The organism is Verrucomicrobiota bacterium, from assembly GCA_034440155.1.
Taxonomy (GTDB): Bacteria; Verrucomicrobiota; Verrucomicrobiia; order JAWXBN01; family JAWXBN01; genus JAWXBN01.
Map to the genome: position 1 here is coordinate 1 of JAWXBN010000024.1, position 52,281 is coordinate 52,281.

General features: G+C 48.2%; 43 protein-coding genes. 15 read left to right on the forward strand and 28 right to left on the reverse strand.

Annotated elements, in window-relative coordinates:
- Positions 1–177 precede the first annotated feature (177 nt).
- Entirely contained in the window at positions 178–585 is a 408-nt protein-coding gene (locus tag SGI98_02340) for an EVE domain-containing protein (GenBank protein ID MDZ4742242.1), read from the forward strand.
- 10 nt (positions 586–595) lie between these two features.
- On the opposite strand, the gene crtI is transcribed toward SGI98_02340, so the two are convergent.
- The gene (crtI, locus tag SGI98_02345; protein ID MDZ4742243.1) at positions 596–2,041 is read right to left on the reverse strand and encodes a phytoene desaturase family protein; all 1,446 of its coding nucleotides are present in this window, start codon (positions 2,039–2,041) and stop codon (positions 596–598) included.
- Between the two features lie 83 nt (positions 2,042–2,124).
- Here crtI and SGI98_02350 point away from each other — a divergent pair, with 83 nt between their 5' ends.
- From SGI98_02350 to SGI98_02365, 4 genes are read left to right on the forward strand one after another with little or no spacing between them, the layout of a single operon-like run.
- Positions 2,125–3,123, forward strand: coding sequence for an alpha/beta hydrolase family protein (locus SGI98_02350; GenBank protein ID MDZ4742244.1), 999 nt, complete (start codon positions 2,125–2,127; stop codon positions 3,121–3,123).
- A gap of 54 nt (positions 3,124–3,177) precedes the next feature.
- Positions 3,178–5,034: an ABC transporter ATP-binding protein gene (locus SGI98_02355; protein ID MDZ4742245.1), complete on the forward strand. Its 1,857-nt coding sequence runs from the start codon at positions 3,178–3,180 to the stop codon at positions 5,032–5,034.
- Entirely contained in the window at positions 5,031–6,848 is a 1,818-nt protein-coding gene (locus SGI98_02360) for an ABC transporter ATP-binding protein (GenBank protein ID MDZ4742246.1), read from the forward strand. Before SGI98_02355 ends, SGI98_02360 begins: the two co-directional genes overlap by 4 nt.
- A gap of 48 nt (positions 6,849–6,896) precedes the next feature.
- The gene (locus tag SGI98_02365) at positions 6,897–7,634 is read left to right on the forward strand and encodes a sulfite exporter TauE/SafE family protein (protein MDZ4742247.1); all 738 of its coding nucleotides are present in this window, start codon (positions 6,897–6,899) and stop codon (positions 7,632–7,634) included.
- Positions 7,635–7,663: 29 nt separating this feature from the next.
- Here the strand turns inward: SGI98_02365 and SGI98_02370 are convergent, their stop codons facing one another.
- From SGI98_02370 to SGI98_02380, 3 genes are all read right to left on the reverse strand, one after another.
- Positions 7,664–8,734: an NAD-dependent epimerase/dehydratase family protein gene (locus SGI98_02370; GenBank protein MDZ4742248.1), complete on the reverse strand. Its 1,071-nt coding sequence runs from the start codon at positions 8,732–8,734 to the stop codon at positions 7,664–7,666.
- A gap of 217 nt (positions 8,735–8,951) precedes the next feature.
- Positions 8,952–9,908: an acetyl-CoA carboxylase carboxyltransferase subunit alpha gene (locus SGI98_02375; GenBank protein MDZ4742249.1), complete on the reverse strand. Its 957-nt coding sequence runs from the start codon at positions 9,906–9,908 to the stop codon at positions 8,952–8,954.
- Between the two features lie 44 nt (positions 9,909–9,952).
- Positions 9,953–11,143, reverse strand: a complete 1,191-nt coding sequence (locus tag SGI98_02380; protein MDZ4742250.1) for an ABC transporter substrate-binding protein — start codon at positions 11,141–11,143, stop codon at positions 9,953–9,955.
- 89 nt (positions 11,144–11,232) lie between these two features.
- Between SGI98_02380 and SGI98_02385 the strand changes: the two genes are divergently transcribed.
- Both SGI98_02385 and lpxA read left to right on the forward strand, forming a co-directional pair.
- Positions 11,233–12,546 (forward strand): bifunctional UDP-3-O-[3-hydroxymyristoyl] N-acetylglucosamine deacetylase/3-hydroxyacyl-ACP dehydratase, encoded by a 1,314-nt coding sequence (locus SGI98_02385; GenBank protein MDZ4742251.1) that lies wholly within the window; start codon positions 11,233–11,235, stop codon positions 12,544–12,546.
- 34 nt (positions 12,547–12,580) lie between these two features.
- Entirely contained in the window at positions 12,581–13,360 is a 780-nt protein-coding gene (gene lpxA / locus SGI98_02390) for an acyl-ACP--UDP-N-acetylglucosamine O-acyltransferase (protein ID MDZ4742252.1), read from the forward strand.
- An 11-nt stretch (positions 13,361–13,371) separates the two neighbouring features.
- Here the strand turns inward: lpxA and SGI98_02395 are convergent, their stop codons facing one another.
- The 3 genes from SGI98_02395 to clpB all read right to left on the reverse strand — a co-directional run bounded on the left by SGI98_02395 (position 13,372) and on the right by clpB (position 17,776).
- Complete coding sequence (locus SGI98_02395; protein ID MDZ4742253.1) at positions 13,372–14,532, reverse strand: transporter substrate-binding domain-containing protein; 1,161 nt, start codon at positions 14,530–14,532, stop codon at positions 13,372–13,374.
- 1 nt (position 14,533) lies between these two features.
- Positions 14,534–15,076: a hypothetical protein gene (locus SGI98_02400; GenBank protein MDZ4742254.1), complete on the reverse strand. Its 543-nt coding sequence runs from the start codon at positions 15,074–15,076 to the stop codon at positions 14,534–14,536.
- A gap of 75 nt (positions 15,077–15,151) precedes the next feature.
- Positions 15,152–17,776 carry an ATP-dependent chaperone ClpB gene (clpB, locus tag SGI98_02405; GenBank protein MDZ4742255.1) on the reverse strand — a complete coding sequence of 875 codons (2,625 nt, stop codon included), beginning with the start codon at positions 17,774–17,776 and terminating at the stop codon, positions 15,152–15,154.
- Positions 17,777–17,994: 218 nt separating this feature from the next.
- Between clpB and SGI98_02410 the strand changes: the two genes are divergently transcribed.
- The gene (locus SGI98_02410; protein MDZ4742256.1) at positions 17,995–18,297 is read left to right on the forward strand and encodes a hypothetical protein; all 303 of its coding nucleotides are present in this window, start codon (positions 17,995–17,997) and stop codon (positions 18,295–18,297) included.
- A gap of 205 nt (positions 18,298–18,502) precedes the next feature.
- Here SGI98_02410 and chrA read toward each other — a convergent pair whose 3' ends face one another.
- The 5 genes from chrA to SGI98_02435 form a co-directional block, all read right to left on the reverse strand.
- Positions 18,503–19,699 (reverse strand): chromate efflux transporter, encoded by a 1,197-nt coding sequence (chrA, locus tag SGI98_02415; protein ID MDZ4742257.1) that lies wholly within the window; start codon positions 19,697–19,699, stop codon positions 18,503–18,505.
- A gap of 115 nt (positions 19,700–19,814) precedes the next feature.
- Complete coding sequence (locus tag SGI98_02420; GenBank protein ID MDZ4742258.1) at positions 19,815–21,725, reverse strand: ATP-dependent helicase; 1,911 nt, start codon at positions 21,723–21,725, stop codon at positions 19,815–19,817.
- 76 nt (positions 21,726–21,801) lie between these two features.
- The gene (locus SGI98_02425; protein MDZ4742259.1) at positions 21,802–23,664 is read right to left on the reverse strand and encodes a hypothetical protein; all 1,863 of its coding nucleotides are present in this window, start codon (positions 23,662–23,664) and stop codon (positions 21,802–21,804) included.
- The gene (locus SGI98_02430; protein ID MDZ4742260.1) at positions 23,664–24,476 is read right to left on the reverse strand and encodes a hypothetical protein; all 813 of its coding nucleotides are present in this window, start codon (positions 24,474–24,476) and stop codon (positions 23,664–23,666) included. The genes SGI98_02425 and SGI98_02430 overlap by 1 nt, the downstream gene beginning before the upstream one ends.
- 56 nt (positions 24,477–24,532) lie before the next feature.
- Positions 24,533–25,048: a hypothetical protein gene (locus tag SGI98_02435; GenBank protein MDZ4742261.1), complete on the reverse strand. Its 516-nt coding sequence runs from the start codon at positions 25,046–25,048 to the stop codon at positions 24,533–24,535.
- Between the two features lie 234 nt (positions 25,049–25,282).
- On the opposite strand from SGI98_02435, the gene SGI98_02440 reads away from it, so the two are divergent.
- Both SGI98_02440 and SGI98_02445 read left to right on the forward strand, forming a co-directional pair.
- Positions 25,283–26,494 (forward strand): PAS domain-containing sensor histidine kinase, encoded by a 1,212-nt coding sequence (locus SGI98_02440; protein ID MDZ4742262.1) that lies wholly within the window; start codon positions 25,283–25,285, stop codon positions 26,492–26,494.
- The gene (locus SGI98_02445; protein ID MDZ4742263.1) at positions 26,491–27,144 is read left to right on the forward strand and encodes a response regulator transcription factor; all 654 of its coding nucleotides are present in this window, start codon (positions 26,491–26,493) and stop codon (positions 27,142–27,144) included. Before SGI98_02440 ends, SGI98_02445 begins: the two co-directional genes overlap by 4 nt.
- On the opposite strand, the gene SGI98_02450 is transcribed toward SGI98_02445, so the two are convergent.
- From SGI98_02450 to SGI98_02475, 6 genes are all read right to left on the reverse strand, one after another.
- Positions 27,141–28,613 (reverse strand): hypothetical protein, encoded by a 1,473-nt coding sequence (locus SGI98_02450; GenBank protein MDZ4742264.1) that lies wholly within the window; start codon positions 28,611–28,613, stop codon positions 27,141–27,143. The two genes, SGI98_02445 and SGI98_02450, sit on opposite strands and share 4 nt — an antisense overlap.
- A gap of 21 nt (positions 28,614–28,634) precedes the next feature.
- A complete protein-coding gene (locus SGI98_02455; protein ID MDZ4742265.1) occupies positions 28,635–29,285 on the reverse strand; it encodes a prepilin-type N-terminal cleavage/methylation domain-containing protein in 651 nt (216 codons plus the stop codon).
- A 4-nt stretch (positions 29,286–29,289) separates the two neighbouring features.
- Positions 29,290–29,901, reverse strand: a complete 612-nt coding sequence (locus SGI98_02460; GenBank protein ID MDZ4742266.1) for a prepilin-type N-terminal cleavage/methylation domain-containing protein — start codon at positions 29,899–29,901, stop codon at positions 29,290–29,292.
- Positions 29,902–30,245: 344 nt separating this feature from the next.
- A complete protein-coding gene (locus tag SGI98_02465) occupies positions 30,246–31,952 on the reverse strand; it encodes an iron ABC transporter permease (protein MDZ4742267.1) in 1,707 nt (568 codons plus the stop codon).
- A complete protein-coding gene (locus tag SGI98_02470) occupies positions 31,949–33,010 on the reverse strand; it encodes an ABC transporter ATP-binding protein (protein ID MDZ4742268.1) in 1,062 nt (353 codons plus the stop codon). The genes SGI98_02465 and SGI98_02470 overlap by 4 nt, the downstream gene beginning before the upstream one ends.
- On the reverse strand, positions 33,007–34,407 hold the full coding sequence (locus SGI98_02475; protein MDZ4742269.1) for an extracellular solute-binding protein: 1,401 nt from the start codon (positions 34,405–34,407) through the stop codon (positions 33,007–33,009). The genes SGI98_02470 and SGI98_02475 overlap by 4 nt, the downstream gene beginning before the upstream one ends.
- Before the next feature lie 100 nt (positions 34,408–34,507).
- Between SGI98_02475 and proB the strand changes: the two genes are divergently transcribed.
- Together proB and SGI98_02485 are read left to right on the forward strand one after the other, a co-directional pair.
- Positions 34,508–35,290: a glutamate 5-kinase gene (proB, locus tag SGI98_02480; protein MDZ4742270.1), complete on the forward strand. Its 783-nt coding sequence runs from the start codon at positions 34,508–34,510 to the stop codon at positions 35,288–35,290.
- Positions 35,291–35,292: 2 nt separating this feature from the next.
- Positions 35,293–36,546 carry a glutamate-5-semialdehyde dehydrogenase gene (locus tag SGI98_02485; protein ID MDZ4742271.1) on the forward strand — a complete coding sequence of 418 codons (1,254 nt, stop codon included), beginning with the start codon at positions 35,293–35,295 and terminating at the stop codon, positions 36,544–36,546.
- A gap of 14 nt (positions 36,547–36,560) precedes the next feature.
- Here the strand turns inward: SGI98_02485 and SGI98_02490 are convergent, their stop codons facing one another.
- From SGI98_02490 to SGI98_02515, 6 genes are all read right to left on the reverse strand, one after another.
- Positions 36,561–36,938, reverse strand: coding sequence for a type II toxin-antitoxin system VapC family toxin (locus SGI98_02490; GenBank protein ID MDZ4742272.1), 378 nt, complete (start codon positions 36,936–36,938; stop codon positions 36,561–36,563).
- On the reverse strand, positions 36,935–37,198 hold the full coding sequence (locus tag SGI98_02495) for a hypothetical protein (GenBank protein ID MDZ4742273.1): 264 nt from the start codon (positions 37,196–37,198) through the stop codon (positions 36,935–36,937). The genes SGI98_02490 and SGI98_02495 overlap by 4 nt, the downstream gene beginning before the upstream one ends.
- Before the next feature lie 917 nt (positions 37,199–38,115).
- Entirely contained in the window at positions 38,116–39,441 is a 1,326-nt protein-coding gene (gene xseA / locus SGI98_02500; GenBank protein MDZ4742274.1) for an exodeoxyribonuclease VII large subunit, read from the reverse strand.
- 20 nt (positions 39,442–39,461) lie between these two features.
- On the reverse strand, positions 39,462–40,295 hold the full coding sequence (locus SGI98_02505) for a TIGR00282 family metallophosphoesterase (GenBank protein MDZ4742275.1): 834 nt from the start codon (positions 40,293–40,295) through the stop codon (positions 39,462–39,464).
- 74 nt (positions 40,296–40,369) lie between these two features.
- Positions 40,370–41,347, reverse strand: coding sequence for a CNNM domain-containing protein (locus tag SGI98_02510; GenBank protein ID MDZ4742276.1), 978 nt, complete (start codon positions 41,345–41,347; stop codon positions 40,370–40,372).
- Complete coding sequence (locus SGI98_02515) at positions 41,337–42,611, reverse strand: hemolysin family protein (GenBank protein ID MDZ4742277.1); 1,275 nt, start codon at positions 42,609–42,611, stop codon at positions 41,337–41,339. Before SGI98_02515 ends, SGI98_02510 begins: the two co-directional genes overlap by 11 nt.
- 36 nt (positions 42,612–42,647) lie before the next feature.
- On the opposite strand from SGI98_02515, the gene SGI98_02520 reads away from it, so the two are divergent.
- On the forward strand, positions 42,648–43,106 hold the full coding sequence (locus tag SGI98_02520; GenBank protein MDZ4742278.1) for a DUF309 domain-containing protein: 459 nt from the start codon (positions 42,648–42,650) through the stop codon (positions 43,104–43,106).
- 64 nt (positions 43,107–43,170) lie between these two features.
- On the forward strand, positions 43,171–44,466 hold the full coding sequence (locus SGI98_02525) for an alpha-L-fucosidase (GenBank protein MDZ4742279.1): 1,296 nt from the start codon (positions 43,171–43,173) through the stop codon (positions 44,464–44,466).
- Here the strand turns inward: SGI98_02525 and SGI98_02530 are convergent, their stop codons facing one another.
- Both SGI98_02530 and SGI98_02535 read right to left on the reverse strand, forming a co-directional pair.
- On the reverse strand, positions 44,467–44,889 hold the full coding sequence (locus SGI98_02530) for a biopolymer transporter ExbD (GenBank protein ID MDZ4742280.1): 423 nt from the start codon (positions 44,887–44,889) through the stop codon (positions 44,467–44,469). It lies immediately after the preceding gene.
- 494 nt (positions 44,890–45,383) lie between these two features.
- Positions 45,384–48,188: a phosphoenolpyruvate carboxylase gene (locus SGI98_02535; protein ID MDZ4742281.1), complete on the reverse strand. Its 2,805-nt coding sequence runs from the start codon at positions 48,186–48,188 to the stop codon at positions 45,384–45,386.
- Positions 48,189–48,326: 138 nt separating this feature from the next.
- Between SGI98_02535 and SGI98_02540 the strand changes: the two genes are divergently transcribed.
- Complete coding sequence (locus tag SGI98_02540) at positions 48,327–49,385, forward strand: 3-deoxy-7-phosphoheptulonate synthase (GenBank protein ID MDZ4742282.1); 1,059 nt, start codon at positions 48,327–48,329, stop codon at positions 49,383–49,385.
- A 187-nt stretch (positions 49,386–49,572) separates the two neighbouring features.
- On the opposite strand, the gene SGI98_02545 is transcribed toward SGI98_02540, so the two are convergent.
- Entirely contained in the window at positions 49,573–50,964 is a 1,392-nt protein-coding gene (locus SGI98_02545; protein MDZ4742283.1) for a hemolysin family protein, read from the reverse strand.
- A gap of 305 nt (positions 50,965–51,269) precedes the next feature.
- A partial coding sequence (gene clpX / locus SGI98_02550) for an ATP-dependent Clp protease ATP-binding subunit ClpX (protein ID MDZ4742284.1) occupies positions 51,270–52,281 on the reverse strand: 1,012 nt, incomplete at its 5' end.

Consider the following 52,281-nt stretch of genomic DNA (forward strand, 5'->3'; position numbering starts at 1 on the left):
TGCTGCCTTCTACCGAGAAACCTGATTGTGATATTCCTGCGGGATCCCGTGGCCACGGTCGAGAGGAATCTCGACCCTCCAAAAAGCCCCTGAAAAGCGAGCAAGATGCTCGCTTCTATTTTTCCCCCTGCCCTTTTAATCTTTTCCTTCACTGGATTTTCTGAGAGATTTCACCTCATGGCAAATTATTGGCTCGTCAAACAAGAGCCCACTGCTTACGCGTGGGAGGAATTCCTCAGGGATGAAAAAACGGATTGGACGGGCGTCCGGAATTTTCAAGCCCGTAATAATCTCAGGGCCATGAAAAAAGGTGATCAAGTCCTCTACTATCACAGTAATGTCGGCAAGGAAATCGTCGGGATCGCGACCGTTTCTAAAGAATCTTTCCCGGACCCCACAGCCACCGAGGGCGACTGGATCTGTGTCGAACTCAAGCCCGTCACCGCACTCAAAAACCCTGTCTGCCTTGAAACAATGAAATCCGACAAAATCCTCAAAGATACCTCCCTCATTAAACAATCCCGCCTCTCTGTCATGCCCTTCACCAAAGAACAATTTGCCCGGGTCCTTGAACTGGGAAAATAATATCGGCCTGTTACTTTTTCAGGATCATGTCGCAAGCCATTTTGGCGCTGAGGAGAACGAGGGGGATACCACCCCCGGGATGGGTGGTGCCACCGACAAAATAGAGGTTATCCTGGACTGAAGAACGGATCGATGGCCGGAAGAGGGCACTCATCGGATTATTCGAGGCGTGCCCGTAAAGGGACCCGCCAGACGCATTATCCCGCGACCGAAAATCATAAGAGGTAAAAACGGTTTTACTGACAATTGTTTGCCCCAAATCCTCCAGCCCCATTTTTTCCAATCGCCGGATCACCATTTGAGGATAGAGATTCTCCAGATAGTTTTTGTCATTAATCATTTTGGTAATGGGGGAATTGATCAGGACAAAATAATTATCACAACCCGGGGGGGCATTTTGCTCATTGGTCCGGCTCGTAGCTGAAATATAAATGGTCATGTCCTCGGGTAATTTAAACCTTTTGAAGATATGCCGAAATTCCCTCTCATAATCGTCGGAAAAGAAAATGTTATGGTGCGAAATTTGCGGATACCGGCGGTTCACTCCCAGAAAAAGGATATAACCCGAACAGCTCAATTCCTTGTCATTCATCTTTTCAACCGCTTTCCGGGCTTTCTCCGTATTGAGTAACTTGTCATGGGCATAGATGACATCGGCATTACAAATGATCGTATCCGCCGATTCAATGAGTGTTTTTCCGCCGGATTGATATTTTACCCCGGAAGGACTTATCCCGATCACGGGGCACTCCGTCCTGATCTCCACGCCGAACTCCCCCGCAAGTCGCTCCAAGACACGCGAGAGCTGGACAATACCCCCTTCCGGATACCAAGCCCCAAATTTATCCTCCACGTAGGGGATAATATTAAATGTCGCCGGGGCACGGTAGGGATCCGATCCGTTATAGGTGGCGAACCGGTCAAAAAGCTGGCGAAGGTGGGGATCATGGAAATATTTCCTGACCACTTGATCGACACTTTTCAGGGTCATGACTTTCGGCAAGTGGGGAAGTAAAAGCAAATTGCGCGGGTTCAAAAACGCTTTATAGAATTGTGACGGCGGGTGGCGGAGGAATGCCTCACCGGAAAGTTTATATATCTTTTCCGCATAATCCATAAAACGCAGAACATCCGGCCTCTGGAAAAAACTTTTATCTTCATCGATCACCGTACCATCCGACCAGAAATACCGGCAAACAGGATCAATCCGGTGGAGAGTCAAAGACTCATCCAAGTCATGACCCACATCGTCAAAAAGCTCACGGAGCACTCCGGGCATCGTGAGCAGTGACGGGCCTGAGTCCCAAGTGAATCCATCCTTGCAAAAAACGCCCGCTTTCCCTCCGAGGGTGGCATTTTTCTCGAGGAGGGTCACTTTCATCCCAGCATGGGCAAGGCGAATGGCACTGGCCAATCCCCCCAACCCACCCCCAATAATGACACATTTCCCCGACATAATCCCTATCTTTGCACACTTTTTGCGTAATTTGCATAATTCTTTTGTCAATTTAATGTGACACGGCTAGAGCTAGTGGATAAATGATTTCCCAAATCCATAGGGTACTCGGCTTGACCGTGGACTACGCCGCTTTCCGGAGCTTGAATTTCTGGCATTGGCGGCATCATGTAAATGCCTCCACCCAAGAAGATGTCTTGCGTTACGGTGACCAATGGCTGGCTGTACCGGCTAGCGAATATTATTCACTCCCCGAAAATAGTACCATACCCCTATCCTCCGTAAAAATCGATCCCGGCAAAGCCCAGCGGATCAATTTCCAGAGCCCGCACCCTTGCGATTATGAAGAGAATAACCGGGTCGGCCTCGATATTTTCTTGTGCCGTCCATGGTCAGAGGCTCCTGTGATGATTTTTATGCATGGATTCATGTCCGCCAGCGATACCGGTTACCATATCTGGTGTAAACTCATGAATAAACGTGGGATCAATGCCATTTTCCTCCACCTGCCCTACCATTATTCACGCAGGCCAAAGAACTTCGTCAGCGGGGAACTAGCCATCAGCGCCGACCTCACCCGGCTGGCCGAGGGTATCCGCCAATCCGTCAAGGAATTGCGCCTACTTATTTCGGACCTCAAAACTCTGGGCACTCCCAAAATCGGGCTTTTCGGTATGAGTTACGGCGGTTGGATCGGGGCCCTCACCACCCGCGTGGATACAAATGTCAACCTCCTGACCATGGTGGAGCCGATCGTTGATATTTCCCATGTCATGTGGGAGTCCCTCGCCGCCCGCACGATGAGGCGCCAACTCCAAAAAAAGGGGGTCGGAGAGGAATCCCTTTCCCGTCTTTTCAGCCTCGTCTGCCCTTTTGAAGGACAAGCAAATTGCCCGGGTGAGAATATCCTGATGCTGGCGGGGAGTTATGACCAGATCGCCCCCCCCCACCACGTCAAAAGGTTGGCGCAATACTGGGGTGCCCATTACCGGGAATATGCCCAGGCCCATTGTGGTTATAAACTCCAGTACCGCGGCTGGGAGGATATGCAGGAGCTTTTGCTCCCCCGTTTTATTCTTTAGTATCGTAAAAAGAGTATTCACACCCCTTTGGGATTGCCTTACAAAGAATCCTGCATGCACCCGGATCAATCACCTAAACCAGCCGTTGATTATTCGACAGCGGCCTTGGCCAAAAGGTTATGGTGTTTGATCGGGGATTATAAAGCAGACTGTGCCAAAATACTTTTCGTCCAGCTTGCCGTCATTATTCTTACCGTTATTGCCCTCGTCCTGACGGGGACAGCGATTGACTACATCCAATCCTGTGTTTCCACCGACGGATCAAAATTCAAGAAACCCTTTTATTTCCCTTGGCTGCCGGGGGATTCCCCAATGTCCCCTATTCTCGGACTCTCCTGCCTCATCCTGTTTTTCTCCCTCATCCGCACCGGGCTCAATTACAAAGGATTCATGATGCTAGCGGTCACGACGGAAAAGGATATCGTGGTTTCCTTGCGTGCAAAGGTCTATGACAAAATGCAACGCTTGAGTTTCCGTTTCTTTGACTCGAATGCAAGCGGCAGCCTGATTAACCGTGTCACAGGAGACTCTCGGGGGGTGGCCATGTTTTTTAACGCGGTCCTGATCCCGACGGTTATTCTCGTGCTTTCCGTGGCGGTTTACCTGACCTATATGTTTAAATTAAGCATATCACTGACCCTTATCTCGTTATCGACGACCCCTGTACTCTGGTGGTTGACCACACGGTTCTCTAAAATTGTCCAACCTGAATATACGAAAAACCGTGATATGATGGATACCCTTATCCTGACACTCTCCGAGAGTGTGCGAGGCGCCCAAGTCATCAAGGGCTTCAGCCGGCAAAAAGACCAAATCCATAAATTCGGCAGGATCAATGATCAAGTGAGCAATCATCAAAATTTCATTTTTGAAAAAATCAGTCGCTTTACCCCCATCGTTGATTTCGTGACTCAGATGAATATTATCATCGTTCTTTCCTACGGGGGGTACCAAGTCATCAAAGGTCAGTTACCCCTGGGGGCCGGTCTCATCGTATTTGCAGGGCTCCTCCAACAACTCTCGAATCAAGTATCGAATATTGCTAACCTCGCCAATACCGCTCAGCAAAGTTTTATCTGCGCAAAAAGGGTTTTTGAGGTCCTGGACAAACCCTTGGAGATTGAATCCAAACCCGACGCGATGAAACTGGGCGACGCCCGTGGGGAACTCGAGTTCCAAAATGTATCCTTTAGCTACGATCAGGACGATCCCAAACTCTCCGGCATTTCCTTTCTCGCCCGTCCCGGAGAGCAAATTGCTTTTATCGGGGCCACGGGGTCAGGTAAAAGCACGCTCTTAAGCCTCATCCCCCGGTTCTACGACCCCACAAAAGGCCGGGTACTCCTCGACAACCATGACCTACGCGAGATCAACCTTTCGGATTTAAGACGCCAAGTGGGTTTGGTTTTTCAGGAGAATTTCCTCTTCAGTAATACAATCGCAGCCAATATTGCCTTTGGACATCCGGATGCCTCTTTCGAGCAAATCCAAAGGGCCGCGCAAATTGCTTCGGCGGATGAATTCATCCGTTCACAACCAGACGGGTACAATACCATTATCGGTGAGGACGGAGTGAATTTATCAGGTGGCCAAAGACAAAGGATCTCCATCGCCCGGGCCATCCTACTCGAACCCAAGCTCCTGCTCTTGGACGATCCCACCGCCTCGGTCGATGCGGAAACCGAGCGAGATATTTTTGAATCCCTTGACTCCGCCGCCGCCGGAAGGACAACCATCCTGATCTCGAACCGGATCAGTGCCATCCGGAAAGCCCACCGGATTTTCGTCCTCGACCGGGGACAAATCGTACAGCAAGGAACCCATGAAGAATTAATCTCGAGGGAAGGCCTGTATCGCACCTTTGCCAATATCCAATATGGGGCAGCCCATCCGGAGGTGACACCCCCGTGAAAAAAGAACCGACAGAAAAGGATCTCTTGGTTAAACGGGCTAAAGTCTCCGATGATATCGAGGAGCAGCAACAGTCCGTTGCCTTTAGCTGGGATCTGGTCAAACGCCTTTTTAACCTCAGCCGCAACCACAGCAAATTGCGCAACCGCCTGCTGGTGACCGTAGCCCTGCGTGCGATCCAGCTCCCTCTTTTGACCTGGATGATCGGTGTGATTATCGACGGTCCTATCCGTCACGGGGATTTTCAAAAAACTCTGTTCTATTGCTCGGGCATGTTCCTCCTGGTCATCTTTACCGAGGCGGTATTTTATTTCAGGGTAAAATACGCGCTTATCCTCGGTGAGAATGTCGTGAATGACTTACGGCGAGATTTTTTCAGCAAACTCCAGCAGATGCCGATGAGTTATTATCATACCACACGGCTTGGCCGGATTATCAGCCGTGTCACCTCCGATATTGAGTCGTTACGAGTCGGTATCCAACAGGTTTTTTTCGTTTCAATGGTCCAAGCCGGTCAAATGATCTTCTCGGCCATTTTCATGATTTATTATGATTTCATCCTTTTCTGCATCGTTTTATGTATGGCCCCCGTGATTTATTTCCTGAATAAAAAATTCCGGGATCATGTCACCTACGCTACCCGTATTTCCTTAGAGAGCTGGAGCCGTGTCACGGCTACTATCGCCGAATCTGTCAGTGGCATCCGAGTGACGCAAGGTTACTCCCGGCAGGACCGTAACGCCTCCCTATTCCGACACCAAATCAATGACCATGGTGCACTCAATGTCGAGGTCGCACGCGCCCAAGCCATTTTCCAGCCACTCTTGGAGTTCAATAGCCAATTCTTCATTGTGGCCCTAATCTTGGTAGGAGGTTATCAAGTCCTCACACCCGGAGCCTCCACTAATATCGGGGATATCATCCAGTTCTTTTTCCTGACGAATCTCTTTTTTGCCCCCATCCAAGTGCTCGGGACCCAATACGCCACACTGATGCAAGCTCTGGCGGGGGCTGAACGAATCTTTAAAGTCCTCGACTCTCAGCCTGAATGGACCGATAACCCCACGGCCATTGATCTTCCTGATATCAATGGTCATGTGGAGTTCAGGAATGTCACTTTTAGTTATCAAAAGGGACGCCCCGTCCTCCATGAGGTGGGTTTTGTCGCTGGACCCGGCCAATCAATCGCCCTCGTCGGCCATACGGGCAGCGGGAAATCATCCATGATCAATTTGCTCTCAAAATTCTACCTACCCGACTCCGGGGATATCTTCATTAGCGGAAGGAATATGAGGGACATTTCCTCTGCGTCCTTGCACCGGAGAATGGGCATCGTGCAGCAACAAAACTTCCTTTTTACCGGAACCGTCATGGATAATATCCGTTTTTCAAAACCTACCGCCACAAATCTAGAAGTCATCGAGTCCGCCCGGAGCCTGGACTGTCTGGATATGATTAATTCCCTCCAAGACGGGTTCGACACCCAAGTCGGAGAAAAGGGGGCAAGCTTGTCCCTCGGTCAGAGACAGATGATTTGTTTCGTCCGGGCATTCCTGGCTGATCCCCGGATTCTCGTCCTCGATGAGGCCACCAGCTCACTCGATGTCCTCACAGAAAAACGCATCCAGCACGCCATCAGCAAATTGCTCAAAGGCCGGACGAGCTTCATCGTCGCTCACCGCCTCAGTACGATACGCCATGTTGACCTCGTGCTGGTCCTAGACCATGGCCGTATCGTGGAGCGGGGCACGCACGATTCCCTGCTGGCCCTTCGTGGGTATTACGCATCACTCCATGCGCAATTTGTTCATTAATCGCCTCACTTGCACTTTATCGGAGCATTGATTATAAACACTGTCCCAATGAATCCAGACTCCCTTATTCTATTCTGTATTGCTCTTACGATTATCGCCTTCCTCTATTCATCCGTCGGACATGCAGGGGCATCAGGATACATAGCTGTAATGGCCCTCTCAGGACTCTCTGCCCAGACAATTAAACCCCTCGCACTGGTTCTAAATATTGTCGTCGCCATCGTCACGACCTATAATTTCCTACGGCTGGGACACTTTTCCTGGAAAATTTTCATCCCCTTGGCAATCACCTCCGTTCCCCTGGCTTTCCTCGGAGGTTACCTAAAAGTCCCCGATCATTTCCTCAAAATACTTATTGGTTTAGTCCTTCTCTTTTCAAGTGCCCGTTTTTTCTTTTATCCGAAGGAACCTAAAATAACGATACCCCCACCTCGGGGGACTTCACTAGCCTGCGGTGGATTTCTCGGCCTTTTATCGGGATTAACCGGTACGGGTGGCGGCATTTTCCTCACCCCCCTGCTCCTGCACATGAAATGGGCAAAAATAAAAACAGCTGCGGGCATTTCCGCCCTGTTTATCCTTGTAAATTCAGCAGCAGGTTTGGCCGGGCACACTTTGAAAACCAAGGACATGCCCCCTTTTATTTTTGCCATGATGATCTGTGTGCTCGTGGGAGGGGCAACCGGCTCGTACTTGGGGAGTAATCGTTACAAACCTGAAATCATCAAGCGTTGCCTTGCATTGGTCCTGCTGATTGCAGGATTAAAGCTCATCTTTTTCTCGTAATCCGGGGAAATGCAAACAAACAACTAGGCCTATTTAGCAGACCATCTTTCCCTGTTTTTTTGAAAAATATCTTTCAGGATTGCTTCCACCGAATATCTAATTCCCCAGTTCGGGTAATGTGATTTGAATTTTTCCAACCCCGACACATACCAGATGTGGTCTCCTATCCGGTTTTGCTCCTGGTACGTCCATTGGAGCTGACGCCCGGCGATTTTTTCACCGAGCTCGATGGCTTCAATCATGGAGCAATTTGATTCACGTCCACCCCCCATATTATAGACTTCACCGGACCGGGGGGATTTAAAGAATTCATTAAAAGCGGCAATCAGGTCGGCACTGTGGATATTGTCACGGACCTGTTTACCCTTATACCCGATGACGGTGTAGGCTTCCCCTATGGCGATACATTTCATCAAGTAAGCCAGGAATCCATGGAGCTTCGTCCCCGAATGATTCGGGCCTGTGAGACATCCGCCACGGAATGCCGCCGTTTTCATCCCGAAATACTTCCCGTATTCCTGCACCATCACATCAGCAGCCACCTTTGATGCCCCGAAAACACTGTGGATGGACTGGTCAATACTCATCCCCTCGGGAATACCATTTGCATAGGCATGTTTTGAATCGATCTCCCAGCGTTTATCGAGCTCAACAAGAGGCAGGAAGTTCGGGGTATCCCCGTAAACTTTATTCGTCGAGGTAAAGATAAAGGGAGCCTCGGGAGCAAATTGCCTTGTTGCCTCCAGGAGATTAAGGGTTCCCACAGCATTAACCCCAAAGTCTTTTTTAGGGTCGCGCGCAGCCCAATCGTGTGATGGTTGCGCGGCCGTATGGATCACCAGTGAGATTTGACCGGCAAAGCCCTTAAAAATCCGATCGATCGCTTCGGAATCCCGGATATCAGCCTCAAAATGGGTGTAATTTCTCCCCAAGGACTGCTGGAGACGCTGGACATTCCAATTCGTCGAAGCTTCCACACCGAAAAACTCCTGGCGCATATTATTATCGATCCCGACAACATGCATCCCCTGGGACGCAAAGAATTCACTCGCCTCGGAGCCGATAAGCCCCCCTGAACCGGTAATAATTGCTATAGACATGGATATAAATAAAACAGATTATTGACGGAAGTTAAAACAGAATTATTGACAAAAAAATACTCAATGATTTCCCCCTACAAGACAACTTTTTTTCCGACGCGGGAGAAATAAACGGATAATCCCCGCTACCGATACGAGCAAAAAAAGTAACCGAAAGATATCATGTGCTCAATTTAAAAATATTCTCTAATGGCCACGCCCTGTTGCACCAAATACGTTACTCATCAAATTCGCCGATTGAACGGTATTTTTGGTAACGCCCCTCAATCAAATCCTTTGTGGAAAGTTTTTGTAGTCCGCGCAAATTGCGTAGGATTATTTTTTTGACGTTGACGTAAGATTCTTCCGGGTTTTGGTGGGCGCCACCCATGGGCTCTGGAATGACTTCATCCACGAGTCCAAGTCCCATTAAATCACCTGCGGCCATTTTTAAGGCCTCAGCAGCTTGGGGCGCGTATTTCCGGTGTTTCCAAAGGATAGCCGCACATCCTTCGGGTGAAATGACCGAGTAATAGGCATTTTCAAGAATCAAAACTTTATCAGCGACGCCAATACCCAGAGCCCCTCCACTGCCGCCTTCCCCGATCACCACGGCAATAATCGGCACTTTAAAAAGTGCCATTTCCCTCAAATTCACCGCAATCGCCTCGGCAATATGCCTTTCCTCCGCCCCAATTCCGGGATAAGCCCCTGGAGTATCAATAAAGGTAATAATCGGTAACCCGAATTTATGAGCCATCCTCATGACACGTAATGCCTTCCGATACCCTTCAGGATGCGCGCTGCCAAAATTCCTCGCGACATTTTCCTTGGTATCACGACCTTTCTGATTACCAATCACCGCCACACGTTGACCATCGATTGTAGCCAGACCAGTCACGATCGCCTTATCATCCCCAAACAACCGGTCACCGTGCAACTCCACAAATCCATCCAAAACAGAATAAATGTAGTCCAACGCGTATGGACGCTTGTTATGCCGTGCAATTTGCACCCGTTGCCAAGGGGTAAGATTCTGGTAAATCTCTTTTTTTGTATCCTCAATTTTTCCTTCAAGGCTTTTAATCTCATCCGAAAAATCCAGATTATTTTCTTTCGCCTGGATAATGAGGGCATCGATTTTCTTCTCCAGCTCTATAATCGGTTTTTCAAATTCCAACGGGGCAACTTTCATATATTATCCTTCGGTAATCAAAAATAGTGATAAATCCCCAATCATCAGGGATTGACCAATTTAACAAACTCTGTTTTCCCATTGTTGATTTTCAAGACAACAAGGGGTTTGAGTGCATTACGTTGGGCATCCATGGAGACTTTTCCCGTAATTCCGTTATAATCCTTGGTTGCCGCAATCGCATCCCTGAGTTTCTGATTGTCTGTCGTTCCTGCCCTTTTGATCGAATCGGCGAGAATCATCATCGCATCAAATCCGAGGACAGACATGGCATCAGGAGTAGAACCGTAAAGTTTTTTATAATCAGAAACAAATTTCTGAACTTCCGGCCTTATATCATCGGAGGAATAATGATTACTATAATAACAACCGTTAATCGCCTCCCCTCCAATCTCAAAAGTCTTATCAGAATCCCATCCATCCCCCCCCAACATCGGCACTTTGATTCCCAAGGCCCTAGCTTGACGGGCAATTAACCCGAACTCCGTATAATATCCAGGGATAAAGATCGCATCGGGTTTTTTACCTTTTATCGAGGTCAACTGAGCCTTAAAATCCACATCCCCCTCGGAATAAGATTCATCCGCCACAATCTCACCCCCTAATTCCTTGACTTTTTCCTTAAAAAACTGCGCCAATCCCGTGCTGTAATCATTTTTAATATCGGTAAAAACAGCAAATTTCTTTAACCCGAGATCTTTCATGGCGAAGGTAGCCATGGCTGACCCTTGGAATGGATCAATAAAACAAGCTCTAAAAATATAATCTCCCACTTCAGTCACCTTGGGATTTGTCGAAGCGGGTGAAATCATGGGGATTTTGGATTGTTGGGCAATAGGTGCCACGGCCAAACTGCGTGAACTGGCGACCTCCCCTAAAAGGGCCACGACCTTATCCTGATTGATCAATTTCAAGGCGGCATTCACAGCTTCCTCAGGTTTTCCTTGGTTATCCTCGGTAATAAGAACAATTTGTTGCCCTAAAATGCCCCCTTTTGAATTGATTTCATCCATAGCCATACGGATACCCCGGTCGGTGGACTGGCCAAAAGTCGCTGTACTGCCTGTCATTGAGGCAAAATGGCCAATTTTGATCCCTTGGGGAGCTTTTTTATCTTGTTGGGCATTTTCTCCTGCTGGCTTAGAACATCCCGTGATTGTAAATACCACAGCTAAAAGGCATCCTAGGATTCCCAAGACAACACCGCGCGAATAAATCATAGAGGAGGTTTTCATCGGATAGGATAATAGGGGGGAAAACTAATTTTGTAAAAACTTAATTCTCTCCTTGCGACCTTTATCGGCGGACATTACAAATTCAACCTATGTCGAAATTGCAAAAAACCCTTGCTAGAAGTATTTCTTTGTCCGGTTTGGCCCTCCATACCGGGAATAAAGTCAATCTCACTTTCCATCCTGCTGCGGAGAACCATGGTTTTAAATTCAAACGGACCGACCTGACTGACCATCCTGTACTCGATGCCCATGTCGATCTGGTCAAACAAGTCGAACGTTCCACAACAATCGCAGACGGTGCCATCAAAATCCATACAATCGAGCACGTCCTCTCCTCCCTATCGGGAATGGGTGTGGATAATTGCCTCATCGAAATGGACTCCAATGAACCCCCCATCTGTGAAGGAAGCGCCCGCGAATATGTCCGGATGATCAAAGAAGCGGGTATCGTAGAGCAAAAGGCACCGTGTAACTATTTCACCCTGCGTGAACCTCTTCATATTTTCGGAAAAGACGGATCCATGATCTTGGCCGTACCTGATAATGACTTTAAAATCTCCTGTACAAACGCTAATCATACCGGGTTTTTCACCCAATACATGAGCCAAACGATCGATCCGGCGGTCTATGAAGCCGAAATCGCTTCCGCCCGCACTTTTGTTTTTTATGAAGAAGTACAGAAACTCATGGAATCCGGCCTGATCAAAGGCGGTAGCCTCGAAAACGCTGTGGTGATCCGGGGCCAATCCATCCTGAGCAAGGAACCCCTGCGTTTTCCTGATGAATTCGTCCGCCATAAAATCTTAGATATCATCGGTGACATGTCCACCATCGGGCGCAGGCTCCGCGCCCATATCATCGCGGTCAAGCCCAGCCACGGTCTCAATGTGGAGATGGCCCGTGCGATCTATAAACAATTCCAGAAATATTTCGGGATCACCAGCAGTGATGTACGCAAACCCATCATGGAAGGGGCCTTGGACATCGGGGACATCCTCAAGATCATGCCCCACCGTTATCCATTCCTCCTCATCGACCGTGTCATCAAATTCGAAGGCGACAATAAAGCCACAGGCCTCAAGCAAGTCAGTATCAATGAACCTTATTTCCAAGGACACTTTCCGAAGCACCCCGTCATGCCTGGAGTCCTCCAGATCGAAGCCATGGCACAGGTCGCTAGTATCCTGCTCCTGAGGAATCCGGAAAATGAAGGCAAAATCGGTTTCTTCATGAGCTGTGATGGGGTGAAATTCCGCAAACCTGTCGTTCCAGGGGATACCTTGATTATTGAATGTGAGATGATTCGTTCACGCGGTAAAATCGGCAAAGCCACAGCCACGTGTTATGTCAATAACGAGGTCGTTTCTGAAGGAACCCTGATGTTCACCGTTGTTGATAGTTAAACATTAATCTTTAATTTTATATTTTTATTTTACCATGTCCGTCGAAATCCACCCCACCGCTATCATTGATCCGAAAGCCGTCATCGCAGACGGTGTAGAGATAGGCCCTTATTGTATCATCCGGGGCGAAGTCTCTATCGGGACAGGAACAAAACTCTCCTCACATGTCGTCATCGAAGGCCCGACCAAGATCGGCCAACGCAATTTATTCTACGACTTTGCGACCATTGGTAATAAATCCCAGGACCTCAAATACACCGGGGAACCTACCTACTGCGAGATCGGGGATGATAATACCTTCCGCGAATTTGTCACCGTACACCGGGGCACTGCACCCCAAGAAAAAACCATCGTCGGCTCGCGCAATTTGCTCTTGGCCAATGTCCATATCGCCCATAATTGCGAGCTCGGCAATGAAATCATCATCTCGAACCTCGGCTCCATGGCAGGACATGTCATTGTCGAAGACCGTTGTGTCATCGGGGGAATGGCCGCCATCCACCAATTTTCCCGGATCGGGACCATGTCCATGATCGGTGGCTGCGCCAAGGTCGTTCAAGACGTCCCCCCCTACATGCTTGTCGACGGGGCTCCTGCGGAAGTCCGCACACCAAATAAAATCGGGTTAGAAAGACGCGGGGTCTCAGCAGAATCGATCAATGCCCTGAAAAATGCCTATCGCATCCTTTTCCGGCAACGGGATAAAACACAAAGTGAAGCTTTGGAAATGATCGAAAATCAATGCGAGCAAACGACTGAAATCAAACACTTGCTTTCTTTTATCAGAAATTCCAAACGCGGTATCTGCCACTAATATTTTCGGCGTTACAGACCGTATTTTAACTCAATATCCTGCCAACTCATCGCGTTAACGATTTCCATGATGGAAATATTCACATCCTCGATTAAAGGACTATTGTCAGGAAAAGCAAAAGCGTATCGGTCACGGTTTTTAGTTTTAATCGGTTGAATAATATCATCAAGCTTGAGGATTTTTAATTCGTAATCCAATGCAGACTGGGCCCCGAAGAAAACGTCAATTTTATCTTTATTGAGCTCGTCGAAACCTTTCTCATAATTTTCATATGAAAGGCAATTTACCCGTCTGTCTTTCAAAATATTTTCCGCTTCAGTCCCCTCGACGACACCGACTTTTAAACCCTTGAGATCTTGGATGCTATTGACATTATATTTCACAATATTCAGCGTGGCAGTGGATGCAAAAGCGGCTGTAATGACCGACGTCAGGATAATCCCGAAAATAATCCAGAAAGTGGAAATAGCCTTGCCGGCGGGGGACTTGGCCACCTTGTCCCCGTAACCAATCGTAGAGATGGTGACCACCGCCCACCAGAGACCATCTTGTATCCCCTTAAAGAAAGGCCGGCGAAACTCCAGATGATTTGTACGTCTCTCGATAAGCCAGATCATCGACCCGGCAAATGTAAAAATAATGATAAGATAAATAAAAATATCGATAAAACTGATTGAAAAAACCAGTTTAATAGTCCCCCACAGTGACGGCGCTAAAGATCGGCTTTTAATGACAACCGCATCATTATCATTATAAAAAGGGACTGAATAATCAATATCACGCTCATGAACAGGATTGATCGCAGTAGCAAGGAAAACCACTTGCACCCGGCCTTCCTTGATGGCTTTGACCCCGTCACCGGGATCAAGAAGCACTACATCGTAGTCTATATTGCGCCGCTCAGCAATCTGTCCCCATAACTCCACGGCTAATCCGCCCAATTCCCCTTTTTCGGATGCAATCACATAAGGAATTTTTGGCTCAAAACCTACCTTGATTTTAATTTTCGGAACCGGAGCCACCGGCAAAATGACGGGTGGTGGTGGCGGTAGCGGTGGTACTATTTTTTTTTCAACTTTTACCACAGCATGAAGCGTGCAAATGAGAAAAAATGAAATCAGGAAGAATAATAAAAAGCCCCCTGAATTTAATCTATGACTTTTAAAGGGCATTTTAAAAGGCCTTATTCTGTCCCCAAACAAGTTTTGTCGGCGGCTGATTCAAATGAGTCCAATCCCACTGCATATAAAGAACACGTCCATCCGTACACCACCACATAACGATGCCATTACCCGACATAGGATCACAATAACCTTCCCCGAGCTGGACAATAATCCGGAGAACCGTTGATTGGGGAGTAATTCCTTTGAATTGGTCGGGAGCCAATGCGGGCCTGACTGTCGTAGCATCCAGTTGTCCCATCGCACCAGTTCCTACCGATTTCACAAATTCTCGTGGATCATTAATCTGGACACCATTAACAAAAGCGATCCCGTTATTGCCATCATTGGCCAAGTCACGGAGGACAGAGGGGGGTGCGATGGCTGCGATCCCGTCCGAATTGGTCGTGGGAATCGCAGTATCCGCGGCACTTCCTGAGGTCGATGTGGAAGGTTTATCCACATTCATGGCAGTACGACTCGACTCACATCCCGCTAATAATCCGGCAGTGAGTAACAAAAGACTGAACCGTGTCAAAGGTGATAATCTGGGCATTGGTTATTGATAGGGATTCAATAGATAAAAATCAAGCCCCTTTCAACAACATGATTTGATATTAAGACCATTCGACTATTTTAATTTTTCATGCTTTTTACACTCAAATACCAGTGCCCCCGCCTTACAATCGATGGTCACAGTGGAACTCTCCGTGACTTCCCCCGTGAGCAATTTGCGCGACAAGGAAGTCTCGACTTCTTTTTGTAAATAACGTTTTAGCGGGCGAGCCCCGTAAACCGGATCATATCCCCCGCGAGCGACGAGTTCCTTTGCTGCATCCGTGAGCACCAAGGAAATCTTTTTATCGGCTAAGCGGGCACGAATACCTTCGAGCTGGATTTCCACAATTGCTTTAATATCATCAAGTGTCAGGGGCTTAAAGAGGACTATCTCATCGACACGATTAAGGAATTCCGGACGGAAATGACTGCGTAACTCATGCATCACCTTTTTCCGGACGGATTCATCGATTTCCCCTGTCTCACTGGAGTTCTCCAGAAGGATCGGGCTGCCGATATTTGAGGTCATGATAATAATCGTATTTTTAAAATCTACCACCCTACCCTGACTATCCGTTAAGCGACCATCATCGAGGATCTGGAGGAAAATATTAAAGACATCATGATGAGCTTTCTCGATCTCATCAAAGAGCACGACACAATATGGTTTGCGTCGGACGGCTTCGGTAAGCTGGCCACCCTCTTCATATCCGACATATCCGGGGGGAGCCCCGATCAAACGGGCCACGGCATGTTTCTCCATGTATTCACTCATGTCCACACGGACTATATTATCTTCACTGTCAAAAAGGAGCTCGGCCAGCGCCCTGGCCAGTTCAGTTTTCCCCACGCCGGTGGGTCCGAGGAAAATAAAAGAGCCTATCGGGCGTTTGGGATCTTTGAGTCCGGAGCGGGCACGGATCACCGCGTCTGCCACCGCAATCACCGCTTCATTTTGCCCAATGACACGTTCATGTAATATCTCATCGAGTTTCAGGAGTTTTTCCTTCTCGCCTTCGATCAATTTACTCACAGGGATCCCCGTCCATCGAGCCACGACCTCGGCGATTTCTTCTGCCGTGACTTCTTCTTGGAGCAATTTGCCTCCCTTTTGTTTCTGGTGGGTTTGATCTTCGTAATCTTTGATTTTGGTTTCGATATCAGGCAGTTTCCCGTATTTAAGTTCAGCCGCCTTGTTTAAATCATTATTCCGCTGGGCAATCTCTACTTGGTCTTTGACCCGGTCACGTTCTTCCACGAGTTGGCGGATTTTATCCACAGACTCTTTTTCACTTTGCCATTGGGCTTTCAAGCTGTCGCGTTGTGACTTCAGGTTGGCGAGTTCCTTCTCCAGCTCCCTCAGGCGTTCCTTGGAAGATGTGTCCTTCTCACGTTTAAGGGCTTCCCTCTCTATGCCCATTTGCATCACCCGGCGCTCCAGCGACTCGAGCTCCTCAGGCATACTTTCCATTTCCGTGCGCAGTTTAGCACCTGCTTCATCGACCAAGTCGATGGCTTTGTCCGGCAGGAAACGGTCTGAGATGTAACGGTGGGAAAGGACGGCTGCAGAGACGAGGGCGGCATCTTGGATCCTCACCCCGTGATGCGCCTCATAACGGTTCGATAAACCCCGCAAAATGCTGATGGTATCTTCCACGGTTGGTTCATTGACGATCACCGGTTGGAAACGCCTTTCAAGGGCGGCATCCTTTTCGACATACTTCCGGTATTCGTCTAAGGTCGTCGCCCCGATACAATGGAGCTCCCCGCGTGCGAGCATGGGTTTAAGCATATTTCCGGCATCCATGGCCCCTTCGGCTTTTCCGGCTCCGACCATGGTGTGGACTTCATCGATAAAAAGAATAATCTTACCTTCCGCTCTGGTCACCTCTTGGAGGACCGCTTTCAGGCGTTCCTCAAATTCACCCCGGTACTTTGCACCCGCGATCAATGACCCCATATCGAGGGCCACGATTTTTTTGTCCTTAAGGCTGTCAGGGACATCCCCGGCAATGATCCGTTGGGCAAGGCCCTCGACAATAGCCGTTTTTCCGACACCGGGTTCACCGATTAAAACGGGGTTATTTTTTGTTCGCCGAGAAAGGACTTGGATGGCACGGCGTATTTCCGTGTCACGCCCGATCACAGGATCAAGTTTTTGGGTGCGTGCCAGTTGGGTTAAGTCACGCCCGTATTTATCTAAGGCTTCATATGTGCCTTCCGGGGTTTGATTTGTCACCCTCTGGTTTCCGCGTACTTCTGCTAAGGCCGCCATAAAACGATCCTTGGTCAGTCCGATATCCTTAAAGATTTTAGAAACCCCGGTAACCGTTGATTCGTCGAACATGGGCATGAGCAAATGCTCGACACTCGTAAAGTCGTCCTTCATTTTTTTGGCCTGGTCCTGAGACTTTGTGAGCAAATTATTCAGGCGCTGGATAATGTATAATCCCTCAGGGGCTGCGGCAGAACCCGAGACACTGGGCAATTTGCTTAGTTCGGCCTCGGTCTTGGTCACAGCCAGTTCGGGGTTCACTCCGGCTTTTTGCAGGAGATGAGGAATGAGTCCGCCCTCCTGTTGGAGTAAAGACAAAAGCAAATGCTCGATATCCACGGCTTGGTGGCCAAAACGCGTGGCGACCTGTTGGGAATCGGCAACAGCCTGTTGTGCTTTTTCTGTAAATTTCTGTAGGTTCATAGGATTAATCTTTTGCAGTCTTTATGCCATTTATCAGGAAAGAGTTGTTCTCCTTAATATTAGGGCTTTGTTTGTTTTTTGAGCAAGGCTGAAAAAAATCATCGGACTAATCCTTTGCAATGAATATCATCCGAGAACTTTTTCGACCCATTCTGTCTCAAATGAAGCATTGCTCAATAGGGGGTAATTTGCTTTAATGAACTTAACCAAGGAAACATATGCCTGTTAAAAAGCCCGTTAAAAAATCTAAACCAGCCGTCAAAAAAGCCGTCAAAAAAGCTGTCACCAAATCACCAGCCAAACCTTCCCATGATGAAGTCTCCAGCAAAGTCATAAGCTTCATCGATCAAGCTGCTGACATCCTGAAATCAGGGGTGAAAAAGACATCTAATCAAACAGAGAGCGCACGCTCAGCGACCCGCGAAAAAGCACTTACATTACTCACCCATGCTTCAAAACATCTGAATAGCGCCCTCGAAGGAGGCACATCTGCCCTCCGCAAAGGAATCCGCAAATTATAAGATTTTAAGCTCACGGTCGACATGAGCGGGTTGAATGGAAAGTGTGGGGGGCAAGTCTGTGTTAAAAGGATTGCTCCTCATTTATTAGCGAAATGAATTACGCCAGCAACCCGGTCATTACCTTTTTTTTAAAAAAATCCATTGGGCAAATTGTCTTGCCCTATTCCAAATATTACTCTCCCCCACTCTCCCTGCGGATTTGATACTAACGGATATTCAGGATCCCTGCGCAAATTGCGCAAGAGATAACTAAAAGCCAAGCGGGTAGCCGGGCAAATTGCAAAGCGGCAAAGGCGGTTACTGCTAGGATCAAAGAACCCGGGGAAGTGACCGAGCCTGTCCATACCGGGTGGATAAATGCTGCTGCCAAAATGCCGACTACTACGGCATTAGCACCCCGTAAAGCCGCTTGTGACAAAGGGCTACTGCGCAAATTGCTCCAGAAAGGTAATACCCCCAAAATAAGCAAAAGACCGGGTAAGAAAACAAACATTAAACACCACAATCCTCCAATCCACCCCGGACCACTCCTCGCCATCACGACGCCAAGATAAGCGGCAAATGAGAATAACGGCCCCGGTAATGCTTGGGCCATGCCGTATCCGGCAAGGAATTCATCATGCGAAAGTAATTCCCGTCCTACTGTTTCCGTTTCCAAGAGCGGCAAAATAACATGACCCCCACCAAAAACAAGCGACCCGACTCGGTAAAAATCCGCCGCACCTTGTGTCCATTGTCCCGGGTAAAAACCGGAAGTGAGAGGCAGCAGAATAAATAATCCTGCAAAAATCATCAGGGAAATGAGTGCGGAACGTTTACTTTCCACCACCGCAAATTGCCCGGCGGATACGGGGGGGATATTTCCATAACCTTTCCTTAAAAAGATCATCCCACAGCATAACCCCGCACCGATCAACACAAGCTGAATCCCAGGCCAAGTCACGATCAATGCGGCAGCCAGCGCGGCACACGCAAAAGCAAATCTTTTCCGATCGGGACAAAGTTTGTAACCCATCGCCCAGACAGCTTGAGCTACCACGGCCACCGCCGCAATTTTGAGTCCATGGATCCAAGGGGCCTGCGGATTAATCATGGCTACACCGTAACCACAGGCGATCATTACCAGCGCAGATGGTAACGTAAACCCGATAAAAGCCGCCACTGCCCCGCCGAATCCACCCCGTAAATAACCAATGGAAAAACCTAACTGACTACTGGCCGGACCGGGGAGGAATTGACACAAGGCGACTAACTCTGCAAAGGCCGCCTCATCCAGCCATTTCTTTTTCCCGACAAACTCCTTTTGGAAATAGCCCAAATGCGCCACCGGACCACCAAAAGAGGTGAACCCGAGTCTCAGGAAGACAAGTAGGATCTCTAATACTGCGGAGGTTTTACTCACGTCATTGGATTACCCCAAAGTCACCATCAGGGAAAGTAGATTTTTTTTTGCCCCGTGAATTTTTTATCCCTCCTGTTTTCGTCGTTCATTCCGGGAAAGTATCCGCACCCCTACTTTACCGTTTTTTAGGGGGTTTTTCACGTTTGACCTCAGGCATAATCATTTGCACGAGGTTATCCATGGCCCGCCATTCTAAGTCAGGAGGGAGCAAGGGGGACGGAAGCTGGAGGTTGGTTTGTTTCCCTGATTTCTGCGGGTATGAGAGGATCACCCGGTCTTTGGCGCGTGTGACCGCGACATACATCAGCCTGCGTTCTTCATTCATCTCGTCATCAGTCGTCACACGCGGATGGGGCATCTGCATCGATCCTGAGCCCATGATAAAAACAGCTGGCCACTCGAGCCCCTTTGAGGAATGGATCGTACTGAGGATCACGCAATCCTCCGGATGGGCCTTATGATCGCTTTTATCCAGTGTGAAAGCATCTAGAAAATCGGCCAAGTCCCCTTTAAATCCTTTCATGGAGTCCACGATACTATCGATTGTTTCCATCCGTTTTTCCCAGTCTTTCGGATAGTTTTTCTTAAAAATGGGTTTAACGGCTTCCTTAAGATAATCACCCTTTTCATTCAGCTTCGAGAGTTTTGCCAAATCGTTAAGCCACCCTTCCATCTCACGAGCTTGTTTCGGCCAGGAAATCACCTCAAAGAGTTGATCCTCCTGTGATGTCGCATCCATTCCCTGCGAAAAACTTTTTGCAGCCGTCTCCCCAAGCCCGGGGAATTGGGTAAGTGCCCGGGTCATGGCGAGTTTATCATTCCGATTGAATGACACTCTCAAGAAACTGATAAAATCCTTTACCTCCGCAGCATCACCGATGGCGAGACCTCCATACTTTTTATAAGCGATCCGGTGCGCCTGTAAATAAGCCTCACACACTGTCAGGTTCACAGAGGAACGCGACAACACAGCCACATCGCAGGGTTTCATCCCCTTTTTAATCACGCAATGGTTGATCCAATTCACAATGCCGTCAGCTTCACTTTGCACCGAGGAATAAATCCGACAATCCACCAGCGCATTGGTCTGGCGCGCGCTGCGCAGCTCGAGGCTGAAATCCTGGCCGGCAACTATCCTGTTAGCCAAATCTAGGATTTTTTGGCCTGAACGGAAATTATCTTCGAGCTTGAGGATTTTGGCATTACCGGATCGTGCAAAATGGGAGATCAATTCCGCAGAGGCCCCCCGGAAACCATAAATACTTTGTTGGACATCGCCGACCACCATCAGGTTCACCGGATGAAGGTTTTTGAGGATGGCATAGTTTAATTCACTATTATCCTGCACCTCATCGACCAAGACGTAGGGGAAACGCCTCCTTAACGATTCACGGTAAACCGTATCGCGGGCGAGACGGTCACGGAGCATGACCAATAAATCATCATAATCAACGGCATGGGCCGTTCTTTTGAGTTGCTGGTAAGTTTTATATACCTGCATCAAAGTCCTGACCTCCGCCTCTCCTACCCATTGTTTCCCTAGTCCTCGCTCGATGGGCGCACAAGTATTATGACAGAAGGAGATGATTTCCGAGATTTTGGCTGGCATAAACAAGGAATCATTTGAAGGGACACCACATTCCTTATAGGCACTGCGCCACAGGGCCACGGCTTCAGAATCGTCAATAATCGAAAATGAACGGCTGGAAAAACCAAAACCTTTTGGATCCTCCCTCATTAATTGGATCCCCACCGCATGGTAAGTGCCGACCACCATCTTTTCGTCATGATGACCCGGGGTATCCGCAATCAAGCGGTTAACCCTCTTGAGCATTTCATTGGCTGCCTTCCGCGTGAAGGTAATCATCAGGATTTGTGAGCGACTCACCCCTCCCCTGATCAGGGATGAAACATAATGAACCGTGGTAGCCGTCTTACCGGTTCCCGCTCCGGCCATCACAATGATACGCGGGGAGCGCTCCTTGATTACAGCCATTTGAGATGGATTCAAATTTAGTCGGGACATAAAGGGCTGAAACCTTTAGCAGAGAGCCTAAGGGAATGCCAAGCCCATCTTTTATGAATTCAACACCGGATTAATCTTAATAAACCTTTTTTACAGGTCCCTTTTTGAGTGTTTTGATGTATGGGGTACCTGGAGGGAGTTGACCATTTTGAAAGTCCTGATCATAGACCCATTGCCTGCGGGGTTGACCGGCAGGTGTAAAGTCAGGTGACGTTTTACCCTCGACAGATTCAAAGACAGAAGAGAATGCCCCTTTGATGGATAGTGATATACCAGTCCAGTTTTCCAGATATTTTACAGCACTCTCAAATCCTTCGACTTTACCTGCGACCGGAGTGGAGTAACCCGTTAATAATGCAGCATTTACCGTTGTAGGCACTGCCTTGCGTAAACTCATGTCTTTTTGTGTCTTGTTTAGTGTGGTCCAGTTACCAGACAGGACCGTGACACTATCAGCGATTAATGCCGCTGGTTTTTTTGTGTATCCTGAGGCAACAGTCGTGACAGTACTATCAGCAGATAAATCCTTAAGATTCGATGGAATATTACTTCCGCTACCCCCACTATTATAGTCCCCTACCACATAAAGGTTATTTGGACTAACAACACTTAAACCGCCTTCGGGCAAAGTCTGACCGTTCATTAAGATCACTCCCCCAGGTTTCAGATCGGAGGAACCTTTGTATCCGACATAGATGATGCCGTTCCATAATTCTTTACCTACTAATTTAGTGTTCGATGTGTAGCTTTTATTATTAATGCCGAGGGCTTTGGTTTGTGCCGTACTTGTAAATCTTGTTTGATCTGAAAGGCTCTTCGGTATCAGGGCTACTCCTCTTGAGTCTGTCAGAGTGGACAGATCAGCTTTTACCATTGAGACAGGGGCATTTATCCGTTCATCTGTGAATGCCCCATCGATCTTAAATGTATTAGTCATGTATTGGTAAATAGCCCCATCTGTGGGCAAAATTTCCGTTCCATCTTTTGTATAATACTGTACTGTATTATCCGTTTGGTTCACTATGACTTTTAACCCCGCTTTATGATAGAAGCGTTCATCCGCCAATTCATCGGTAAAGACTTCATTATTTTGTATATTCACGGGCATTTCAATCAATTCACGGGCACTGTCGTTATTTGGATTACGATCCGAAGCATCAATATGCTCTGAACCTGAAATCTTTTCACCACTGGTGAGATAAGGCTTTTGTGTAAAGACATTTGTGCTGGTTGACGGATGGTTATTCGTTCCCATCCGTGGATTATAATCATTATGAATCCCATTAACCGCCGAAACATAACCATCAAAAGTAATCGGGGAACCATCAGTCGTCCCATAATAGATTGATCCATTTGAATGGATCCGACCGGAGACATTCATCCCCCCCGATGGATGGATTTCCATATCAGATTCATAGAGTGCCCCAAAATAAAATATCGGTCTGATGGAGTATTTCAGAGGTTGCTCTAGCTGGACTTGCATTTTAGACAAAAAGTTCTCATTGGCGGTATAAGCAGCCGAAAGGAAATAATAGTCCCTCACGTAGGGGTCGGGATTAGAATCCACCGGAGTATTCACGGGATTTCCATCAGCATCCGTTGGCACCACGGCATTGACACTAAATTGATAATTTTTACCTAAGTTTAAAACAAATGTGGGAAGTGTTTTTGTGTTGATCTCAGTAGTCAACACATTAACTGTCACTTCTTTTTCAATTTCCTGCTTCGATGCAATGATCGTTTTTAAATCTGAATAATTTTTTTCAAGGGCGGATTGTGCCACATAATAAATTTTAATACTTTCCTGATTCCTCTGTGACATACTGCGGTAATGATTGGTAGAAACCAAGCTTACAGCTAATATGGTGGACATAATCGTGATCAAAATCACAACCATCAGCAAAACTCCCCCTTGATCAATACGTTGAGATGTCCTCATTATATCCCCCCCCCTGAGGGCATGAACTCGCTGGAAAAGAGCGGATCCTCATCATATTTTACCTGCGCTTCGACCCGGAATTTTTTCTGTCCTGATAATGTTGATATCGCTATTTCCAGACTAACGAGTACTTCCGCACCATTGAATTGGATCCTGGATTGTGTTTGATTTAATTTCCTGCAGAGTAATTGATAATTTCCCGAATCGGCATTCTCATAAAACCTGATTTCGTCCCCGGAAAACTCCAATACTGAATAATGACCAACCCTGATCTTTGTCCCCATCCAGACTTTCTGGGGGAGTGGCTCATCGAAGATAATTGTCCTTACTGCTGCATTGGGATTATTAACACTCTTTACTTTCCTCGTAATGACCGGTCGCGTATCAAAGCGTACGATATCACCCACATTAATCACCAAATTTGTAGTCACGCCCGTGACAATTAATTGACTGGTATCTGTCACAGGTTGCAGAATCTGTTTTACATTAATTGTCTTCTGGTTCGGGCGCATGCCCTTTTTCTTAAAGTTATCGACCTGTACCATCTTTGTTCCGGAATTTGCAGTATTGGAAATGCGGGCATCAAATGAGGGAATGAATATCTGGATTTTTTTCTGCCCGCCTGCACTGATGATTTCCTCAGGAGGCAATGGCGAAACCTTTAATAAAGACACAATCTTGTCGATAGATGACTGAAGTTGGTAATTCACTTCAGACTCCCGCTGTGTTTGGAGGCCTCCCCTGATCACAGTCATCCCGACAGTTAAAATCAAAATCGATGCAATGGAAGCAATCGCAATGGACACAGTCATCTCAGGCAAGCTGAATGCCCTGTGATTATACTGACTGTGGTGTGTAGGGTATCGACTCATCGGTCATCCGCCCTGGCTACCGCCAAGCTATTGGTCATGTAGCGTCCATGATAAAACCAATATGTATGTATGTCCGCCTCACGATAGGCTCCTAAATCTTTTACATTGACCACAGTCTCAAAGGCCACAGCTGCTGCAATATTCGTCATCCATTCACCGCCTGTCTGACGTGTACGGAATGTTTTGGAGCCCGTCACATTTGATTGGCCTTGGAACTCAGGATCACTGGTTTTTACCATCAGGCTAAAATCATAATTTGTATAAACCGTCGTGACGACCCGCTCATAGTTCGTACTCAGAACCGTCTCTGCGATATTCCGGTTAATCCGGTTTGCCTGGCTATTAAATATAGAGAGGGAAGAATAGACTTGGCTCATTAGAAGAGCCGTTAATGCACTGGCACAAAATACGGTCACGAGGCAAACGGCTAATACTACCTCGACCAGAGAAATCCCCTCAACAGAATGATCACATTCTGTTTGATGATTGATTCCATGGTGCCTGTTGATCATAATACTTTTATAAACGGGGGTCTATACCCTTTTAAACATAACATAAAAGAATATTAATCACGAGAAATATTCTTATTTATAGCCGGATAATATCATCAGGAAAAACCTTATTGTTTTTATTGCTGTAATTTATCGAATATCGTCTATTCTCATTCAAGGATGACGCTCAAGTCCTTAATGCACACACCTTCTAAAAAACTTCTCATGTTTTTTTTCGTCTTAGGAATCATGTGTATGTCCCTCCCCATTTGGATATACGCATTATTTGAGCAAAAGATTTCACTTCCCTTTCACATCATACCCCTTGCAGATACCTTTACCATACTCGAAAGATCAATGGTCATATCCTACTACGGTTTCGGGGCCGGAATACTCCTGGGTGCTTATAGCGGGACACTTCTTTTCCGAGGAATCGCTACTGAAAAGGAACAAAAACGTTCCGCCAAGCAAATCCGTGAAAGTGAAGAAAAATACCGGATGATTTTCTCGACTGAAACTGATGCCATCATTCTTTTTGACAGCAAAGACTTATCTGTTATTGATATCAACCAAGCCGCCTTGGATCTATACGGTTATGTCAGGGATGAAACTCATCGTATCACTCTTCATGATCTTACTGATATACATGGATCATTAAAAGGAGTGTGCCCTGACACAACGCACTTTAAGGGGGAGAAAATCCACCGTACAAAATCAGGGGACCGCATTCCCGTGGATGTTTCGGCAGCCTCATTTAACGCAAATCAAAAGAATTATTTATGCCTGATCGCCCGGGATATCACCCACAGACGGGAACTCGAGGAAAGAATTCTGAATATCAGTAATGAAGAAAGACAAAGGATCGGTCATGACTTGCATGATGGTCTGGGCCAAGAGTTAACAGCAGCTGCATTAACGGCTAAAGTACTGGAAAATAAACTCCGCCGGAAATCCCTACCAGAAGCCGACGACCTTGAAAGTCTTGTCTCATATCTGAATAAATCCATCTCTTCTACACGAGCTATTGCCCGTGGCCTGGCCCCTGTTAGCCTCGAGAAAAACGGTCTCCAAGCAGCATTAAAAGACCTTTTAGTATCCTTGGAGAATCAAACAGGAATTTATCTTTTTTTTTACTGGCCTGATAACCTGGAAATATATGATCGCGCCAATGAAATCCACCTTTACCGGATCATCCAAGAAGCCGTTAATAACTCCCTGAAACACTCCCAATCCAAGGAAATTTGCGTATCCTTCGATATGGAGGAAAATGACGATGTCACACTCAGTATCTCGGATAAAGGCAAGGGAATGAGTCCGGAAAGTCTGACTCACCCGAGTCTCGGGATGAGAACCATTCAATACCGGGCAGCGATTCTCGGAGGACAAATAGAAATTATTTCTAGTAAAGAGGCTGGTACTACTCTCATTTGTCATTTTAATAATACCCATCCTAAAGAAAAATTATGAATAAGATAATGATTATTGATGACCATCCCATTTTCAGGAATGGGTTAAAACTCCTCATTGAGAGTGAGGGCGATTTCCAAGTTGTCGCCCAGACAGATAACACAACCGAGGCCGTCTCCCTTTACCAGGAACATAAACCTGATATCTCTATTGTCGATGTCACCCTCAAGGACTCCTCAGGCCTAGACCTGGTAAAATCTCTCCGTGAATACGACCCTGAAGCCCGCATCCTGGTCCTTTCCATGCATTCGGAAGACTTTTATGCAGAACGCGCCCTGAAGGCTGGGGCGAAAGGTTATATCATGAAGGAACAGGCAAGCGTAGATATCGTTAATGCCCTCAGGGCGATCTCCATAAACCAGATTTACCTGAGCCAGAAAATGATGAACCGCCTCTTCTCCAGGACCTATGGGAAAAAACAAGATATTTCATTGAGTCCGATAGACTCCCTGACCGACCGTGAGCTCGAAGTCCTCCAAATGATCAGCGAAGGCAAAAGCGTCAAGGAAATCGCCTTTAACCTCTCCTTGAGCCACAAGACAATCGAAACCCACCGTTCGCATATCATGCACAAGATGGGTATTGCAAATTCTAATGAATTACTCCAGTTCGCTATCCATTGGAAAATCAGCAACCAAGAGAAAAACTAATAATTCTCTTCCCATTTTGTCAGTTTGTATTTGGCAGGAGTACTCAGTGCATTCGGGTCACCAAAGAGGGATTCATCGATAGCTACAAAGTTCCCCCCATTGAGCGTGAGCTTATAGGCCACTGCCGAACCATAAAAATCAGTTGTTCCACTGATCGTCATGTCAGCTGAGGGCGCATAAACCACCCCAAAAAATTTGGGGCCACCAGCGATATTCACACTGGTACAGCTCGGTAATCCGTAAAATAGTGCATTTTTTGGCCTTCCATTGTTATTCACTAAGCCATTCCCCCCCAGACTCATTTCATCTGCAGCATAGAATTCCGCCACAAGATTATTATAATTTGTACCACCCACAACGATTGTGTTTGTCGTGAAGGATGTAAATGTCTTGCCTTTGACTTTAAATGAATTTGTTGTGTACGTTGTCGTGACAGAATTCGTCACAATGGTGTAAGAAGGATTTATTTCAATATCGTCACCGCCACTGATCTTGATTCCCTTGGTTAAGTGTATCATGACCACTCCAGAGCCGGTAATAATCAGATTTGAAAGCTGGCTCGCGCTCATAACATAATAATTTGTTCCTCCAGTGGCTCCAACGGTGGCACCATCTGCAATCAATGTTTGAAAGCTCGCAAACCCTGCGGGTAACGAAACATCCGGTACGGTCGTGACCAAGGTATCAGTGACGCTATTGTCACGTCCTCCACCATCAACCATTGTGAAATTTGCATTAGTCCCGACTGTCCCACCAGGGCCAGTCTGGATCGATCCATAAATCGTCAAGTTCCCCGCGGTGACAGCATTCGTAACAGAGGCCAAGCTCCCCATATCGCCCCAGAAACGATATGCGCCGGTATTTCCATTCGCTAATACGCCGCTACCTGAATTATAGGATGTCAGTACCCCTGATCCCCCGTTCTGAACCACTCCTATCTTTCCAAATAATCCCACCAGACTGACGACCGGGGAGACATCAGGCTCCACATATAGCTTTACCTTACGGGAGACCTCACTCTGTCCCAGCTTGGGAGCGGCATTGACATATCCCGTCGATTCAATGGTGTATGTACCCGTATAAGGGGCGGCCGTCTTTGGAGTGGTGACGACGACGCTATAGAGGGATGCCCCCTCATTTCCTGCGAAGAGTGAACTCATCGCTGTGGAGTTCAGCGTCCATACAGTCCCTGTACCCGTCACGGTTTTTGTCCAGTTCGATGCACTTGTCCCACTGAAAGGATCAGTATTTGTCGTTGCCAACATCGTGACCCTGTTGATTTCACTCCAAGCATAATCAGCTCCAGCCTCGGCGGTGTACATTGCTTGGGTAAAAGGTACAAATCGGTAACCCGACAACATGGTTTGTGAAGTAATCTGGAGGATACTCGCCGCAAGCACGGTCAATACAAAAACCATGCTGAGTACCACCAAGATTGTTGATCCATTATTTGAATTTTTATTTTTCATAATATTGACTCCCATTAATTATTACCATGCATCTTTGTTGCGCATTTTACTTCTCACTTGTATTCTGTCGGTTGAAACGGTTTTCAGCACTTGGTTGGAAATTAACAGGTAGGTCCTGACCTCGGCCGTATCTGCACTTAATGACGTCATCGCCGATTGGCCCGGACTCTTGAAGAAGGAGAACTGTAGATCCGTGGGATAACGGGTGATTTGTTTTGTATATACACGTGCGGTAGATAGGTTTGTATAGGAATCACGGTAAATAACACCGACGGGCGAAGAATATCCCGTCACAGTCACATTCGTTGTCCTGTAAATCACATATTCAGCAGCACGCGTACCATCACTTGATGGTTCGATGTAAAGACCCAGAAAGTTTGTATAAAAAGTACTGCTTGCTGATGATGGATATACAAACCCGCCGATATTGGTAATCGCAGTAGCTTTCCTTACATCCCTATCCACCAATGCAATCGTTTTCCTTGCATCGTCATGAATCCCCATATATCCCATCTGCAAATAATACACCTTATAGAAATTTGCGTAGGTAAGGGTAGCCATGGCGATAAAAGCGGCACTCACTGCCATGGATATCATGATCTCTATCAGGGTAAACCCTTTTACGGAATATCCTTTTCCTTTATTTTCTCTCTTATGTCTAAAAATACTCATACGTTTATTGAGCTGTTAATTGATTTAAAAAATCCACGTCATTTGACTTTAGACCGAGGTAATGGGCTGATAATCCCCCTTTGGTAATCAAAGTCGTCATGGTATTGCTCAAGTTTTTTCCACTCATATTCTGCCATGCCGTTACTACCGTGACTTTGATGATGTTGTTTGTACCCGCCCCTGCAGGAGTCACCGTCTGGCCACTGGGGTAAAACTGCATGATCAATTCACGGGAAGGACGTTTCCCCTCAGGGGCTGTTAAAAATATATTCATCGGATCTGTGGGATGTAACTCGATATAACTACAAACCTTCGTTGGAGCCGTCTGTGAATTAATCATATTTGAAGAGACGGCAATAGCTTGTCCGGATGATGTATTTGTATAATAAATAATCTGATCCCACGCACGGGTCCTGAGATACTCGATATTGGCAAGGGTAATATCCGTGGCCCGAGCTGTCTGACGGGAACTATCCAGCATCAACATGGCACGGCTTGAAACTGTGTAAAGGCCTGCAAATGCTACCATGAAGATGATCAATGAAATGAGCACTTCAACCAACGTAAACCCATCCACGCTATATATTCCACTATCCTGTGCCCGGTACGATTTCATGTAAATAAAATACTTGCTATCTGAAGAATTTAAAATCAGAGCGGGTATGATTTAATCTCGGGTCTGAGCCCGAATGGCACTCAGGGAAAACCTGATATCGAGACAAGTCTGAAAGTTTGAAACAGTTTGATGTGGTTAGATTTAGTCGGATATACCCCTCTGATCAACAATTTACGGTATTCCCGACTTTTAGCATCAAATATAGTGTTCGGTAGAAGGACTTCAAAGGAGTATTTTTGTTTCACTCTATTTTATCCTTTCATGAATCAGAGTGTTGAATTTTTAAAACTGGAAATACTTCGAGCCATCCGCATCACTTAAAAATACTTTTTTAAGATACCCCTCTACATCCGGAACATTTCACCCATCTTTTTGCCGAGGATCCGTGTGGCGATGAAAAGGCAGAAGCCAAGGATCAACATTCCGACGACACCCATGGCACTGGCAATCGCCGGGGCCTCGACATTGATCCGGCCCATGAGCGTGTAAATGGCTTTGGTGATCGGATAAGAATCCCCCGTCATGGCCAGGATCAGGCTGTCACCGACCTCCAGCATGGCAAATGAAAAGGTCAGGATCGTGCCGGCAATCAAATTTGCAAAGACCAGAGGAATCGTGATTTTACGCAAGGTAGTGATCACTCCAGCCCCGAGATTTTGAGAGGCTTCTTCGAGGGTGACACTAGTTTGCTGGAATCCCGCCACGGCCGAACGGACGATAAAAGGCAACCGTCGGATGGAGTAGGCCACGACCAGCAGCAGGAGCGGGTTATCCCGGGGGTTCAGCCAGGCGATCTTGACATTAAAGCTCATGACATAACCAAACGCCAGCACCAGCCCCGGCAGGGCGAGCGGCAACATCGCCAAGGCATCCAGCCAGTCACGCCCCGCAAATTGTTTACGTGTCACCAGCCACGCGATCGTCACCCCGAGGATTAAATCCACAAAGGCGCTTAATGCCGAGTAAAGAAGGCTGTTTTTGATACTCCCCACGGTCAAGGGCATGGTAAAGATATCCCGATAATGTTGCCCAGTCCATTCAGATGGCAAAATGGTAAAAAACCATTTATCCGAAAGGGAAAAAACCACCACGATCAAGTGCGGCATGATCGAAATGACGATGATCCCGGTAATGAATGCGTATAATCCAAAGGCTTTGACCCCACTCACCCGGCTTTCCGTGAAATGCACATGGCCCTTGGCCAAGGTGGCATTCCCCTGACCACCAAAAAGTTTTTTCGAAACAACAAAAAGGCAGGATGTCAGGATCAGCACAAAGACGATCAAGGCATAACCTGAGGGATCCACCGCCGCATCCGATATTTTATCAAATATCTGCACGGGGATCATCTGGCGGTAATTAAAAATCAGGGGGGTGCCGAGGTCTGTGAATGCTGAGATAAAAACGATTGTCGCCCCGGCAAAAATCCCGGGCATCACCAGCGGCATCGTGATTTTCAGAAAAACCGTTTTTGCATCCGACCCCAGGTTTTCAGCGGCCTCACGCAAAGACGGGTCAAGATTAGCCATGACCGCAGCGACGTTCAGGTAAAGGATCGGGTACAGATGGAGCACCTGCATGATGACGACTCCCCAGAACCCGCTACCGCCAAGCCAGTCGATAGAATGGGTCAGAGGGACAAGCCCGGCCTCGTCCAAGAGCAAATTAAGCGAGCCAAACCGCGAGAAAACTTGTTTTAACCCGATGGCCCCGACGAATGGCGGGAGGATCAAGGGCACAAGCAGGAACATGCTATAAATGGATTTCCCCGGGAAATCATACCGGGTAAAAATGTGTGCGAGGGGTAGAGCGATCAGGATCGTCAGGCCTGTCACTGCGAGGGAGACTTTAAAGGTATTAATGATACAACCAATCTGGTACGGGCTAGAAAATAACCCGGTAAAATAACGGATCGTGAAATTCCCCTCCATCCAAAAGGCTTCCTTAAAAACATAAAACAAGGGATAAATCAGAAAAACCGCCAGGAATGATACAATGATAAACAGGATTGTTCCGCTCCCTATAGTCAGGTTCCCGGTGAGACGTTTCATGGTTTCCTTTCGACAAGGATCGTGTCTTCGCCCATGGCATAAAGCGGGACAAATGCTCCAGGTTTTGGTGCATTTGCTATTTCCGGGGATTTCATTTTCCAAGTGGCTCCTGACTTGAGGCGTACACGGATTTCCTCATAACCACCAAGGAAATTTGAATCAATGACTTCTGCATGCAAACAATTTGCGGCTTTACGCGTGAGGCTCAGGTTCTCTGGCCTGATTCCCAGCCAGACTTGCCTTTGGGCCGGGCAATGGGCCGCGGTATTTGCTTCAAATATCCCTTCCGCCGTTTCCACGCGCGCGACCCCACCGACGGGTTCATCGCGGATCACCCCCTCCAGCCAGTTGATTTCACCCATGAACTCCGCGACAAATTTATGTTTCGGGCTACGGTAAATCACACGGGGATGATCGACTTGGAGGAGTACCCCACCCTCCATCACCCCGATCCTGTCAGCCAGACTGATGGCTTCCTCCTGGTCATGGGTGACGTACAAGGCGGTCTTGGCTGTCTCACGCAAAATGCGCCGGATTTCCCCACGCAGCTCCACCCGCAAAAGGGCATCAAGATTCGAGAGGGGTTCATCCAGCAGGAGGATGTCCGGGTCGATGACGACAGACCGGGCGAGTGCGACGCGTTGTTGTTGTCCACCCGAGAGTTGGTTCGGCATACGCTCAGGAAGGTGATTCATCCTGACCATTTCCAGGGCGATACCGACTTTTTGCCGGATCAGGGCCGGCTTGATTTTGCGCAGCCTGAGACCATAAGCCACATTATCAAAGACACTCATGTGCGGGAATAACGCGTAACTCTGGAAAACCATCGCCGTATTACGCTTGTGTGCCGGGACATCATTGACTTTCCGGTCATTAAAAAGGATTTCGCCGCTGTCGGGATTATCGAAACCTGCCACCATCCGCAGGATAGTCGTTTTTCCGCATCCCGAAGGACCAAGTAGGAAAAAAATCTCCCCTTGCTGGATTGTCAGGTTGACACCTTTCACCACCGGGGTCTGGCCAAATGCTTTATAGACGTTTTCCAAGGTGAGTTTCATTCTTTGAGCAAGCTCCTATATTTTTTTACAGCATCATTCTGCCACTTTTGCAGGAGTTGATTCCGTTTAGCCGGATCTTTCCAGTCTTCCTGCGCGATTTCCCCTACTTCCTCGCTGCTTAAGGGGGGCCGGACAAATTCATCTATGAGTGCCCGCCTTTTTGCCGGGGACAAAGCCGGATCATTGATCCTTTTCCATGTAGGAACGACTTCGGAGTGCAGGTCGATAATCGTCGCCCCGATGAGGCCTTGCACCACGTCCCGGCGGCTGGTCGCCAGCTTGGAGTTATACCGCAGTTGTGTCGGGGCGGTGAATGGATTAATGAACCCGGTATTTTTCGGGTATAAATGGTATAATCCGGGCAAAATGCTCATGCGGGGAATGTCGAATTTGACAGGGCCTCCGGGAGAACCTTTCGGCAGCACCCACAAGCTTTGCGCCGTGGAGGAAAGCATGAAATCGACAAAACGCCGGGCGACTTTTTGATCCGGGGCCCCTTTGAGGATCGCCATGGCATCGGGATTAATAATGGTGAGTCCCACAGGATAGATAAACCCGATATTCTCAGGCCCGGCGGAACTGACCTGATTGAGGCCGTAAACGTCGATGGCGAGGCAATACGCCGCATCTCCAAAGGTCACTTCCTTGGCCGCCATACTGGCATTCTTATTAAAAGCCCGGATATTCCCCGCCATCCGGATGATTGTACTCCAGCCTTTATCCCAACCGTAGGCCTGTAAGATAATCTCATAAAGGGAAGCGGCACTCCCGCTGGCCCGGGGATCCCCGGATGCCACCCACGAAAAGAGGGCCGGATCAGTCAGGTCCTCCCAAGTTTTTACATCGGGGAGTTTCATTATTTTGACCACCCTCTTATTCGATAAAATGCCAAACCCCGAGATGGCCGTGCCAAACCATTGGTAATCGGGGTCGTAAACCGGCAGACCGTTGATTTCCTTAGGAATCGGCCCGATGACATTTTCAGGGGGCTGATACGATTCCAGAAAACCAGAATCCTTCAGCCGGAAATAAGGATCCACCCCACCCCCGAAAAAAATATCGATCCCGATCCCTGCCGGAGTTTGTTGGTATTCTGACTGGACGAATTTCAGCATGTCACTGCTCCCGCCCACATCACGCCAATCCACCACCACATCTTCCCTAAAGTTTTCCCGGTACCACCTCTGGAATGCCCGTTCAGTCTCCGTGCGGTATCCCTCCCAGTGCGAAGTCAGGATGATGAGTTTATCCGCAGCAAAAAGGGGCACCACAGCCTGGGAGGCCGTGATGAGAAGAAGCAAAATGGTCCTGTGTATTTTCATGAATCCGCCATTTAAATATCCCCGGATGGTAAAGGCATTCCCCGGGGATAAACAAGCGACGATTTCGGGATTCATCCCTCCAAACCAATGACCCCCTTGAATATCCTCTTTTCTTAAACGCCCCCCATTTCCCCTTCTTGTCAGGGGAGACGGCTTTTGATAGTGTTCGGAGCTTATGGGTAAGAGTATCAAAAGACAAAAGTGGGTTATCAAGCTCGGGACAGGGATTTTAACGAATGCCAAACAACAACATGATCTCCCTCAGATAAAAAATCTGGTGGGGCAATTTGCCCGGCTAGCACAAAAATATCAGATCGACCCGATCATCGTCTCTTCCAGCGCAATTTGCGGGGGTATGTCAGTCCTGGGCATGACCAAACGCCCGACAGTCCTTGCGGAGAAACAGGCCTGTGCCGCCATTGGCCAAGTCAAGCTGATGTCGATTTACCAAAATGCATTTAAATCCCACGGGCTCCATGTCGCCCAAGTCCTGCTGACCCATCCGGATATTGATAGCCGTACCCGTTACAACAATGCCCAAAATACGCTCCTGAGTCTTTCCCACCATAAAATCATCCCGATCATTAATGAAAATGACACGGTCGCCGTCGAGGAGATTAAATTTGGCGATAATGACCGGCTCTCCGCCAATGTCGCGGAAATGGTTAAAGCCGATCTCTTGATTATCCTGACCTCCGCTGACGGATTACTCACCAGCCTCGAAAAAACGGGCATCCTGATTAATGTCGTCGAGAAAATCACCCCGGAGATCCGTTCCCTCGCCTGCGGCACCCAGAGTGAGACCAGCGTCGGGGGGATGATTTCAAAAATTGACGCCGCGCAATTTGCAGTGGACAATGGAGTACAGGTCGTTATCGCCAACGGGCGCAAACGCGGAATCCTCGAGCAATTAGCACAGGGTAAACCCACCGGCACAAAATTCCTGACAAATAAATAACCATGGACATCAAAGAAACCATTCTCGAAATCGGGCGCAAAGCCCGCCAGGCCTCCCGTGCCATGGCTAAACTGGATACTCAATCCAAAAACGCCTGTCTATCTGCCATGGCCGATACCTTAGAGAAATATTCATCCCTGATTATCGCCGCTAATGCGATCGATATGAAGGAAGCGGAAACCTCCGGCCTGTCCGCGGCCATGCTCGACCGCCTGATGCTCGATGAGAAACGTGTCAATGATATGGCCAATGCCATTCGTACCCTGGTCATCCTCGACGATCCCGCCGGGCGTGTGCTCTCGAGCAAGACACGTCCAAATGGCCTAGTCATCCAAAAAGTCAGTGTCCCTATCGGTGTCGTCGGGATCATTTATGAGTCACGCCCAAATGTCACTTCGGACGCAGCCACCCTTTGTATCAAAGCCGGAAACGCCTGCATCCTACGCGGGGGCAAGGAAGCGCTAAATTCTAACCTCGCCATTGCCAAAGCCCTCATGGAAGGCGGAAAAGCCGCGGGCCTACCCGAAAACGCCATGCAAGTCATTCCGATCACCGACCGCGAGGCCATCAAACACCTTGTCCAAATGGATCAATACCTCGATGTCATCGTCCCTCGTGGCGGCCATCAACTCATCGAAATGATCTTGGACAATTCCCGTGTGCCGATCATCAAACACGCCCACGGTGTCTGCCATATTTACGTCGATGAATCCGCCGACCTCGAAGAGGCTGTGCAAATCGCGGTGAATGCGAAGTGCCAACGCCCCGGGGTCTGTAATGCGATGGAAACCCTGCTTGTCCACAAGAATGTAGCAGCCGCATTCCTCCCGAAAGTCGGGGCTGAATACCTCACGCGTCATGTCGAGATGCGCGGCGACGAGGCCACCCGTGCTTTGATTCCTACAGCAATAACCGCCACCCGGGAGGACTGGAGTACTGAATACCTGGATTACATCCTCTCGATCCGTGTTGTCGATGACCTCGACAGTGCCATTGACCACATTGCCGAATACGGTTCGGGCCACTCCGATGCTATCCTGACAAATGACACTGCCCATGCGGAACGATTCCTCAATGAAGTGAACTCTGCCGCTGTATATTTGAATGCCTCCACCCGTTTTACCGACGGCGGGGAATTTGGGCTCGGTGCCGAAATCGGTATCAGCACGGATAAACTCCACGCCCGAGGCCCGATGGGTTTAGAGGAACTCAACACCTACAAATACGTCATCCGCGGCAACGGCCAGATCAGGTAAGTGTCTTTTTTTTCCTACCAAGATATGACGCGTAACCTTTGGACATATCCAAAGTGTTTATCCTTGGTTAATAAGGGCATGTCGAACTGACGCGAGAGAGCTGCAATCCAAATGTCATTTTCGGGAATTGGCGTTCCCGCACTTTTGAGTTCAAGCCTGATTTCTGCATAAAAAATACTCGTCTGCCCTGATACATCGATCACCCCAAAAAACCCGGTAACCTGCTTTAACCAGCTCAACCTCGCTTCTTTTTCCCGTGAATCCAGCACCCCATAACGGTATTCTCCTAAAACAATGACGGGTAAATAAAACCCTTTTGAAAATTTAATCACCTCTTTGAGGGAGGCTGACCCGTCAGCATAATCTGATAATGCATTTGTATCAAAAATCATTTCCACTCCTGTGGATCAATCAGGGAAAACTCCGCATCGATTTTCTTCTGGATTACCTTCGTTTCATTCCTCATTTGATTTGTTGAACTGAATGCTCCAAACCCTATCAAAAAAAGATCATCGTCACCTCTCGCCACATCCACAGCTAACTTTGCTTTTAACGCGTCCGTAATAAAATCCTTGAGACTCATACCCTTGGATGCAGAAACCGATTTTATTTTTCGGAAAAGGGTGTCAGGCATTTCAATTGTCGTTTTCATGATCACCCATATTCCCATATTTATGGGTATTGGTCAATTACCTATTGTCGTTTCACCCCCGCTCCTCCTTTTTTCCCCTTTAAATCCTGCACTCGTACCCGCCCAATCTCCCAAGGCGTGATTTTCTTCGAAAAAATGGAGTTGAATAGGCAAGGCGCATTAACTAGTCGTAATTTATGCCATTAATCTTTGAGAAAGACGGCTTCAAGTTTTTCTTTTACAGCAATGAACATCTTACCAAGTAACCGAATGGATGCGTATTATGCCGATGGTTATGTATTCGTCTCAATGGAGACTGGTGTCGAGATCAAATTCCCGGTCGCTAAGAATCCCAGACTCAGGTCTGGCACTGCTGCTTAACTTAAATCATATTGAAGTCTCACCATACGGCCTACACGGGCCAGAGCTTGATGAAAATCTGTCATTCGAAGGCTTGATCATTGGTGATTTTGGTCAATTTACCAAAATTTGAAACCGCTAGAGGGCTAGCAGTTCTCTTGAGTCCTACCACGTGCGACTGATATGAGTCGTTCGACCACCTGCTCTTTTTCGGAGAAGATGATAACGATGATATGGACTCACTTTTAAGAGAAAGGAGGATGAGAGAGTATCCGAGGTTCTTTGCATTCATGGTGGAACAACGCTGGGCACTTTTACCAGACCAAACTCCCCCGATATGACAATTTTTGTCAGGGCAAATTGCTCTACGGTTAACTTTCTTACCTCATTCTACCCGATTTGGCATGGGCGAACACATTCCCTATAAAATCTACGTTAATCTACGTTAATCTGTGGTTAAAACCTTCTGCGTTTGTCTTCCTGAAGACTACATATATCTGTGGATAAAACTCTTTTTTTTCTGACCTTGCCCCCTTCAGACGGCGGGGGGGGGGGAATACAGGCCCCGCAAAAACAGATCAAGACTCCACGATGCTGTCGAATTCCCCATCGGCAAGTTGGGTTCTGACCTTTTGGCCCGGAGCAATTTGTTTGACGGAACGCAGCAATTTGCCGTCAGCATCTTTCACGAGGGCATAACCACGGGAAAGGGCATTCAGAGGACTGAGCAATTTGATTTTTTCTTGGAGGACGGCCCATTTCGATTGGCCGGCGAGCAATTTGCTCCGGGCATGGCGTGGCAGGAGATCTGTGGCCAGTGACAGGCGTGCACGCAATTTGCCGATGCGGGCCGCAGGACTCTGGACTTGTAACCGTTCATGCAAATTGCGCACGTGGTCCAGTCGGTCCCGGACGTCATCCTGCACGCGGGCCTCCAGTGTATTCATATGATCATCGACTTGTTGTTGATAAAGGCCAATGATCCGGGAAGGTTCCCGGAAAACATTATGTTCGCGCAAGGCTTTGACCCGTAGTTTAAAGACTCCCCATAAACTCGCGACCTCACGGTCAAGGCGTGCCCGCAGATGGCCGATACTCACAAATAATTCAGCAGCATTTGGGACGACCATTTCCGCCGCCGCACTAGGAGTCGGGGCGCGCAAGTCCGATACAAAATCGCAGATGGTAAAATCCACCTCATGCCCCACAGCCGAAACAGTAGGAATCGCAGATGCCGCGACAGCCCGGGCCACAATCTCCTCGTTAAAAGCCCAAAGGTCTTCCAGGCTGCCCCCACCCCGGGCGATGATGATGATATCGACATTGCCGAGCCTGTTAAACTCTTCCACCGCCGCCGCTATCTCTTCAGCCGCCCCCACACCTTGGACCTTGACTGGATTCACGATAATATGTTGCCCCGGATAACGACGGCGGGTGACATGAATAAAATCCTGCAAAACCGCGCCCGTCGGCGAGGTCACTAGACCTATGGTCTGGGGAAAAGAAGGGATCGGACGTTTTCTTTCGTGTGCAAAAAACCCTTCGGCCTGGAGTTTACGTTTAAGCTCCTCGAATCTCTGTTGTAATGCTCCAATGCCCGACTCCTCGAGCCTGCGCACAATCAACTGGTATTGACCCCTCACCTCATAAACGCTGAGTTCCCCATGCAAACGTACTTGCATCCCGTCTTTCGGGCGGAAGGAGAGCTTCGATGCTGCGCCGCGGAACATCACCGCAGCAATTTGCGCGGAGGCGTCCTTTAGGGTAAAGTAGAGGTGTCCGGAAGTCTGGGATTTGAAATTTGATATCTCCCCTTCCACCCAGACGTCGCCGAGTTGTTTTTCCAACAAAGCCTTGATCTGGCGTGTAAGCTCGGCCACAGAGAGGGCTTTATTCACGGACATGATCGGAGGGGTTCCTATGGTCAAAGTTGAAAAGTTTTGGCAAATGCGTCGGCGACATCGGATTTTGGTTCTTGGTGTGGGACCGATATCCGTTCAATACACGTGGCTTTCCCGCTTTGATCCTCGATATCAATCAATACCCCATGAAGCTTCAGATCACCGGCGGCCACGGGAAAACGCTGGGGCATATTCGTGACAAACCTTTTAATGACTGGCTCCACCTCGCGCCCGAGGCTTCCATTATGAGGCCCGGTCATCCCGACATCACAGAGGAATGCCGTGCCATTAGGGAAAATCTGCTCGTCGGCGGTCTGTACATGTGTATGGGTGCCCACCACGGCGGAGACCAAACCGTCGAGATAACGGCCCAAGGCAATTTTTTCTGAAGTGGTCTCGGCGTGAATATCAACAAAGATGCATTTAGTCTCCAAGCGCATCTTCATGGCCTCACTCCTGCCGATCACAAAAGGGTTTTCAATGGCCTGTGACATAAAAGTACGCCCTTGTAAATTCATCACCCCGAGGGTTCTTCCCCCTTTTTCGAGGATTGTCACCCCTTTACCATTGACTCCTGCGGGATAATTATGGGGCCGGAGGACATTTTTTTCCGAGTCGAGGAAAGGAATAATATCCCGCTGATCCCAGACATGGTCTCCACTGGTAAAACAATCCACCCCCGCTGCCAACATTTCCTTAAGCTTGGGCATTTCCATACCCCCACCCTTATTGGCACTATTCTCCCCATTGGCCACGACAAAATCAATCGAGTGTTTTTTGATCAAACCCGGCAAAAGAGATTTGACCGTTAAACGCCCGGGCTCCCCGACAATATCACCTATGAATAACAAACGCATATAACGGTGAACCTATCTGAAATCCCTGACAAACCAAAACCATTTTATGAAAAAAACTCGCCTAACGATGTGTATTAACCACAAACTTTACCCAGAATCCGGAATGAGAGGTTCCCAAAAGTCACGATTCCAACAGTCTTTCCTGTTGTGTTACGGACAAAAGCCATCGGTTGGCGGGAACGGCCCAGTTTCTGGAGGACGCTGTCAGCACTCTCGTGTTCCTCCACAAAAAGAGGTCGATGAATGTAATCTTTTAATGATTTATGGTGGCTCCCATAGGGATCGTAAAGGATATCGTAAATCGAGACGATGCCGATAATTTCACCGTCATCCCCCACCACAGGCAGGCGGGAGATATTATGGTGGATCGAACGGTTGACAAATTCTGTCGGGGTAATAAAGGGGTTAGTCGTCACGGTGGATGCGATCGGGATCATTACCTCACTGGCTTTCACATTTTGGAAATCAAACACCCCCCCGATCATCCGTTTTTCCTCAGGGCTGATATCCGAGACCGAGACATTATCCCTTGCCATCAGCCGGATCTCGTCGCGGGCGACAAAAAGGGATCGTTTGGGTTGTTCCTCATGGAAAAAGCGCATGACCAGGCCTGTAAGGATTTTGATCAACCAGACAAACGGATACAAGGCATAGGTAATCCAAAGCATGGGACGCGCGAGCCAGAGACTGCCTTGCAGAGCGTAATCCCGGAAAATACTTTTTGGCAGCATTTTTACGAGGACAATGAATAAACATACGTACAGGCCCAAACTCACGAATATCCACCCCATCTCCATATTCCTCTGGAATATCCACTCGGCAAAGAATAATGCCGCGCCTACCTGCATCAGCGTATTGAGCATAAAAATCACCGAGAGTTGTTTCTCTGGATGCTCGATAATGCCATTTAAAATCAAAGCCGCAGCCTGCTTACGCCGGACACGGTCACGGAGCCGTAAGCGGTCCAAGGACATAATCCCCGTTTCCATCCCCGTACAGAGGAATGTCATTAACCAGCAGAGTCCGCAATAAACAAGAAGATCAAGCCCCATACTCATCCTCCTGATCCGGGGTAGTGCCACTTTCTAACATAGCGCGGAGCACCCGGTTACGGGCGACTTTTAGTGCCGTGATCTTGACTCCATTTTTGTCGAGTACATCACCGACCTTCACATTATTTTCAAAATGCACCTGTAAGAGGCCTCCGACCGTATCGATGCCTTCCTCATCCAAGTCAAAGGAAGTCTCATCCAGAATCTCATCCAGCCGGGCGGTGCCGTCGGCCAAATACCGGCCATCGGCGATTTTTTCAATCAACCACTCCCTACGGTCAAAATCAGGCTCCACACCACCAAATATTTCCTCATGGATATCACCCTCTGTGATCAGTCCGGAGTTACTCCCAAACTCATCCACGACAATAGCCACACGCTGGTGGTGAGTGATGAATTGTTTTAGCAACGAAAGGGCCTTCATCGTTTCAGGAATAAAAATCGGTGGTTCGAGGCAGGAAACCAAATCATGATCACGGTCTGCGAGGAATTTACGCGTATTGAGCATCCCGATGACAGAGTCGGGACTCTCGTCATACACCGGGACACAACGGTGTTTGATTTTACGCAGGGTCAACAGGATTTTCTCTTCCTGGAAATCGTCACTAAACCCGGAAACATCCACCATGGGGGTCATGAGATCCTTGACCATTTTGTCCCCCAGCCTCACGATCCCATGGATCATCAGGCTCTCACTTTCTTTGATGAGCCCCTCGGATTTCCCTTCCTCAATCATCGTCTCAAATTCATTCTGGGAGAGGATCTCCGTGGATTTCTTTTTGTTCGGAATCAAAAAACGGCGCAGGATAAAGGTGATCGTCTCTAATAAACGCCTCACCGGACGGAGAATAACGAGCAAACGCCGCGTGGGCGAAGCGATTCTCCGCGAAATATAGAGGGGTTGCTGTAATGCAATCGTTTTCGGGATGATCTCCATGAATACAATCATCACTATTGATATCAGGATGATTACCCACCACTTGGGTATGTGCGGCCAGATTTCCCTCAAAAGAACCCATCCACAGAGGGTTCCGGAAAAATAAGCGAATGTCGTCCCCATCACGATGATACTGATCAAACGCTGGGGCTTTTCCAATAAAACGACCAAGGGTTGCCCCAAACGCGGGTTTTTCTGGCTTAACTGGGCTATTTGATTTGGCTTTAATGACAATAATGAGGCCTCGACCAATGCCATAAAGACACCGATCGCGACACTGGCCGTTAAACCCACTAAAATCAATAAATGTGATAAATCAAATTGCACTTGTTGCCTCCCTCTATAATAGTAATGGCAGAAGATATGAGTAAAAAAAGCCCAAAAATCGCAAACCTCATAAAAGACTGTAATGGGTTACACGACCCCCATTACACCGGTTTTTTTAAATGTTTCAATCAACAGCTCTATTATGAAGCCCATGATGTCCTTGAAGAACTCTGGCTTCAGCAGAAAAACCATCCGGCCTATCATTACTATAAAGGCTTAATCCAAGCTGCCGGGGGGTTTGTCCATCTTAAACTCCATTTCACACACCCCACCCACCATGTGCATGGTAAAAGGCTCGAACCCGCCGCAAAATTATTTGCGCTGGCCCGGAAAAACCTCCTTCCTTACAGTCCGGTTTACATGGATTTACCGATTGCCCCGTTAATCCGTTTACTGGATGAATACGAGGACAAAGTACGTGCAGGTAATTTCCTCCTAAATCCCTACCATCCCGATTCCGCCCCAGAGATTATCTTTCCCCTAAAACCCATTTAAGAAGTCTCTATCGATAAAGAACTATTTCTTGTTGTTCACCCAGATTTTCACTACATAAATACCCATGTCTTCAGATCAATCTTCATTAGATTCCCGTCTTGAATGGTATGTGAAAGCTCGTTACGGCCTTTTTATCCACTACGGTCTGTATACTCTCCTCCAGCGGGGTGAATGGGTGATGAACCGCGAGCAAATCGCGCCGGAGGAATATTCCAAACTCGCCGGTCAATTCCGTGCAGAAAATTTTAATGCAGAAGAGATTGCCCAACTTGCTGTGGATGCTGGGATGAAATATGTAATTCTCTCAACCATGCACCACGAAGGCTTCAGGCTCTACGATACCAAACTCACGGACTATAATAGTGTCAAATCCCCTTGTGGCCGAGATCTGGTCCGCGAGCTTGTCGATGCCTGCCGTGCGAAGGGACTAAAGATCGGCCTCTACCATAGCTTGAATAACTGGTACGATAAACCCGACTCTGTGGAAGCCCTCGAAGACAAAGCTTCTTATGAGCTTTTTATCGAGCATACTTTTGCCCGCCTGAAAGAACTCGTCACTCTCTTTAACCCCATCGACATTATGTGGTATGATGGTTGGTGGCCTTTTAATGCCGAGGAATGGCAGTCCCAAAAAATGAATGAAATGATCAGCGCAATCCAGCCTCAGATCATTTTTAACGGACGCAACGGTCTCCCCGGCGACATGGGCACCCCCGAGGGCCATGTCAGTGCACCTACCCCATGGCGGCCTTGGGAAGCCTGCATCACTCACAATAACAGCTGGGGCTTTCATGCCGGGGATGAAGACTGGAAGTCACCTCGCGATATTGCAGACATGCTCATTAAATGTGCCTCCCAAAAGGGCAATTTGCTCTTTAACGTCGGCCCGAAACCAGACGGTTCATTGCCCACCCCCACCGTCAAAGCCCTCCGTGAAGTCGGCTCTTGGCTCAAGAACGTGGGTGAAGCCATCTATGACACGGACTTTTTCTCCTATGATCTCATGGAGCAAAATGCACGGCCCGGTTCGGAATTTAACCATCACGGTTCCTTCAGCGCCAAAGGCAACTCGATGTATTTTTTTGTCCGCCGTTGGGTCGCCCACGAGCTCACCCTCTGCGGGGTCTGCGGTAAGATCAAAAATGTCACCCTCTTGAATACCGGCGAAAAACTTTCCTTCATCCAAAACGAAGGTAAAGTCGTTATTACGGGGCTCCCCGCAATAACACCTGACCCGGTTTGCCCCGTGATCAAATACGAGTTTGAGGGTGCTCCCGGCATGTATATGACCGGTGGTATACGCACTCCCCAGGTGAAACATCCTCACTACGATCCTTGCCCTTCGGATATCGCCCATTAATTAGCCACCGAAACAGAGGTTTTTTACTCCGGCAGCGGTGCAGGTGCTCAGGACTTTGGCGATGACTCCGTGCTGGGTCATGGGTGATGGGGTGATCACCACTGTCTGTCCCGGGCCATAACGGGACATGATTTCATTTAATCTGCTGCGAAGTTCACTCATATCCTCCTCCTTATTTTGAAGGGGGAGATTATTCCAAAAGACCACTCCATTTTCATCGATATCTAAGTTAATGGGAAGAGAAACGGTTGTATCTTGAGCAGCGCCGTTTTTTGGGATTCGGGGCAGACTCACTCCCAGTTCCTGTTCCTTTTGTTGGAGATTGGCCGAAGCCATAAAAAAGAGCAGAAGGACAAAAACCACATCCACCATCGGAGCAATTTGCAGCCCCACATCTCCGTCTAAATTTGCACTGCCACCCATAAGACCTCCTTATTTTGGTATTATCTTATCAGACACATGCCTCCCTGTAGATGTTCCCGAATAAATCCATTATTCTCATCACTGCGCAATTATCTTCGCCACCTTCGTGTCTCCGAGGTTCAATCCCCCTGACATTCTCTTTTTTTTAGACTTTCGACTTTCTCCCCCTATCCTAACGGGATTGCATCATATAGTCCAATGGTTACCCCGACACATCGGTAATCCCTCCCCGGACAATCGGAAGATTGTCCCTCCATCTTTTTCTTCGTGGTGCAATTTGCTCCCCAGATGGCCAGCCGGGCCGTTTACCCTACACACTCGTTCGACAGGCTTCTTCCTTTGTGCCTTTCATGATCTTCGTGGTGATTTTCCTCTTCCCATCGGACACGCTCCTTTCCGTGTAGATCGTTTCATCCGGCTTCGCCGGGAGTAGAGCACGAGGAACACTTCTCGATCCCCCCCGCCCGCTCTCGCCTTGATCTTTGGTGCCAGCCTTAACCCGTGGTGCGTAGTCCGCTTGCGATAGCATTAACTGAGAGCAGGAGCTCGGGGAGCATGATCTCAGCCTCATCCTCGATCCCATCAGCGAGCAATTTGCGCCAGGCCTGGAGGAGACCGACTTGCTGGAGATGGAGGACACGGAGGGGTTCCGCCCGCAGCTGGAGTGTCTTCCAGAATCTCGGACGTCGTTCCTCGATGGGTTTACCGAAAATCTTTACGATATATTTTTGTGACCGTAGGTATTCCTCCTCGATCATCGGGAAAATCGATTGGTGAACCTTTGGATCATTGACCAGCCCGGAATAAATCTTCATAAACCCGAGATCAGCACTGGCGAGATTCGTCTCCACATTCACGAGCACATACTTCAGGAAAGCCCAAGACTTTAATGCATCGACCAGCTCAGAAAATGATCCAGGCGAATCTTTTTCCAGTCGCTCCAAGGCCGTCCCGATCCCGTACCAACCCGGGAGATAAAACCTCGCTTGGGTCCAACTAAAAACCCAGGGAATCGCCCGTAAATCCTGTAGTGTCTTTTTACCCGTCCGGCGCGCGGGGCGGGAACCGATCCGGCTGGCCTCCAGAACGTCGATCGGGGTGGCTTCACGGTAGAAATCGATAAAGTCAGGGGCTTCCAAAAGCTCCCGGTATGCCGTCCGGCTGCTATGGGCGATTTGCTCAAAAACCTTCGCCGCAGGGGGGTCTTTGATATCTAGATGATGTTGGGCGGTGGAAACCCCCGTCGTCCCAGCCAAAAGAACCTCTAAATTATAAGTCGCTGTGATGAAATTTGAAAATTTTTGCCCGATTGCCTCGCCTTGTTCGGTCAGGCGCAAATCAAACTGCAAAGTATCATCCGGTAACGCCTCCAAGAAACGGCTGGTCGGGCCTCCCCCACGGCTGATGGTATTTCCTCGTCCATGGAAATACTCGATTCGAAATCCTTTTTCCAGGCCGACACGGCTAATGGCCGCTTGCGCCTGATTCAAGGCCCATTGACTGGAAAGAATCCCGCTATCTTTATTACTATCGCTATAACCCACCATGACCTGTTGGAGCGGATATTTGCTCTGGCTACCGGAGATTTGGCTATGCTGGTATTTAAGAGTCCTCCGTGTCACCGGGTGCTCGAGGAAATCAGTCAGGAGGGATTCACCCAGCTCCAGATCCTTGATTGTCTCCAGAAGGGGTACCACAGGCATGAGGCAACGGAATCCATCCCCATCCCATTTCATCAGGCCACCTTCACGCGCAAGAATATATACCACCAGGAGATCGGATAATTTGCGTGTCATGCTGATAATGAGCGAACCCACCCCTTCTATTCCATAATTCTGGATATGCTGGGCCATCACGCGGTAACAATCCAGCACGGCATCAGCCTCATCCCCCGCCTTCTGACCATTAAAAATAAAGGGGCGTTTGGACTTTAACTCGGAATTTAGGAATTCCAACCGCTCTTCCTCGGGCCAATCAGCAAAATCCTGCCCCTTGAGACCCGCCGCCACCATGAGTTGGCTCAAGGCCTGATCATGAAAATCACTATTCTGCCGGATATCCAGCCTCGCGAGGTAGAACCCAAAGACATCCAAGTGCCTCACGAGCGGCAGCACCTCGGAGACGGCCAGATTTTTAGCGCCCACCTCGATTAATGAGTCAGCCAATACATCCAAATCAGCCTTTATTTCCCGAGGATAACGATAATAACGCGCCCCCTCAACAAGCTCCGTATCATCATGGTGATGGGCATGGAGCAAAGGAATCTTCTCCTTCATCATCAGGGCAAATTGTTTCCAGGGTTCATCCGGGTAAAGCTTGATAATCCTGTCGCCGAGCCCACCAATCTGGTCGTGTAACCGGGAAATCGCCTGCATTAAGGGCAGAGGCCTTTTCTGGACGAGATCCGAAAGGGTTAGACACGAAGCAAATTTGCCTAGGATTCTCTCCAGTACAATAAAAGCATTTAACCTTAAGTCCCGGAGGGTGTCTTGGGTGACTTTTGCTGTTACCAGTGCATGCCCGTCGCGGTCTCCCCCGATCCATGTTCCAAATTTTAATTTCGGATAATTTTCCGGTGATTGAAAAATACGGGCATCAAACCCAGCATCTTTCCAGGCATAAATCAGGCGTTCATCCAAAAGCCCGAGGACATTTGGGAATACCTCGCGCAAATAGTGCATGGCATAACGGCGTTCCGAAGCGACATCGGGTTTCGCCACGAGTATCTCGCCTGTACGCCAGAGGCGTTCGAGCACGATTTTCACGTCCTGTCGGATCGACTCCTGTTCCGCTGGAGTCCACATCCGGTTTTCTCTTTTCACCATCAAAAGGTACAGAGCCCGGTGCTGTTCCAGCACGGTAGAACGTTTAGCTTCCGTGGGATGGGCGGTGAGAACTGGTTCGACAGACGTCTGACGAATCCCTTCAGCAATTTGCGCTTCCGTAAAACCCCGTTTTTTAAGGCGGGCAATATGATTCGCCCATAAGCCGGATTCACTGGCCAAACCGAGCACACTTTCACGCTGTCGCCGGATCTGGGCGGAGGCATTTTCCTCGACCATATTAAGAATCTGGAAAAAGATGGAATAAATCTGTCCCAGCCGTTTCGGCAATCTACCGATTTGATCCGGAGTGTACCGGTTAGGCTTCTGGTCCGGATAAGGAATGTGTTCTGCCAACTCGCTGTCCTCGATTTCGACCATCACTTCTTTGAGACATTGTAGGAGGAAATCCAAATCACGGCTGATTTTATCAAAGCCGCTGGACAGATAATTATTTTCTTCAGGGGTATTTAGCATTAAATAAAAGCCTTCTTAAAGCTCCGCTAAAAAAGCATGCATCCCGCTCTCTGACAAGGGGTTTTTTTGATTTTTTCATCCTTTTCCATGACATAAAGAAGCATTGATTTAATCATCTTAATCTATTAGGGTTAAAAAATGTCTCTCGCAGAAATTTCTAAACCCGAAATACGGAATATTCATAATGTCAGAGTGCGTTCGATCGAAAAGGTCTCCGCACCCGAAACCCTCGCCCGTGAAATCCCTCTGACTGAAAAATGCCTTGCGACAGTCACTGAGGGCCGCGAAACAATCGCCCGGATCATGCATAAGGAAGCCCCCCGGCTGCTGGTTATTATCGGGCCTTGCTCCATCCATGATGTTAAAAGTGCCCTCGAGTATGCCGGACACTTGAGTAAACTCCGCAATCAAGTCGCTCTCAAAGCCGAAATCGTCATGCGCGTTTATTTTGAAAAGCCCCGGACCACCACCGGCTGGAAAGGGCTGATTAATGATCCTGACCTCGATGACTCATGTAATATTGAAAAAGGCCTGCGCACTGCACGCAAATTGCTCAAAGACATTACCGAAATGGGTTTGCCCGTCGCGACAGAATTCCTTGATTCCATCAGCCCGCAATACCTAGGCGATTTTGTCAGCTGGGCGGCTATCGGTGCCCGCACGACTGAAAGCCAGTCCCACCGTGAAATGGCCAGCGGACTATCGATGCCGGTTGGTTATAAAAATAGCACGGATGGCTCCCTACAGGTCGCCCTTGATGCCATGAAAGCCTCCCTCCAACCCCACAGTTTCCTCGGAGTGAATGATCAAGGGCTCATTAGCCTGATCCGCACAAAGGGTAATGAACTCACCCACCCGATCCTGCGCGGGGGCTCACGTGGAGAAAATTACGCACCAGAGCACGTTCAAGAAACAAAAGCCAAACTTAAAAAGCTCGGCCTTCCTGAAGCGATCATGATTGATTGCAGCCACGGGAACTCGAATAAACTGCCTGAACGCCAGGAACTCGTCTGGAAATCCATCCTCGACCAGAGGGCTGCGGGGGAATCCTCCATCATCGGAGCCATGCTCGAGAGCAATTTGCACCACGGAAACCAATCGATCCCGAAAAATCTCAACGACCTGCAATACGGTGTCTCCATCACGGATGCCTGTATCTCTTGGGAAAAGACCGAGGAACTCTTTTCGTCCATGTAATCAATACCCCGCCGAGCTCGATTTCCTCCTCTAAAAGGGATATGGGTCTATCTATCCTATAGTGCACGGAGGCATGTCCCGGGGACACGAAGCCACAGTCTTGGCTTGCGGACTCCCAAATAAATCCGCGTTAATCTGTGCCCATCTGTGGTTGAAAATAAACCGTCTCTTCTCTCTTCGGCTCTTGTTACCCGTGTATTGTCAGCGACTCTTCTTTTTGCGTAGGCTCGGACTTGGGCATTTTGAGGAAGTGGGCGGACAGGACACGTTTGCCATCGGTCTTTTTGACAGTGCAGAGATAAGGGCCTACCTTCACCTGCTCTCCGACACGAGGCAAATGACCTAGCTCCATGGTGATATATCCTCCCAAAGTGGAGACGACCTCGGTTTCCAGCTTGGCCCCGGTTAATTCCTCAAAGTCATGGATGGGAGCCATCCCTTCAATCTCGAACTCATCTTCCGAAGTTTGTTTAATCTGGGGTTCCTCCTGGTCGAATTCATCTTGGATATCCCCGACTAATTCCTCCAAGACATCTTCCAAAGTCACAATACCCACAGTCGCCCCAAATTCATCCACCACCACAAAAAGATGGGTTTTACGTGACTGGAATCGGGATAAGAGTCTCTCCAAGGACATCATCTCGGGCACAAAATCGATCTCCCTCTTGATTAATTCAATATTGGCTTTTTCCGCAAAATCATCCCAGAGGATGATTAACTCTTTAAAAAGAATCAGGCCCTCGATCTGGTCAAAGGTTCCTCTGACCAGAGGTAAACGTGAATGTTGAGCCTGCTTGGCCGCCACTAAATTATCCTCTATCGACTTTTCAAGGTTGAGGAAAGTCACCTTTGAACGCGGGATCATAATGTCACGCACGACACGCTCCTTAAATTCCAGTGCCCGGGTCGCCAAATCTTTACCTAATGAACTCACCTCCTCGGTCTTGCTCGATGCATTCAGGATAATCCTGAGTTCTTCCGCAGAATGCGCCAGCCCCCCCTCGGCAGCGGGTTCGATCCCCACTTTCCTGAGGAAAAAATTTGCGGTACCATTCAGGAAAATAATAAATGGCTTAAAAACAATATAAAACAAGTGAAGGGGATAAGCTACAAAAAGGGTCACTTCCTGTGATTTCTGGAGAGCCAATGACTTCGGGGCGAGTTCACCAAATACAATGTGTAAAAAGGTGATAATCGTAAAGGCGATCGCAAAAGATAAACCGTGAATCAAATGGCCCTCATGGATCGTCAGTGTGAGAAACTGGATACTCTCATCTCCATGTAATCCAAAGTATTCGAATATCGGAGCCAGCTGCGCCGCAATGAGGGGTTCCCCCACCCATCCCAAAGCCAGACTGGTCATCGTGATCCCGAGCTGTGTAGCGGAAAGATACGCATCTAAGTGATGCACCAAATGACGGGCAAAGGCCGCTGTCTTGTTTCCTTTTTTCGTCAGGTCATCTAGCTGCGTGCTCCGGACCTTGACGAGGGCGAACTCAGCAGCCACAAAAAACCCGTTCAAGAGTACAAGAAACAGGATAAAAAAAACTTTAAATGAGAATATGATGAATGCGTCCATACTTACTTTTCAGCGATTAACGGCGATACGATGACAGATTTCCCAGATAATCCAAGTATCTTCACCCCCGTATCAATTCTCCACCAAAAAAATCATTGATAATTTGCGGCCTCGTGAAAAACTTTCTCTTCCCCATTAAAATAAAAGATTAAAGCACCTATTCCCTGATGTCCTTTGAATGCATCCAGCGGCTCCCCCCCCCCTTTGGACATTTTAGTAATCATCAGTCAGAACCATAGTTTAGTCTGGACACATGAACCGCGGAAGATATAAACACCTCTTTTCACAAGGGAATCCACCTCCTACTACGCAGCATCTTTGGCTTCTTTTTTGCGGATAATCGGGAGTTTCTTGCCTTCGACGACAGCCCGATTGATCGTGACTTCGGCCACATCTTCACGGGAAGGTATCTCGTACATCAGGTCAAGCATCATCCGTTCGATTTCAGAACGTAGGGCGCGGGCGCCGGTTCCTTTTTTCAGCGCAATTTGCGCAAGGGCACGGATGGCGTCTTTGGTCAGAGTCAGAGCGACACCTTCCATGGCAAAAAGCTTTGAAAACTGTTTCGTCAGGGCATTTTTCGGTTCGGTCAATATCGAAACTAAATCCTCCTCGGTCAAAGGAGCCAATGCCGCACTGACGGGCAAACGCCCGATGAATTCCGGAATCATTCCAAAGGACATGAGATCTTCAGGCTCTACCTGTAAAAGCAATGCTGAGTCTTGGACTTCGGCAGATACCTCTTTTTTGTCGCCAAACCCGATAGTGGTATTCCCCACACGACGTTTAATAATCTTATCCAACCCCACAAATGCTCCCCCGCAGATAAAAAGAATATTCTCTGTATTCACCTGGATATACTCTTGATGGGGATGTTTACGTCCACCTTGCGGCGGGACATTACAGGTCGTTCCTTCAAGCATCTTCAGCAGAGCCTGCTGGACACCTTCCCCGGAAACATCACGAGTAATCGATGCGCTATCGGATTTGCGCCCGATTTTATCGATTTCATCGATGTAAATAACACCCATCTCGGCCCGTTTCACATCGTAATCAGAGGCTTGGAGCAGACGCAGGATGATATTCTCGACATCTTCCCCGACATACCCCGCCTCGGTTAATGTCGTCGCATCTGCGATACAGAAAGGGACATCGAGGATTTTGGCCATAGTCCGGGCTAGCAAAGTCTTTCCTGAGCCGGTCGGTCCGATTAAAAGAATATTACTTTTCTCGATCTCCACATCCGCATGGGCCGCCCAATCAGTTTCTTCTTGGCCGGGAGTCGTCAGATCCTGCTTATGGACCACTCTTTTATAA

Excerpts from the sequence above, each read along its gene's own strand:
- SGI98_02340 (MDZ4742242.1), top strand. The coding sequence starts at position 178 with ATGGCAAATTATTGGCTCGTCAAACAAGAGCCCACTGCTTACGCGTGG.
- crtI (MDZ4742243.1), bottom strand. The coding sequence starts at position 2,041 with ATGTCGGGGAAATGTGTCATTATTGGGGGTGGGTTGGGGGGATTGGCC.
- SGI98_02350 (MDZ4742244.1), top strand. The coding sequence starts at position 2,125 with ATGATTTCCCAAATCCATAGGGTACTCGGCTTGACCGTGGACTACGCC.
- SGI98_02355 (MDZ4742245.1), top strand. The coding sequence starts at position 3,178 with ATGCACCCGGATCAATCACCTAAACCAGCCGTTGATTATTCGACAGCG.
- SGI98_02365 (MDZ4742247.1), top strand. The coding sequence starts at position 6,897 with ATGAATCCAGACTCCCTTATTCTATTCTGTATTGCTCTTACGATTATC.
- SGI98_02370 (MDZ4742248.1), bottom strand. The coding sequence starts at position 8,734 with ATGTCTATAGCAATTATTACCGGTTCAGGGGGGCTTATCGGCTCCGAG.
- SGI98_02375 (MDZ4742249.1), bottom strand. The coding sequence starts at position 9,908 with ATGAAAGTTGCCCCGTTGGAATTTGAAAAACCGATTATAGAGCTGGAG.
- SGI98_02380 (MDZ4742250.1), bottom strand. The coding sequence starts at position 11,143 with ATGAAAACCTCCTCTATGATTTATTCGCGCGGTGTTGTCTTGGGAATC.
- SGI98_02385 (MDZ4742251.1), top strand. The coding sequence starts at position 11,233 with ATGTCGAAATTGCAAAAAACCCTTGCTAGAAGTATTTCTTTGTCCGGT.
- lpxA (MDZ4742252.1), top strand. The coding sequence starts at position 12,581 with ATGTCCGTCGAAATCCACCCCACCGCTATCATTGATCCGAAAGCCGTC.
- SGI98_02395 (MDZ4742253.1), bottom strand. The coding sequence starts at position 14,532 with ATGCCCTTTAAAAGTCATAGATTAAATTCAGGGGGCTTTTTATTATTC.
- SGI98_02400 (MDZ4742254.1), bottom strand. The coding sequence starts at position 15,076 with ATGCCCAGATTATCACCTTTGACACGGTTCAGTCTTTTGTTACTCACT.
- clpB (MDZ4742255.1), bottom strand. The coding sequence starts at position 17,776 with ATGAACCTACAGAAATTTACAGAAAAAGCACAACAGGCTGTTGCCGAT.
- SGI98_02410 (MDZ4742256.1), top strand. The coding sequence starts at position 17,995 with ATGCCTGTTAAAAAGCCCGTTAAAAAATCTAAACCAGCCGTCAAAAAA.
- SGI98_02420 (MDZ4742258.1), bottom strand. The coding sequence starts at position 21,725 with ATGTCCCGACTAAATTTGAATCCATCTCAAATGGCTGTAATCAAGGAG.
- SGI98_02425 (MDZ4742259.1), bottom strand. The coding sequence starts at position 23,664 with ATGAGGACATCTCAACGTATTGATCAAGGGGGAGTTTTGCTGATGGTT.
- SGI98_02430 (MDZ4742260.1), bottom strand. The coding sequence starts at position 24,476 with ATGACTGTGTCCATTGCGATTGCTTCCATTGCATCGATTTTGATTTTA.
- SGI98_02435 (MDZ4742261.1), bottom strand. The coding sequence starts at position 25,048 with ATGATCAACAGGCACCATGGAATCAATCATCAAACAGAATGTGATCAT.
- SGI98_02440 (MDZ4742262.1), top strand. The coding sequence starts at position 25,283 with ATGTCCCTCCCCATTTGGATATACGCATTATTTGAGCAAAAGATTTCA.
- SGI98_02445 (MDZ4742263.1), top strand. The coding sequence starts at position 26,491 with ATGAATAAGATAATGATTATTGATGACCATCCCATTTTCAGGAATGGG.
- SGI98_02450 (MDZ4742264.1), bottom strand. The coding sequence starts at position 28,613 with ATGAAAAATAAAAATTCAAATAATGGATCAACAATCTTGGTGGTACTC.
- SGI98_02455 (MDZ4742265.1), bottom strand. The coding sequence starts at position 29,285 with ATGAGTATTTTTAGACATAAGAGAGAAAATAAAGGAAAAGGATATTCC.
- SGI98_02460 (MDZ4742266.1), bottom strand. The coding sequence starts at position 29,901 with ATGAAATCGTACCGGGCACAGGATAGTGGAATATATAGCGTGGATGGG.
- SGI98_02465 (MDZ4742267.1), bottom strand. The coding sequence starts at position 31,952 with ATGAAACGTCTCACCGGGAACCTGACTATAGGGAGCGGAACAATCCTG.
- SGI98_02470 (MDZ4742268.1), bottom strand. The coding sequence starts at position 33,010 with ATGAAACTCACCTTGGAAAACGTCTATAAAGCATTTGGCCAGACCCCG.
- SGI98_02475 (MDZ4742269.1), bottom strand. The coding sequence starts at position 34,407 with ATGAATCCCGAAATCGTCGCTTGTTTATCCCCGGGGAATGCCTTTACC.
- proB (MDZ4742270.1), top strand. The coding sequence starts at position 34,508 with ATGGGTAAGAGTATCAAAAGACAAAAGTGGGTTATCAAGCTCGGGACA.
- SGI98_02485 (MDZ4742271.1), top strand. The coding sequence starts at position 35,293 with ATGGACATCAAAGAAACCATTCTCGAAATCGGGCGCAAAGCCCGCCAG.
- SGI98_02490 (MDZ4742272.1), bottom strand. The coding sequence starts at position 36,938 with ATGATTTTTGATACAAATGCATTATCAGATTATGCTGACGGGTCAGCC.
- SGI98_02495 (MDZ4742273.1), bottom strand. The coding sequence starts at position 37,198 with ATGAAAACGACAATTGAAATGCCTGACACCCTTTTCCGAAAAATAAAA.
- xseA (MDZ4742274.1), bottom strand. The coding sequence starts at position 39,441 with ATGTCCGTGAATAAAGCCCTCTCTGTGGCCGAGCTTACACGCCAGATC.
- SGI98_02505 (MDZ4742275.1), bottom strand. The coding sequence starts at position 40,295 with ATGCGTTTGTTATTCATAGGTGATATTGTCGGGGAGCCCGGGCGTTTA.
- SGI98_02510 (MDZ4742276.1), bottom strand. The coding sequence starts at position 41,347 with ATGGGGCTTGATCTTCTTGTTTATTGCGGACTCTGCTGGTTAATGACA.
- SGI98_02520 (MDZ4742278.1), top strand. The coding sequence starts at position 42,648 with ATGAGTAAAAAAAGCCCAAAAATCGCAAACCTCATAAAAGACTGTAAT.
- SGI98_02525 (MDZ4742279.1), top strand. The coding sequence starts at position 43,171 with ATGTCTTCAGATCAATCTTCATTAGATTCCCGTCTTGAATGGTATGTG.
- SGI98_02530 (MDZ4742280.1), bottom strand. The coding sequence starts at position 44,889 with ATGGGTGGCAGTGCAAATTTAGACGGAGATGTGGGGCTGCAAATTGCT.
- SGI98_02535 (MDZ4742281.1), bottom strand. The coding sequence starts at position 48,188 with ATGCTAAATACCCCTGAAGAAAATAATTATCTGTCCAGCGGCTTTGAT.
- SGI98_02540 (MDZ4742282.1), top strand. The coding sequence starts at position 48,327 with ATGTCTCTCGCAGAAATTTCTAAACCCGAAATACGGAATATTCATAAT.
- SGI98_02545 (MDZ4742283.1), bottom strand. The coding sequence starts at position 50,964 with ATGGACGCATTCATCATATTCTCATTTAAAGTTTTTTTTATCCTGTTT.